Annotated in this window: 45 protein-coding genes (2 of these 45 running past the window's edge); 15 read left to right on the forward strand and 30 right to left on the reverse strand. The window is 42.2% G+C overall.

The genetic code is table 11. The features are described 5' to 3' along the window. The 6 genes in view from IPL34_RS15445 to IPL34_RS15470 are tightly spaced (at most 20 nt apart) and all read left to right on the forward strand, a layout consistent with a single transcriptional unit that may run on beyond the window. Positions 1 to 412, forward strand: the final stretch of a protein-coding gene (locus IPL34_RS15445; protein ID WP_296842345.1) for a stage II sporulation protein M. Its footprint begins 587 nt before the window's first position; only the last 412 of its 999 coding nucleotides appear in the window; its start codon lies off the left edge, out of view; its stop codon occupies positions 410 to 412. Then, positions 409 to 1,908, forward strand: a complete 1,500-nt coding sequence (locus IPL34_RS15450) for a DUF4129 domain-containing protein (protein WP_296842346.1) — start codon at positions 409 to 411, stop codon at positions 1,906 to 1,908. Before IPL34_RS15445 ends, IPL34_RS15450 begins: the two co-directional genes overlap by 4 nt. Then, positions 1,905 to 3,143, forward strand: coding sequence for a DUF4350 domain-containing protein (locus tag IPL34_RS15455; protein ID WP_296842347.1), 1,239 nt, complete (start codon positions 1,905 to 1,907; stop codon positions 3,141 to 3,143). The genes IPL34_RS15450 and IPL34_RS15455 overlap by 4 nt, the downstream gene beginning before the upstream one ends. After that, positions 3,124 to 4,092 (forward strand): MoxR family ATPase, encoded by a 969-nt coding sequence (locus IPL34_RS15460; protein WP_296842348.1) that lies wholly within the window; start codon positions 3,124 to 3,126, stop codon positions 4,090 to 4,092. Before IPL34_RS15455 ends, IPL34_RS15460 begins: the two co-directional genes overlap by 20 nt. Beyond that, a complete protein-coding gene (locus tag IPL34_RS15465) occupies positions 4,089 to 5,405 on the forward strand; it encodes a DUF58 domain-containing protein (RefSeq protein ID WP_296842349.1) in 1,317 nt (438 codons plus the stop codon). The genes IPL34_RS15460 and IPL34_RS15465 overlap by 4 nt, the downstream gene beginning before the upstream one ends. A 20-nt stretch (positions 5,406 to 5,425) precedes the next feature. Then, complete coding sequence (locus IPL34_RS15470) at positions 5,426 to 5,644, forward strand: hypothetical protein (RefSeq protein ID WP_296842350.1); 219 nt, start codon at positions 5,426 to 5,428, stop codon at positions 5,642 to 5,644. A gap of 70 nt (positions 5,645 to 5,714) precedes the next feature. On the opposite strand, the gene IPL34_RS15475 is transcribed toward IPL34_RS15470, so the two are convergent. From IPL34_RS15475 to IPL34_RS15485, 3 genes are all read right to left on the reverse strand, one after another. After that, positions 5,715 to 6,140: a hypothetical protein gene (locus tag IPL34_RS15475; RefSeq protein WP_296842351.1), complete on the reverse strand. Its 426-nt coding sequence runs from the start codon at positions 6,138 to 6,140 to the stop codon at positions 5,715 to 5,717. Further along, positions 6,133 to 7,542, reverse strand: a complete 1,410-nt coding sequence (locus IPL34_RS15480) for a hypothetical protein (protein ID WP_296842352.1) — start codon at positions 7,540 to 7,542, stop codon at positions 6,133 to 6,135. The genes IPL34_RS15475 and IPL34_RS15480 overlap by 8 nt, the downstream gene beginning before the upstream one ends. A 103-nt stretch (positions 7,543 to 7,645) precedes the next feature. Continuing rightward, positions 7,646 to 8,413, reverse strand: a complete 768-nt coding sequence (locus tag IPL34_RS15485; RefSeq protein ID WP_296842353.1) for an SH3 domain-containing protein — start codon at positions 8,411 to 8,413, stop codon at positions 7,646 to 7,648. Between the two features lie 47 nt (positions 8,414 to 8,460). On the opposite strand from IPL34_RS15485, the gene IPL34_RS15490 reads away from it, so the two are divergent. Together IPL34_RS15490 and IPL34_RS15495 are read left to right on the forward strand one after the other, a co-directional pair. Next, positions 8,461 to 9,891 (forward strand): FAD-binding oxidoreductase, encoded by a 1,431-nt coding sequence (locus IPL34_RS15490; protein WP_296842354.1) that lies wholly within the window; start codon positions 8,461 to 8,463, stop codon positions 9,889 to 9,891. A 104-nt stretch (positions 9,892 to 9,995) separates the two neighbouring features. Next, positions 9,996 to 10,586 carry an SHOCT domain-containing protein gene (locus IPL34_RS15495; RefSeq protein ID WP_296842355.1) on the forward strand — a complete coding sequence of 197 codons (591 nt, stop codon included), beginning with the start codon at positions 9,996 to 9,998 and terminating at the stop codon, positions 10,584 to 10,586. Positions 10,587 to 10,650: 64 nt separating this feature from the next. On the opposite strand, the gene IPL34_RS15500 is transcribed toward IPL34_RS15495, so the two are convergent. Genes IPL34_RS15500 through trpD form a run of 4 tightly spaced genes read right to left on the reverse strand, consistent with a single transcriptional unit; the run spans position 10,651 to position 14,059 of the window. Next, the gene (locus IPL34_RS15500) at positions 10,651 to 11,445 is read right to left on the reverse strand and encodes a thymidylate synthase (protein ID WP_296842356.1); all 795 of its coding nucleotides are present in this window, start codon (positions 11,443 to 11,445) and stop codon (positions 10,651 to 10,653) included. Beyond that, the gene (lgt, locus tag IPL34_RS15505) at positions 11,442 to 12,236 is read right to left on the reverse strand and encodes a prolipoprotein diacylglyceryl transferase (protein WP_296842357.1); all 795 of its coding nucleotides are present in this window, start codon (positions 12,234 to 12,236) and stop codon (positions 11,442 to 11,444) included. Before lgt ends, IPL34_RS15500 begins: the two co-directional genes overlap by 4 nt. Before the next feature lie 12 nt (positions 12,237 to 12,248). After that, entirely contained in the window at positions 12,249 to 13,040 is a 792-nt protein-coding gene (gene trpC / locus IPL34_RS15510; protein ID WP_296842358.1) for an indole-3-glycerol phosphate synthase TrpC, read from the reverse strand. After that, positions 13,037 to 14,059 carry an anthranilate phosphoribosyltransferase gene (trpD, locus tag IPL34_RS15515; RefSeq protein ID WP_296842359.1) on the reverse strand — a complete coding sequence of 341 codons (1,023 nt, stop codon included), beginning with the start codon at positions 14,057 to 14,059 and terminating at the stop codon, positions 13,037 to 13,039. Before trpD ends, trpC begins: the two co-directional genes overlap by 4 nt. A gap of 223 nt (positions 14,060 to 14,282) precedes the next feature. On the opposite strand from trpD, the gene IPL34_RS15520 reads away from it, so the two are divergent. After that, positions 14,283 to 16,619 carry an esterase-like activity of phytase family protein gene (locus IPL34_RS15520; protein ID WP_296842360.1) on the forward strand — a complete coding sequence of 779 codons (2,337 nt, stop codon included), beginning with the start codon at positions 14,283 to 14,285 and terminating at the stop codon, positions 16,617 to 16,619. A gap of 70 nt (positions 16,620 to 16,689) precedes the next feature. Here the strand turns inward: IPL34_RS15520 and lptE are convergent, their stop codons facing one another. From lptE to IPL34_RS15535, 3 genes are all read right to left on the reverse strand, one after another. Beyond that, positions 16,690 to 17,205: an LPS assembly lipoprotein LptE gene (lptE, locus tag IPL34_RS15525; RefSeq protein WP_296842361.1), complete on the reverse strand. Its 516-nt coding sequence runs from the start codon at positions 17,203 to 17,205 to the stop codon at positions 16,690 to 16,692. Further along, positions 17,198 to 19,804: a leucine--tRNA ligase gene (gene leuS / locus IPL34_RS15530; RefSeq protein ID WP_296843076.1), complete on the reverse strand. Its 2,607-nt coding sequence runs from the start codon at positions 19,802 to 19,804 to the stop codon at positions 17,198 to 17,200. Before leuS ends, lptE begins: the two co-directional genes overlap by 8 nt. A gap of 83 nt (positions 19,805 to 19,887) precedes the next feature. After that, the gene (locus IPL34_RS15535; RefSeq protein ID WP_296842362.1) at positions 19,888 to 20,826 is read right to left on the reverse strand and encodes a sulfurtransferase; all 939 of its coding nucleotides are present in this window, start codon (positions 20,824 to 20,826) and stop codon (positions 19,888 to 19,890) included. 256 nt (positions 20,827 to 21,082) lie between these two features. Between IPL34_RS15535 and IPL34_RS15540 the strand changes: the two genes are divergently transcribed. Further along, on the forward strand, positions 21,083 to 21,472 hold the full coding sequence (locus IPL34_RS15540; protein WP_296842363.1) for a hypothetical protein: 390 nt from the start codon (positions 21,083 to 21,085) through the stop codon (positions 21,470 to 21,472). Between the two features lie 36 nt (positions 21,473 to 21,508). On the opposite strand, the gene IPL34_RS15545 is transcribed toward IPL34_RS15540, so the two are convergent. From IPL34_RS15545 to IPL34_RS15610, 14 genes are all read right to left on the reverse strand, one after another. Next, positions 21,509 to 22,510 (reverse strand): hypothetical protein, encoded by a 1,002-nt coding sequence (locus IPL34_RS15545; RefSeq protein WP_296842364.1) that lies wholly within the window; start codon positions 22,508 to 22,510, stop codon positions 21,509 to 21,511. After that, positions 22,507 to 22,995 (reverse strand): hypothetical protein, encoded by a 489-nt coding sequence (locus IPL34_RS15550; protein ID WP_296842365.1) that lies wholly within the window; start codon positions 22,993 to 22,995, stop codon positions 22,507 to 22,509. Before IPL34_RS15550 ends, IPL34_RS15545 begins: the two co-directional genes overlap by 4 nt. Next, the gene (locus IPL34_RS15555; protein WP_296842366.1) at positions 22,995 to 25,646 is read right to left on the reverse strand and encodes a HAMP domain-containing sensor histidine kinase; all 2,652 of its coding nucleotides are present in this window, start codon (positions 25,644 to 25,646) and stop codon (positions 22,995 to 22,997) included. Before IPL34_RS15555 ends, IPL34_RS15550 begins: the two co-directional genes overlap by 1 nt. Positions 25,647 to 25,658: 12 nt before the next feature. Continuing rightward, a complete protein-coding gene (locus IPL34_RS15560; protein ID WP_296842367.1) occupies positions 25,659 to 27,929 on the reverse strand; it encodes a HAMP domain-containing sensor histidine kinase in 2,271 nt (756 codons plus the stop codon). A gap of 81 nt (positions 27,930 to 28,010) precedes the next feature. After that, complete coding sequence (locus IPL34_RS15565) at positions 28,011 to 28,619, reverse strand: CDP-alcohol phosphatidyltransferase family protein (protein ID WP_296842368.1); 609 nt, start codon at positions 28,617 to 28,619, stop codon at positions 28,011 to 28,013. Next, on the reverse strand, positions 28,613 to 29,260 hold the full coding sequence (locus tag IPL34_RS15570; protein ID WP_296842369.1) for an ATP-binding cassette domain-containing protein: 648 nt from the start codon (positions 29,258 to 29,260) through the stop codon (positions 28,613 to 28,615). Before IPL34_RS15570 ends, IPL34_RS15565 begins: the two co-directional genes overlap by 7 nt. Positions 29,261 to 29,381: 121 nt before the next feature. After that, positions 29,382 to 30,893 carry a hypothetical protein gene (locus IPL34_RS15575; protein ID WP_296842370.1) on the reverse strand — a complete coding sequence of 504 codons (1,512 nt, stop codon included), beginning with the start codon at positions 30,891 to 30,893 and terminating at the stop codon, positions 29,382 to 29,384. An 84-nt stretch (positions 30,894 to 30,977) separates the two neighbouring features. Then, a complete protein-coding gene (locus IPL34_RS15580) occupies positions 30,978 to 32,153 on the reverse strand; it encodes an ABC transporter substrate-binding protein (protein ID WP_296842371.1) in 1,176 nt (391 codons plus the stop codon). Between the two features lie 9 nt (positions 32,154 to 32,162). After that, entirely contained in the window at positions 32,163 to 32,909 is a 747-nt protein-coding gene (locus IPL34_RS15585) for a hypothetical protein (RefSeq protein ID WP_296842372.1), read from the reverse strand. A gap of 172 nt (positions 32,910 to 33,081) precedes the next feature. Further along, the gene (locus tag IPL34_RS15590) at positions 33,082 to 33,336 is read right to left on the reverse strand and encodes a hypothetical protein (RefSeq protein ID WP_296842373.1); all 255 of its coding nucleotides are present in this window, start codon (positions 33,334 to 33,336) and stop codon (positions 33,082 to 33,084) included. A gap of 41 nt (positions 33,337 to 33,377) precedes the next feature. Next, positions 33,378 to 33,722, reverse strand: a complete 345-nt coding sequence (locus IPL34_RS15595) for a hypothetical protein (RefSeq protein WP_296842374.1) — start codon at positions 33,720 to 33,722, stop codon at positions 33,378 to 33,380. 97 nt (positions 33,723 to 33,819) lie between these two features. After that, positions 33,820 to 34,611, reverse strand: a complete 792-nt coding sequence (locus IPL34_RS15600) for an ABC transporter ATP-binding protein (protein ID WP_296842375.1) — start codon at positions 34,609 to 34,611, stop codon at positions 33,820 to 33,822. Continuing rightward, positions 34,608 to 35,597, reverse strand: coding sequence for an iron ABC transporter permease (locus IPL34_RS15605; RefSeq protein ID WP_296842376.1), 990 nt, complete (start codon positions 35,595 to 35,597; stop codon positions 34,608 to 34,610). Before IPL34_RS15605 ends, IPL34_RS15600 begins: the two co-directional genes overlap by 4 nt. Next, positions 35,594 to 36,454, reverse strand: a complete 861-nt coding sequence (locus IPL34_RS15610; RefSeq protein ID WP_296842377.1) for an ABC transporter substrate-binding protein — start codon at positions 36,452 to 36,454, stop codon at positions 35,594 to 35,596. The genes IPL34_RS15605 and IPL34_RS15610 overlap by 4 nt, the downstream gene beginning before the upstream one ends. An 83-nt stretch (positions 36,455 to 36,537) precedes the next feature. On the opposite strand from IPL34_RS15610, the gene IPL34_RS15615 reads away from it, so the two are divergent. Then, positions 36,538 to 37,476, forward strand: coding sequence for a ketopantoate reductase family protein (locus tag IPL34_RS15615; RefSeq protein WP_296842378.1), 939 nt, complete (start codon positions 36,538 to 36,540; stop codon positions 37,474 to 37,476). Positions 37,477 to 37,481: 5 nt separating this feature from the next. Further along, the gene (locus IPL34_RS15620; RefSeq protein WP_296842379.1) at positions 37,482 to 38,441 is read left to right on the forward strand and encodes a hydrolase; all 960 of its coding nucleotides are present in this window, start codon (positions 37,482 to 37,484) and stop codon (positions 38,439 to 38,441) included. Positions 38,442 to 38,506: 65 nt separating this feature from the next. Here IPL34_RS15620 and IPL34_RS15625 read toward each other — a convergent pair whose 3' ends face one another. Then, positions 38,507 to 44,350 carry a GEVED domain-containing protein gene (locus IPL34_RS15625; protein WP_296842380.1) on the reverse strand — a complete coding sequence of 1,948 codons (5,844 nt, stop codon included), beginning with the start codon at positions 44,348 to 44,350 and terminating at the stop codon, positions 38,507 to 38,509. A gap of 312 nt (positions 44,351 to 44,662) precedes the next feature. Beyond that, complete coding sequence (locus IPL34_RS15630; protein WP_296842381.1) at positions 44,663 to 45,460, reverse strand: undecaprenyl-diphosphate phosphatase; 798 nt, start codon at positions 45,458 to 45,460, stop codon at positions 44,663 to 44,665. 167 nt (positions 45,461 to 45,627) lie between these two features. Here IPL34_RS15630 and IPL34_RS15635 point away from each other — a divergent pair, with 167 nt between their 5' ends. After that, positions 45,628 to 53,169: an ankyrin repeat domain-containing protein gene (locus IPL34_RS15635; protein ID WP_296842382.1), complete on the forward strand. Its 7,542-nt coding sequence runs from the start codon at positions 45,628 to 45,630 to the stop codon at positions 53,167 to 53,169. An 87-nt stretch (positions 53,170 to 53,256) separates the two neighbouring features. After that, positions 53,257 to 53,799: an alpha/beta hydrolase gene (locus tag IPL34_RS15640; RefSeq protein WP_296842383.1), complete on the forward strand. Its 543-nt coding sequence runs from the start codon at positions 53,257 to 53,259 to the stop codon at positions 53,797 to 53,799. Between the two features lie 95 nt (positions 53,800 to 53,894). Here the strand turns inward: IPL34_RS15640 and IPL34_RS15645 are convergent, their stop codons facing one another. After that, positions 53,895 to 54,641 (reverse strand): BPSS1780 family membrane protein, encoded by a 747-nt coding sequence (locus tag IPL34_RS15645; protein WP_296842384.1) that lies wholly within the window; start codon positions 54,639 to 54,641, stop codon positions 53,895 to 53,897. Positions 54,642 to 54,754: 113 nt separating this feature from the next. After that, on the reverse strand, positions 54,755 to 55,801 hold the full coding sequence (locus tag IPL34_RS15650; protein ID WP_296842385.1) for an NADP(H)-dependent aldo-keto reductase: 1,047 nt from the start codon (positions 55,799 to 55,801) through the stop codon (positions 54,755 to 54,757). 116 nt (positions 55,802 to 55,917) lie between these two features. Between IPL34_RS15650 and hflD the strand changes: the two genes are divergently transcribed. Next, entirely contained in the window at positions 55,918 to 56,562 is a 645-nt protein-coding gene (gene hflD, locus IPL34_RS15655; protein WP_296842386.1) for a high frequency lysogenization protein HflD, read from the forward strand. Positions 56,563 to 56,626: 64 nt separating this feature from the next. Here hflD and pyrF read toward each other — a convergent pair whose 3' ends face one another. Together pyrF and IPL34_RS15665 are read right to left on the reverse strand one after the other, a co-directional pair. After that, the gene (gene pyrF, locus IPL34_RS15660) at positions 56,627 to 57,322 is read right to left on the reverse strand and encodes an orotidine-5'-phosphate decarboxylase (protein ID WP_296842387.1); all 696 of its coding nucleotides are present in this window, start codon (positions 57,320 to 57,322) and stop codon (positions 56,627 to 56,629) included. A 9-nt stretch (positions 57,323 to 57,331) separates the two neighbouring features. Then, positions 57,332 to 57,671, reverse strand: the 3' end of a protein-coding gene (locus tag IPL34_RS15665; RefSeq protein ID WP_296842388.1) for a hypothetical protein. Its footprint extends 812 nt past the window's final position; only the last 340 of its 1,152 coding nucleotides appear in the window; its start codon lies beyond the right edge, outside the window; its stop codon occupies positions 57,332 to 57,334.

Consider the following 57,671-nt stretch of genomic DNA (forward strand, 5'->3'; position numbering starts at 1 on the left):
ATTATTCATCTTACTCTTCAATGGCATAGTGCTAGGCTCAGTCGCTGGGCATCTCACCTATATTGGCTATAATGATCCCTTCTGGGGATTTGTGGTAGGGCATAGTGCTTTTGAACTCACGGCTATTGTGTTATCCGGTGCTGCGGGTTTTAAACTCACTCAAGCTTTAATTTTCCCCGGACGCAAAACCCGTCTATACGCTTTAAGAACCAATGGGCGCATTGCGATACAACTCATGTACGGTGCGGCTTTACTGTTTTTAATGGCGGCTTTTGTCGAAGCGTTTTGGTCCTCGCGCGTACAGACACCTCTTAATGTGAAATACGCCATTGGTGGATTATTTTGGCTTTTAGTGATGGCATGGCTGGGTTGGGCGGGGCGTAAACATACGGCACAACAGGTGGATGTATGACCCCTAAGCTCACGATTGCTTTACGTGAACGCACGCCATTTGAAGCGCTCGATTTAGGCTTACGTCTCACTCAAACAGCTAAACTACTATGGCTAGGTTGGGTTTTATTTAGTGTCTTGGTCGGTTTATTGTTTTGGGCACTGTTACCGTCAGAACAGCTTTGGCTGGGATTGATAGTATTGTGGTGGCTTAAACCCTTGTATGACCGCTTTTTATTACACGGTTTAAGTAAACAGGTGAGCGAGCAACCTTTAACCTTAATCCAATGGTTTAATGCTTTACCGAAATTACTCATCAGTAGCAACCTATTAGCCGCGCTCACTTGGAAACGTTTTTCATTAGTACGCAGCTATGTACAATCCTTATGGCAGTTAGAAGGTTTAACCGGAAAAGCTGCTCGTAAACGCCGTACTCTATTAACCAATCAATTTAATCGCCATGCGGTGTTACTCACCTTGAGCTTGTTTCTAGCTCAAATCGCAATTTTTCTATCTTGCTATGGCTTATTGCTACTATTTGATCCGACTGAAGCGACTACTGAGCATATTCGCAATGTCTTTGCTGGCTATGTGGATCGAGAGGAAGAATATTGGCATCACCTTTTGGATTATAGTTTTTGGCTAGTAGCTATTATCTTGATTGAACCCTTTTATGTTGCCGCTGGCTTTACTTTGTACCTCAATCGCCGTGTGCAATTAGAGGCGTGGGATATTGAGCAAGCGTTACGTGCCATGGCTCAACGCTTAAGCCAAAAAGCACATCACCTAGCCTTAGGTGTTTTATGTACTTTCACTCTATTCATCATTACGCTCCCCACCCCTAATTATGCCGCTGAATCCCCTGCTGAACCGCTGGCTGAAGAGCATTTACCAGCCAATCAAGCTAAACAACAAATCACCACTATTTTAGATGAGCACGAATTGCAAACTCGTACCGTCTATCGCTGGGTAGCTAAAGAAAAAGATAAAGAAAAGGGCAAGAACTCTAGTAATGCTAAGCTTTCCGATCAAATCATCACCAGTTTGGCACAATTACTAGAAGGTAGCTTATGGCTCTTTATTGCTATCGGTCTCATTCTCGCTTTTATCTATCGCGAGGCATTACTCAAACTATTACGCCCTTATCAAGCTAAAAAAACCACGCCCCCTCCTCCAGCGACTTTATTTGGCTTGGATTTAAGTGCTGAAAGTTTGCCTAAGGATATTCCCGCTGCGGCTCAAGCGGCATGGCAACAAGGTCATTATCGAGAAGCCTTGAGCCTATTATATCGCAGTGCCCTACATCAATTGACGCATCAGCAACAGTTACAGATTCAAGCACACCATACCGAGGGCGATGTATTGGTTTTAGCGCAACCTCATAGTTCTAAGCCCCAATTAGAGTATCTGACCCTTTTAACTCGCTATTGGCAACAGACCGCCTACGGGCATATTAACCCAGCACCTGAGGTACTCACTCAACTGCTAAACGCACACCAACAAGCGGAGGCGGTATGAAAGATCACCTCCATACCCTGTTGATTGGTCTCTTAGTGACGATCATTGTATTGAGTGCCGGTTACTGGTTTTTTAGTACCTATGAACTCAAAGCTCATGAAGAGCAAATCGGTGCACAAGGGGAAGCCGCACATAATCCACTGTATTACTCACGCTTATTTTTAAAACGTATGGGTATTCCCACTGAATCCAAAACTCAATTGACCTTACCTGATCTTAAAACCGTAGTAGTGTTAGATAGTGAACGTTATGTACTGAGCCACGATAAAGTACGCGAACTCTGGCATTGGGTAGAGCAAGGGGGGCATTTAGTTACGCGCCTGCGTAATCGTAATACTTCAAACGATAAAGAAGACTACGAAAAAGAGTCTGAAGATAGCACAACCTCCGATAAAACAGATTCTGTTGATGCAAAAACTGATGCTCAAAAAAGCAGTCAAAGCCATGATTTACTGCAAGAATTGCTTAAAGTACAGGGTGGCATTTACCACTCACTGAATACGGATGAGTTACCGCTAAAAGCGCAACTTCCCAACCATCATAAATCTCTTGAGGTTGATTTTGATCTGTTTCGCGCTATTAAAAGCACCGAACACGCGTGGGCACTGAATAGTCCTAAAGGTGATTATTGGCTAGTACATAAAATACAGGGCAAGGGCGCTGTTACCTTAGTGAGTGAATTTGATTTTGCCAATAATAGCAGCTTGGGCAATGAGGATAATGCGGAGTTTTTTTGGTCTTTACTGCATACCCATTACACGCCTGAACAAGTCTGGATTATTAGTGATCAGGATTTTCCTTCCCTGTTAACCCTATTATGGAATTATGCTTATTTAGTGCTCTTTAGTTTTGGCGCTTTATTAGTTTTAATTGCTTGGGCGTGGATGCCACGCTTTGGCGCTTTAATTCCGCTCCCGCCCCCCACACGGCGACGCATTGTAGAGCATTTAAAAGCTAGTAGCCGTTTTCAATGGTTTCAACAACCTCAAGGGCGCAACACGATCATTGAACAACTGCGCCGCGATACTTTGCATCTGGCACAAAAGCAATTGCCCCAGTGGTTATACCTTAATGAAACCGAACGTTTGCAAATGTTAGGTCAAGCCTTACAGCTTGATTTAGCCACTACACACTATTTATTCCAAGCACCTGAATTAAAAGAATCTGAGCTAGTACGTCTCACTCAGCTCAATCAATATTGGAGACAAGCCCCACATGCTCAATCTATCCCTTAGTACTGCAAGCCAAGCACTACAACAATTACGTGCACAAATCCAACACGCCTTAATCGGGCAAGAGGTGGTGGTACATCAAACCCTGTTGGCACTGCTAGCAGGTGGACATGTATTAATTGAAGGTGTCCCTGGTTTAGGTAAAACGCTCTTAGTGCGAGCACTAGCGCAAACGATTAGTGGGCAATTTGGGCGTATTCAATTTACACCGGATTTAATGCCTGCTGATATTACCGGACATACGCTGTTTGATCGGGATACCCAACAGTTCCAAGTACGCAAAGGTCCGATTTTCACTAATTTATTATTAGCCGATGAAATCAATCGTGCTCCCGCTAAAACTCAATCCGCCTTATTAGAAGTGATGCAGGAACAACAAGTGACGATTGATGGGCAATCCTATCCCGTACCTTTGCCCTTTATGACCCTAGCAACTCAAAACCCCTTAGAACAAGAAGGCACTTATCCCTTGCCCGAAGCGCAATTGGATCGCTTTTTATTAAAAATTCGCATGACCTATCCGACGCTCGATGAAGAAAAAGCCCTGACTGCTTTAGTCACTCAAGCACATTCCACCTCTGGTTTTAATCTGAACTCCGTGCAAGCGGTAGTGACACCCGAACAAATACTAGAATTGCAACAATGGTGTACTCAACTCGCAGTGGATGAGGCAGTACTCGATTATGCCGTGCGTTTAGTCCAAGCAACACGGCAACATGCGGGTATTCGAGTAGGTGCAGGGCCACGCGGCAGTATTGCTTTAATCCGCACCGCCCGCGCTGAAGCGCTCATGCAAGGTCAAACCTTTGTCACTCCCGATCATATCAAGGCTGTTACATTGCCTGTCTTACGTCACCGGATTGCCTTGCATGCTGAACTAGAATTAGATGGCGTGAGTACGGATCAAGTACTTACCACTTTACTCGATCAAACCGCAGCACCACGCCAATGATCATTCCGAGTAAACGTCTGCTCTGGGTGAGTGTCGCTATCGTGCTCATAGCTTTGGGCTTTAGCATGGCACAAACCGGAGAGCCGATTTTTCTGATTTTAGTCGGCATAGTGGCAGGCATTGCGCTGCTAGATGCCTTATGGCTCCGGTTTAGGCGCAATACGGTGAGCTTTAAGCGCGATTTACCTAATACCTTAGTGGTAGGTGTGCCACATATCGTGCATATCACACTAGAGGGTAGTAAACACGCTGAGACTTTACAGCTTTATGATCATGTACCCTTAAGTGTCAAGGTGACCGCACAACATCTACCGCTAACTGTGCAATTACCTGCACAACAAAGCGCTCAAGTGGGCTATGAAATCACGCCTACTGAACGTGGTTTGCAAGTCTTTGATCATTTGCAGGTACGCATACAATCACGTCTGGGTTTGTGGTGGCGGGATAAAAAAATAGCACTGCCACAACCCGTTAAGGTTTACCCTAATTACACTGCATTTGCTCGCTATACCTTACTAGCCGCCGAGCAACAACTGAATCAAATGGGTATTAATCGCCGTCCGCGTCGTGGTGAAGGGCAAGATTTTCATCAATTACGCGAATATCGTGAGGGTGACAGCATACGCCAAATTGATTGGAAAGCCAGTGCGCGTATTCAGCATTTAGTCACCCGTGAATACCAAGAGGCGCGTGATCAAGAGGTATTAGTATTAGTCGATTGTGGTCATCGTATGACGGCTCACGATCAAACCATTGCCCATTTTGATTATGTATTAAATGCCGTATTGCTCTTGGCACACGTAGCACTTAAGCAAGGGGATGCAGTAGGTTTAGGTACGTTTGGCACTCCAGAACCGCGTTGGGTATTACCTAAAAAAGGACACTATGGTTTGCAGCAGTTATTGAGTCAAACCTATGATTTACAACCCAATGGGCAAGCACCGGATTATTATCAAGCGGCTTTAAGTGTGCTCGCACATCAAAAACGGCGGGCTTTGGTGATTTGGGTAACTAATTTACGCGATGAGGATCAGGGGGATTTATTACCTGCGCTGCAATTAGTACGCAAGCGCCATCCGGTATTAGTGGCAAGTTTACATGAAACAATAATTAGCTCACTTTTAGAGCAAACTATACACTCGCTCGCAGAGGCATTAGACTACGCAGCAGCTTTGCAGCACTTGCAAGCTCGCTCAGCACTAATGAAGCGGCTGCAAGCGAGTGGGGTTGCAGCCTTGGATGTGATGCCAACGGAATTAGCGGCAAAGCTAGTGAATCACTATTTAGAAATTAAACGTAATCAACTTTTATAATATTGAATAGGAGGCTCAACATGGCTGAATGGCGTACTATAGCAAAAGCAGCAGTATTAGGTGATGGACATATTAGTCAAAAAGAAGTGCAGCTATTGCGTGACCTAGTGTTAAAAGACGGTAAAGTATCAAAAAGCGAATTAGCCTTCTTAAAGGAAATTAAAGCCGAAGCTAAAACAGCAGTAAAAATGCTGGATGAACTGATTGCGGATTGTGAGAAAGTCGCTCAGGGCGAATAAAGCTTTAAGCTGATTTTATTATTACGAAGCCATCGATAGTAATTATCTAATTATCGGTGGCTTTGTTATTTTAAGTGCTGCATTCAAAATAAAGTTTCCATACACCCCAAATTTTTTGATCGATATGATCAAAATCAGGTAGTCGATCAATATCTTTGAGTTGTACCTTAGCAAAATCAGCAGGACTTAGATGCTGTTTTAGCCACTGCTCTAATACTCGGGTCAGCCCCTTTCGATCTTCACCACGTAAAGCCTTGGCAATTTTAGTATCTGCGTATTGACTAGCACAGACAAAATAATCCATACCTAGCGGCTTATAGTGCCCTAGAGTATAAAATCTTCCTTGATCTTCTACGTTTAGAAAAAACGTTCCACCATCTGGTGCTACCACTCCACCTATAACCTTAAACTCGGCACTAGGTAACTCACTCTTGATGCAACTCGTTAAACCCACTAATAGGCAAGCTAAAAGCAATAAATTTAAATACTTAAACATCGTTTATACTCAAACGCTTACTAGCCCACGCTCTTGTTTCCCCTTGTACATCATATTGACACTCACGCAATAACTCTGGCGTCAGTGCATTGAGGGCTTCTAGACTTTCCACTATTTGACCACGGCACATTGAACAAGGATTATGTTCATACATCCAATACAGTAAAGGAGCTAAAGCTGGCAATGCTTGATACTTTACCCAATCATTTAAAATAAAACCTAAGGTATGAATGGCATCCTTATCCTCGGCAAAATGCTCTAACACCTGCCGAATCAATAGCTCATCGCCTTGTTGGTAATTAAGCTTAAATAAACCAATCAGTTCGGCATATACCTTATTCAACTGACCTTGGCTTAATATTTCTCGCGCATAAGCACCAATCTGAGGATGTTGATTTTGTGCTAACACCACTAACATGGCTGTGACTACTTTAGGATTAGTCGATTTAATTAACTGCCACACTTTGGGACTTAAGGGATTCGGCAACGCTACACGCTTGAAAAACCATAATAAGCTGGCAGCCACTTCCTCATCTGGCTCAGACTCAATCTGATGTAGTACCCATTGTTGTTCCACTAAGCTCAAGCAGGTACCTAACTGCATAGTGAAATGGTTACGCATCCGTCTTTTACGCGCCTGACTCAATAACTCAGCTAAGGGCAACTCTTTACGTAAGCGTGCACAACGTCGCTTTTCACGTTGCTCTGTAGTCAATGCTTGTACGGCTTGGGCAGATTGCTGACGCGCTAATTCCTCTTGCCCCTCCGCACTGTGATACTCCCAATAGGCTTTAATATAAAAGTCAAAAGTAGCAGCAGCTTGCACATCGGCATGAGCTTGCTCTAGCGAGATTTGGCGCTGCTCTGGAGTGAAAGATTCATGGCATAACTCCAATAAACGTTCTAAGGTAGGCACATAAAACTCATCCAGATGAGGCACTAAATAACCCCAGCCACGCACAATAGGCAATAAGGCTTTCTGCCCCGCTAAAGCTAGCCACCATTCCGACCACTGATAGCGGCGCATATCGTGTTCAGCTAGCCAGCGCTCTGCCCAATACTGAATTAATCGGTAAGCGTCTTGATCACCGTCTAAAGCCATCAAAGCTAATAACGCAAAACGTTGATTAGAATGAGGATCATCATAACTTTCGTCTTGATCGGGCTGGAAAGCGTCACGAATGACTTGGTCAAAATGAGAATAATAAGGGGTTTTTGCAAAGAGCGGATACAGCCATTGTGCTCGCTCAAACTCCTGCAAAAAATCCTCACTATAAATAGAGCTATATAAACAACCGTCTAGCAAAGTTTCCGCATAGGGTTCTAGACCCTGCTGTTGAATCGCTAAATAAACCGCTCCACGTCCGGCGGTTAAATGCTCTGCAAAGGTGGCTATATCCATTTAACCACCCCACTCTGAGGCTAGCCTGTGCAACTCACCGTAATATTTCATGCTGCCCTGCATTCAATGTCCTTACTGTCTCGAAGATCAGACAATTTAATGACTAATCTCCCGCAACAAAAGTTATTAGAGTCCATTTACCCGCTTTTTTACTGAAAAAGGCGCGATAATCCACCGGACTACGTGCATATTGTCTAGCAATATAACCTGTCTTACCATTTTTCAGTTTTACGGCTGCCCAGTCATTTAATGTATTACGTGCAGCATCTACAGGTAGTATTTCATAGGTCGATTTTGCTACTACTGCCGCCGATAAGTTAGGGGCGGAACGGATTCTGACATCCTTACCCACCACTGCAATATTTTCAAAACTGTCCGCATTGTCAGGCCATGCACTAAATACATAAGGCGCCATAAACTCACCTTGACTATCAAACTGCCCACCCATGGATAATACAGTATTCAGCTCTTTCCAAAGCGGACTATTGGGTTTATCTAATTTCCATTCCTTTTTAAACTCGGCAATACCATTATTATCCCCATAGGACATATGAATATTCTTATCGACAATAGCTAATAGAGCCTTAGCATCTTTATTGGCAATGATAGTTTTTAGTTGATTACGAAACTTTAAGAAATCGGGGTTTTTGGCGGCATCATCCACTGGCATTAGGGTTTGCGCCCAACTATTTGCACTGATACCCAGCACCGCTAAACCTAATATCGTTGCACTCAATACAGACTTTAATGATTTAATCATTGTTAATACTCCCATTTGACACTCATTGATTTGATGTTGTAGCGCTATTGATAACACGCTAATTGGATTGATGAGTTGGCGACTACTCTCTTGCCAGATAACTAAAGGCATGCTGTAGTGTTAGACTACTATGCGCTATCCCCTTGAGGAGTTTTATCATGTTGCAGTCCAGCCGTCGCCATACTTTAAAACAGTTACTAGGTTTATTAGCCTTGCCTGCTGTGTATCAAAGCACATGGGCTGATACCAGCACGCTACCTAAACCACTTTCCACTAATCACGTCACCTTTTTGACACGCGATGACGCTAAGTATTTAACGCATCGGCAAATTTTTAACAAGCGGATTACGCTGATGCCGCGTTTTATCGCCGTTTGTCTGGATACTCAAGGGGTACAAGAAGCTATTCGTTATGCCAATCAAGCTAAATTACAAGTCACTGTAAAAAGTGGCGGACATAGCTTTGAAGGCTTTTCGCTCAATGAGGGGGGCTTACTCATTGATCTGTCTTTAATGAAGGCTATGCGCTACCAAACGACTACTAAAACGCTAGTAATCCAACCCGGTGCTAAGTTAGGTAAAGTGTATGAGTATCTAGCGCAATATAAACGTTTAATACCAGCAGGATCTTGCGCTGGTGTGGGTGTGGCGGGATTAGTATTGGGTGGGGGTTATGGCTTTTTCGCGCGTGAATATGGTTTAACCTGTGATAGTTTACAGCGTGTGCAATTAGTTGATGGTCAAGGCAATCTACACGACTCTAATACTAATCCTGAATTACTCTGGGCATGTCGCGGCGGCAATAATGGTAATTTTGGCATTGTGACCGAACTCACTTTTAATACTCACCCTGCCCCCGAACTATTTAATAGTTACCGTTTTAAATATCGTAATCTGACTTTAGAGCAAGCCACGCAATTAGCTAAACGCTGGTTTAATCTCATGAAAGATTTACCTAATACGTCTTATTCTTCATGGGTACTCAATAATAATCATCTCACTATCTTACTCACCGACTTCGCCAAAACTCCCGCCAGTACTTTACAAACCATTGTCAAAGAGCTAAGTAAAAATGCTAGTGAAGCTACACCTGTGCGTAAAGATGCCTTTTTAACAGGTATTAAACGCTTTAAAGGTGGGGTTGATCCGATGTATTTTAAAAATGTATCAGCAGGCTATTATCAGGGTTTTAACGATATTGAAGCCGCTTTTCCTGATATATTCAAAACCATGACGACCTCGCCTTTAAAGCAATGTATTTTGCAAATCAATACGATGGGGGGAGCGATTAATAAAGCAGGCAAAGCAGAAACGGCTGCTTATCCGCATCGAGCCTATAACTTTTTAGGTGAATTTCAGGTTTATTATAATGCCGCTAAAGATACGCCCAAAGCCGAAACCATTGTAAATACGGTGCAAAAGCGTTTAACGGCGGTAGGGATTAAAGCGCACTATCGTAATTATCCCGATATTAGTTTACCTAACTGGCAACAGGCTTATTATGGTGCGTCTTATCCACGCTTACAGCAGCTTAAAAAGCAACTAGATCCCAATAACCGTATTTATCACCCACAGAGTGTGAAAGTTTAATGACTATTGCTGGATAAGTTAGGTGGATTGCAGCAGCTTGGCATGATCTATGCTAGATTCTATGCAGTGGCAGTTCGTCACTCATAATTATTAGGAGTAGCATCATGCCTACCATTACCCCAGAGATAAAAGCCAATTTAACGGCAACCGCTGAGCGCCAAGGCTTTAGTGAATCCACTGTTACCGATTTATACCTAGCTTTAGTGCGTGGCAATGGCACTATGGCACAATTTAGCAGCCCTGAAGTGGGTGGCGCGGGTCAGTGGATGCGCGGCGGTATGCTCATGGTGGGAGATATGTTTAATAACAATCTCAAAAACCGCGTAGGTGCATTATTTAATGACCTTGTGACTATTTATGAACAACGCCCTATTGCGGAAGTAGCTACATTCGTACCACACTCTGCCAATGCTGAGGTAGATCCTGATGCCAAAACGTCTGAAGGTATTCCCCTAGCATGGGGTCAACCTAGTTCTAGTGGTTCTCAAAATGACACTCGCTATGCCTATTACCCTCAGGCTAGACGCCTTTTAGTAGCGCGTAATGATGAATCTTGGGTGTATGACACTGGTGATCATCAAATTGGTGGTGTACAACAACAAAATGATTGGGGTGCTATGACCTTCACCAGTCAATATGGTACTGTGAACCTTAATAGTTTACCCGTGGTGATGAAAGACGGTAAGCCATTGTAATCCTTATTTATTTTTCAGGGGTAGTAATTAGTTGCCACCCCTATTACTAGCATAGCTAAACTGATTAGACTGCGACCGGAGCTTTAATCGCTGGATGTGATTGATAGTTCAAAACGGCAATATCTTCATATTGAAACGCAAATAAATCTTTCACAGCTGGATTTAACTGCAAAGTAGGCAAAGCATAAGGCTCGCGGCTCAGTTGAGTTTCCACCTGCTCCGTATGATTCAAATATAAATGCGCATCGCCTAAGGTATGCACAAAATCCCCTACTGCTAAATCACATACTTGCGCCACCATATGGGTCAATAAAGCATAAGAGGCAATATTAAACGGCACGCCTAGAAATATATCGGCACTGCGCTGATAGAGCTGACAGGATAATTTCCCTTCCGCCACATAAAACTGAAACAATGCATGACACGGTGGCAACGCCATTCTTGAGACTTGTGCCACATTCCACGCACTTACCATTATACGGCGTGAGTCTGGATTAGTTTTGAGTTGCTTAATGACTTCACTGATTTGATCAATATGACCGCCCTCTGGTGTCGGCCAACTACGCCATTGTGAGCCATAAACCGGACCTAATTCACCGTTTTCATCCGCCCACTCATCCCAAATACTAACTCCATGCTCTTGCAAATAGCGCACATTAGTACTGCCCTGCAAAAACCACAGCAACTCATAAATGATCGATTTCAGATGCACTTTTTTAGTGGTAACGAGCGGAAACCCTTCCGCTAAATTAAAGCGCATTTGATAGCCAAACACCGATTTTGTGCCCGTTCCGGTGCGATCTGCTTTAGTCACACCGTGATCGCGTACATGGCGCATCAAGTCTAAATACTGCTTCATGCTTTACCCTTAGATTTACGCTGATAGGCTTGCCATATAAAAAATCCACCCAATAAAATCATAGGGATAGTGAGTAATTGCCCCTGTGTAAGCCAACCAAACGCTATATAACCTAGTTGAATATCCGGTTCACGCACGAACTCAACAATAAACCGCGCCACACCATAGCCAATTAAAAATAAGCCTGAGATAGCCCCCATCGGTGGCGACATACGCCGATATACATTTAGCAGAATAAACAGCACTATCCCTTCCAAAAAGGCTTGATAGAGTTGGGAGGGATGACGCGCTAAATCATCGACCTTCGGAAACACCATGCCCCAAGGCACATCGGTCGGACGCCCCCATAATTCACCATTAATAAAATTACCAATGCGTCCGGCGAATAAACCAATTGGAATTAACGGCGCAACAAAATCAGCAATGGCAAAAAATGGCTTATGCCATTTCCAAGCGGCTACTATCATGACGGTAATGACACCAATTAGACCACCGTGGAAACTCATCCCCCCATCCATAATTTGGAAAAAGGTTAAGGGATTGGCGACAAAGGCTTTGAGGTTATAAAACAACATATACCCTAAACGTCCACCGACAACGACGCCTATCGCTCCCCAAAACATCAGATCATCAATATTGTCGGGAGTTAAAGGGCTATTGGGCTGTTTAGCGCGACGCTTACCTAGAATCAAAAAGCCCAAAAAACCCACTACGTACATTAATCCATACCAGTGAACTTTCAGTGGTCCTAAGGAAATGGCTACCGGATCAATTTGTGGATGCACCAACATGCTTTAAATCACTCAGCTAAAAAATAATTGTTGTAATGCAACCCCAGCATCAGGCTGCTTCATAAAGGCTTCACCGACCAAGAAACTATGCACCTCATGATCACGCATGAGTTTGACATCGGTGGTGGTGTGAATACCGCTTTCTGTTACCAGTACTACACCTTCAGGTACTAAAGGCAAAAGTTCCAATGTAGTTTCTAGGCGTGTTTCAAATGTTTTGAGATTACGATTATTAATTCCAATCAGGGGCGCATTAAGGGGTAAAACACGCTGTAACTCAGCAGCATCATGTACTTCAATTAATACATCCATGCCTAATTGTAGGCTTAAGTCGTATAGGCTTTTGAGCTGTTCATCATTCAATGCCGAGACAATCAACAGTACACAATCCGCCCCCATTGCTCGCGCTTCATACACTTGATAGGGGTCAATGATGAAATCTTTACGAATTACGGGCAAAGCACATACTTCGCGTGCCGCTTTTAAATACTCAGAATGCCCTTGAAAGTATTGCTCATCGGTCAGCACCGATAAACACGCCGCCCCTGCCTGAGCATATTGCACAGCAATCTCAGCGGGATTGAACTGTGAGCGAATCACACCGCGACTAGGGGACGCCTTTTTAATCTCAGCAATAATAGCGGGTTGCCCTTGCATTAATTTTGCCTGCATATGCTTTAGGAAACCGCGTACTGGGCTGGCTTGCGAAGCACGTACTGCCATCATTTCGCTAGGCACTATTTGCGAGCGCTCAGCTACTTCTTGAACCTTAGTCGCTAAAATTTTATCTAGAATAGTACTCATGCGTTAAAGCTCTGAGTGAGATTAATCAATTGCTGCAAGCGTTTAGCCGCTTCGCCACTATCAAGCGCTTGTTGTGCCAACTCAATACCCGTAACATGGGAGGCTGCACAGCCTGCTACATATAAAGCAGCCCCTGCATTAAGACACACAATATCGCGTGCTGCACCCGACTCGCCTTGTAGGACTTGATGAATCAGTTGGGAACTGTCGGTACTGGTATGGACTTGAATAGCACTTAAGGGGTAACGCTGTAAGCCGAAATCCTCAGGGGCAATATAATACTCACGAATTTGCCCGTCTTTTAGTTCAGCCACTAAGGTTTCACTGCTTAAGGAAATTTCATCCAACCCATCTAAAGCATGGACTACCATCACATGACGACTACCAAGCTTTTGTAGTACTTGCGCCAGAGGTTTGACCCACTGCTGACTAAACACACCTAGTACTTGATTAGGTGCACCTGCTGGATTGGTCAAAGGCCCTAATACATTAAAAACGGTTCTAACCCCTAGCTCACGGCGCGGTCCAATAGCATATTTCATTGCACCATGATGGCGTTGGGCAAATAGAAAACCTAAACCCACTTGATCAATACATTGGCTCACTTGCTCAGGGGTAAGATTAATATTAATACCGAGCGTTTCGAGTACGTCCGCACTACCTGATTTACTCGAAACCGCGCGATTACCGTGCTTAGCGACCTTAGCCCCCGCAGCAGCTGCAACAAAGGCAGAGGTAGTAGAGATATTAAACGTACCACTTGCATCCCCGCCCGTACCGCAGGTATCCACTAAATAATCCTTTGCGGTATTAACTGGAGTTGCTAATTGGCGCATCACTTGAGCCGCAGCACTGATTTCATCGACTGTCTCACCGCGCACTCGCAAGCCAATTAGAAAGCCACCGATTTGGGCAGGTGTGGCTTCTCCCGTCATAATTAAGGTCATGGCACGAGTCATATCCTCACTGGATAGGGTCTGACCTTCGGTGATTTTTTGAATATAACTCTGAAATTCCATGTAAGCCTCATACACGCTTCGCTGAAAGCGTGCATGCTATCATGGTAGCCTTAGGCAGGGAATGTCTAAGCTGCAATACCCACGCTAGGTATTTCACTTTAGTTTTCATATTAGTTAATTAAGGTTTATACAATATTCATTAAACCGTCATAATTCCGTCAAACAAACTTCATAGAGCTTAATAACAATAGCCGGGCTATTAAAAACTATTATGGAGTCCCTCATGCGCTTGCCTACCCCACTCAAACTATGCACGTTTGCCTTAGCTATTTCCTTAGGCTTAAGTGCCTGCGATGATAATGACAGCAATAACACCACTATTAACACCAGCAATTATAACTTTAATCGCATTGCCTCCTTTCCGGTATGTTCGCAGCTCGACCTCAACTGCAATGTTGATGATGAAACCGCTGCTGAAATTGTTGCTGCTAGTAGTGATGGTATGACACTGGTGTATACCGATAGCCCTAACCAATCGATTGGTTTTGTGGATATTACTGAGCCTAGCAAACCTAAAGCAGCAGGCAAATTGAAAATGAGTGGCGAACCGACCTCAGTTGCTATCAAGAATAATTATGCTTTAGTGGGGGTGAATACCTCAGCTGACTTTATTAATGCTAGCGGTAAACTCGCAGTGATCAATGTCAGTAGTAAAGCACTACTAGGTTCTATTGATATGGGCGGACAACCCGACTCTGTAGCTATTAGTCCAGACGGTAAATATGCGGCGGTTGCTATTGAAAATGAGCGCGATGAAAGTGTAACGGATGGTGCTCTCCCTCAAGCACCCGCAGGTTATCTAATGATAGTGGATATTCAAGGTGAACCGACCACTTGGAAAGCTCGTAAAGTCGATCTCAGTGGCATTGCTGCCCTAGCAGGCGGTGACCCTGAACCTGAATATGTGGATATTAATAGCAATAATATTGCAGCTGTCACCTTGCAGGAAAACAATCATATTGTATTGGTCAATCTAGTGGATGGTAAAATCGTCACTCATTTTAGTGCAGGTAGCGTAGAACTCGATAAAATCGATGTAAAAGAAGAAACCCCTGCACTCATTACCACTAATGGATCGCTGAATGCGGTAGCCCGTGAGCCAGACGGCATTACATGGCTGTCCAATGAGCTATTCGCCACCGCTGATGAAGGTGACTGGCAAGGTGGTAGCCGTGGCTTTACTGTCTTTAATACTCAAGGGTCAGTGGTCTTTGCTGCGGGCAATAGTATGGAACATCAAGCCATACGTATGGGGCATTACCCTGATGATCGTTCTAAGAACAAAGGTAATGAGCCAGAAAATGTTGAATCCGCTACTTTTGATACTAATAAATTCTTATTTGTAGCTTCCGAGCGTTCCAATAGTGTATTTGTTTATAATGCCAACACCGCTAGCCAACCGGTATTAAAACAAGTATTGCCTGCTGGTGCGGGCCCTGAAGGGGTATTAGCCATTCCCTCACGTAATCTCTTAGTAGCAGCGAGTGAAGTGGATGCGCGGGATGATGTGATTCGCTCAGTGATTAATATTTATCGCTATGAAGATAAAGCGGCCACTTACCCCACTATCAGCGCTAATGACGATGCTAACGGCAATCCTATTGCATGGGGTGCATTATCTGGTCTTGCAGCAGCGCAAGATAATAATACAGTCTATGCTATCGATGATAGCTTTTACCAACAGAATCGTATTTTCAAACTCGATCTAGCTAGCCAACCGGCTAAACTCAGTGTGGCGGCTAAAATAAGTGATACCAATCAGGTGTTGGCTAAAGTCGCGGTCACAAACGTAGATGCTTCAGCTAAAGCCACCGATGCTAGCCGCAAAGATGTGTTTGATTCTGCTGATCTAAAAGCCCTGATCAATGCTGATTACACAGTCAATCTAGACCCTGAGGGGATTGCAGTAGCCAGTGACGGTGGTTTTTGGATCGCTTCTGAAGGGTCAGGTACGGTGGGGGATAGCAAATACCCGGTGAATAGTGCCAATTTGCTGCTTAACACCAATGCCAATGGTGTGATACAGCAAGTTATCCCCTTACCTGCCGAACTCAATGCAGTACAACTGCGCTTCGGTTTTGAAGGTGTAGCGGAATATAACAACAAAGTTTATGTAGCCTTCCAACGCGCTTGGAGTAAAGAAGCTAATCCACGCATCGGTATTTACGACACGATTAGTAAAACGTGGAGCTTCGTATTTTATCCACTAGATGCTGTGGCTTCACAAAATGGTGGCTGGGTAGGTTTATCTGATCTTACCTCGCTTGGCAATGGTCAATTCCTAGTAGTTGAGCGCGATAATCAAGGCGGACCTGATGCTGCCATTAAACGTCTTTACCGCATTGATACCAATGGCGTGACAGCCGGAGCCACACTCAAGAAAACTCTCATACGTGATCTGTTACCTGACCTAAAAGCTACCGGCAGTCCAGTCATGGAAAAGATTGAAGGATTGGCAATACTCGCTAATAAGAAGGTATTGATTGTTAATGATAATGATGGTGTGAAAGATAATAATGGTGAAACACGCTTGATTAACTTAGGCACAATTTTACCCTAAACTAACCTTGCAAAATCAAAGATAAAGAAGGCTATGATAGCCTTCTTTCTCCTTGCACAGTACAAATAGGTTATAGATTGCGCTGAAAAGCCACTACCTTTAACGCTAATAGCCTTGCTACCTCACGACGTAGATTAGACTTAATTTGGTCGGCCTCTTCTTGTGTGCCGAGCACATATTCACTGTCATAGGCTTGCACCTGTGACTGCGCCACGCTATCGGTTAATACCTGTGCTGTGCCCTGACGTTTGAGACTAAAACTAGCCTCAGTAGTATAGCGAAATGCACTTACTGCACGCGTCGCCGAGTAGCCCGACACCCGCCGCGACTCTAGGGGCGCTTGTAGCGTTAATAAGATCTCAGCCGTCGTAGCATCACTCAACACCGCACCTCGTGCTTGCAAGACTGAGCGCACTAAGCTACCAAACTCAGTATTATTTTCGCCCTCTACGGCTACTTTTAATGACTGCATCGCTATGGGGTCAGAGCCACGCAAATGAAAACCTGTCTCGCCACCACAGGCACTTAAGATCAGTGTGAGCCATGCCCACACTAAGCCTGTCATTAGAGTCTTACGCTTAAGCATTTTCACTGGCCACAATATTAACTAAGCGCCCCTTCACCACAATGACCTTATTTAAGGTCATTGTTTCTAAATACTTTTTCACATTCGGATGCTCTAATGCTGCCAACTTGACCTGAGCCTCATCGTCAGAAGCGGCTACTTTTACCTTACCCCGTACCTTACCATTAACTTGCACAATTAACTCTAAGGAATCTTGTACCAAAGCAGACTCCACTACTTCAGGCCAAGCCACATCCACAATGGCTTCACTATGCCCCAAAGCTGCCCATAACTCATGGCAAATATGTGGCGTAATTGGAGACAGCATTAAGGTAATTAACTCTAAAGCCTCTTGTACTACTGCACGTCCTAGCTCGGATGGGTCATTGAAGCGACTAATTTCATTGATCAACTCCATATTCGCAGCGACTGCGGTATTAAAAATCTGCCGCCGTCCCATATCGTCAGTAACTTTTTGTAAGGCTAAATACACTTTGCGGCGTAGCGCACTTTGCTCTGAATTTAGCTCAGCCCCTGTCAGTAAGGTAGTACTCACTGTCCCCAAGGCAACATGATCAAACACTTGCCGCCAAAGACGACGTAAAAAGCGTTGCGCCCCCTCAACCCCTGAATCAGACCACTCCATACTCTGATCAGGTGGTGCAGCAAACATGGAGAATAAGCGCAAGGTATCCGCGCCATACTTCTCAATCATTTCCTGCGGGTCTACGCCATTATTTTTGGACTTGGACATTTTACTCATGCCGCCATGTAACACGGGTTGTCCATCCGTATTCAGTACTGCTTTTAAAATGCGTCCTTTTTCATCGCGTTCTACTGTGACATGAGCCGGTGAGTACCATGTCTGTCCGCCCTCAGCCCCTTCACGATAAAAAGTATCGGCTAAGACCATGCCTTGAGTCAGTAGATTAGTGAAGGGTTCATCCGACTCTACCAAATTACTGTCACGCATGAGTTTATGGAAGAAACGCGCATAGAGTAAATGCAATATCGCGTGCTCAATACCACCAATATATTGATCCACAGGTAACCAATAATTCGCACGCTCATCCAGCATGGCGGTGGTGTTATCAGGGCAGGCATAACGGGCAAAATACCAAGACGACTCAAAGAAAGTATCAAAGGTATCAGTTTCGCGGGTGGCAGGTTTACCGCAGCTAGGGCAAGTAGTTTGATAAAACTCCGGCATGCGCTTAATCGGTGAGCCACCGGTTTCATCAAAGACTACTTGTTCAGGTAATACTACAGGCAAATCTTTTTCAGGTACAGGTACTGCACCACAATCAGCGCAATAAATAATCGGGATAGGACAGCCCCAATAACGCTGGCGTGATACGCCCCAATCCCGTAAGCGATAATTGACTTGGCGGCGTCCCCAATGCAGTTCAGAAAGTACATTAGCAATACGCTCAAACGCCTCTTCTGAGCTTAAACCACTAAATTCACCTGAATTAACTAATACTCCTTTCAGGGTGTAAGCCCCTTGGCTCACATCAATGTCAACGCCTTCACTAGGAGCTATCACCTGCTTAATCAGTAGGTTATGTTTGGTCGCAAACTCCCAATCACGCTCATCATGAGCCGGAACTGCCATTACTGCACCTGAGCCATAAGACATCAGGACAAAATTTGCCACCCAAATAGGTACACGATCACCGGTCAAGGGATGAATGGCTTCTAAGCCGGTTGCCATACCACGTTTTTCCATGGTCGCCATATCGGCTTCGGCTACTTTAGCTTGCTTACAAGACTCAATAAACTCAGCTAACTCTGGATTATAACTCGCGGCACGCAGCGCCAAAGGATGTTGTGCCGCTACCGCGACATAGGTAACACCCATTAAGGTATCGGGGCGGGTGGTAAATACTGTTAAACGTTCATCCGACCCTTTAATACCAAACTCCAGTTCCAAGCCCTCAGAACGCCCAATCCAGTTTTCCTGCATAGTGCGCACTTGATGCGGCCAACCGGGAAGATTTTTAAGCTCTTCTAATAACTCATCCGCATAGGCGGTAATGCGTAAAAACCATTGATCAATTTCACGTTGCTCAATCAAAGCACCTGAGCGCCAACCACGCCCATCAATCACTTGCTCATTAGCTAATACGGTTTGATCAACAGGGTCCCAATTGACCGTCGATTTTTTACGATAGACCAAACCTTTTTCGTAGAGCTGAGTGAAAAACCATTGTTCCCAGCGGTAATATTCTGGTTTACAAGTAGCGATTTCGCGTGACCAATCAATACCTAAACCCATAGATTTTAATTGACCACGCATATAGTCAATATTGCGATAAGTCCATTCAGCCGGAGGGACTTTATTTTTAATCGCGGCATTTTCAGCGGGAAGCCCAAACGCATCCCAACCCATTGGTTGCAACACATTTTTGCCCTGCATGCGTTGAAAACGGGCAATCACATCGCCGATGGTATAATTACGCACATGCCCCATGTGCAACACGCCGCTAGGGTAAGGGAACATCGACAGGCAATAGAACTTTTCTTTATCAGGGTTTTCGGTGACCTGAAAGGTGGCCTGTTTGTCCCAATACTCTTGTACTGCGGGTTCCAGCGTTTTGTGGTTATATTGTTCCTGCATGGTTGTCATGAGTCTGCAATGTGAGTTAGAAAAGGTGAAGGATATAAACTTTGTGGTATTTATGCCAGCGTCACATGAAATACTTACAACGAATAATCTGCATCATAGGGCTGAGCACCTTGCACAATCGGCAAAGTCATTGCACCATCCCAAGCGCTCCAGCCTCCATTCATCAAGCGCACATCTTGATAGCCCAAACTTTTCAATTGCACAAAGCCCAAACTCATCCGGAAACCATCATGGCAGTATAGATAAACCGTTTTATCTTTAGGGATAGCTTGATACAGCGTGGCTAGCTCTTCTGCCGATTTCCAAGTTTGGCTTTGACCATCAGTTCCCTCCAAACTCACAATATTAAGCGCCCCCGGAATATGCCCGCCCTGCACTGCATGACGAATGGTTTTACCGCTGTACATATCCGGTGGGCGAGCATCCACTAATACAATATTGGCATCACGGCGCGACACCACATCCTCATAAACATCCATCCACTCGACAAAGAGCTGAGGATTAGGGTCTTTCAGGGTAACAGTACCTAGCTTGGGTACAGGTGTAGGTGCTTTGGTTAACTCATTAAAGCCTGTCCAACCAATAGTGCCACCCTCCAAAATTTTAACCTTACTCATGTCATAGCCAAATAACTCTAATAGCGCATATAAACGTGAAGCTAATGCGGTACTGGAGTCATCATAAAGCACAAGAGTGGAGTCATTATTCACGCCCCAAGCACGTAAGGTTTGCTCGAAAGTGCTTTTACTTGGAAAGCGCATAATGGGTTTAGCCAGATTATCGCCCAGATCTTTAAAGCGCTGGACTTGAATCGCGCCTTCAATGTGTCCGACGGTATAATAGCGGTGGGGATGGTAACGTACTTCGAGAATAACGAGATTAGGATTACTCTCTTTTTCAGCCGCGAGCCAATCTGCATCCACTAAAAAATCGCGCCCTGCTGCGCTAGCGGTTGATAGTAAGATAACAATTAATAACGTAGCGGCACTGATACGCCTGAGTAATAGCAACATGATGATCCTCCTGGTACAGTGGCACGGGTGCGCCACACCCGCTAACTAGATAGCTCCCAACGCTAGCATATCAGCAGGACTAGAGTTATATACCGAAAGGATTGGCATGAGGTGGAAGTGGCTGAACGCTGATATGTAGACTAGCGGCTAGAAAAAACTCAGCAGCTCCTTTACAAAGAAGGGCATTATAGCAAACTACCGTTTACAATAACCGCCAACCAGCGCACTCAACTCAGTACAAGGATCACCGAACACTATGAACGACATTACCCAATCCACTTGGTATCAAGGGCACATTGAGCCGCTGATTGCTGAGCATGGCATGTTTCCTCCGCCTTGGATTTACCAGCCTGACTCTCACCCTTATTCTATTGGCTGGCGCATGGGTGGCGGTGAAGATTTCATTACTCTTTTTTGGCAATGGTGGAACAGTGCTCAAATGAACGAGCAACAGCGTATTGAATATTTTAAATACTTTCCCGCTCCACCACGTTGGTATGAATGGATAGCTGATGCGATTTGGGATTTAGACCCGTTTGAAGACCCCGCAGCGTTTGACTACAGCCCCTATTTCGAGCGCTTAAAGGAATTAGGGTTTATCGGGGTCGATCAGTTTGAAGACGATATTGGACGAGAGGCAGGTTAAAGCCATTCTAATTCTGTTAGATCTATTAATTAAACCTTATGACTTTAATAGGGTATAATCAATTTCATCTATCATTTTTTTACAATCTCGCACCAGCTTTTGCTCATCAAAAGATAAACTCTCCAAACTATTCAAATAGACAAAATACTCTCTTACAGAATCAATTAAAATTTCAACAAATGAGGTTTGATCTTTGTTTTCCTCCATAAAATCCCTTAATACTTCAATATTGGATTTTAACTTTTCAATCGACTCAAAATCATTGTTTTTATAACCACCATCTTCTGTCATTATTGAGCTAACTATATTAGCAAACTTCAAATTCAAGTCAGCTAGCTTGGCAGTACTTTTTCCTAAACCTTCTTCATTCTGATCTTTTAAACCAAAAGCCAAGTCATATAAAAGCATAGCATGCAACCGATAAGTTTGTTCATGTCTCAGTTTTTTAATTAACAATCTTTGTCTGTCTAAATCTCTAATTTCATCTTGTACCTGTAGCATAGATCTTTCTAGGTTTTTTAAAAAATCTTTAGCTTGATTATAGGTTCCTTGCATAGTAACTAAATAGTAGGCAGTTATTATCACTACCACCAGCGTGACAATAGCAACTCCCTGAGTCATCAACCCATCAATGGCTTCTCCATCTGAGAATTTCACAGAGAAAAGACTAATAATATTTGTTTTTAAGGCAATAGCATTTATAAAAATTAATAAACACCATACCGCATTTGCAAATAGTAGCATTGCTCCTAAATTAATAACATCTGGAGAATAATATACTTTAGTAGACTGTCTTAATGCATAGCGTCTTTTTAAATAGACATTTCTTAACCATAAGCCTAAAAATAAACTAAAGGCAAATAAAAAAGACAACATTGGACTAACTTCATTTATAGACAACCCCATTTGCCCATAAAGAAAAAAAACACTTAAACATAACACAATAGCAATAGGTATAATATGGATAATATAAAGCTTATTCTGTAACCATAAATATATCTTTTTATTGAGCTTGAAACCAAAGCTATATTTACTCATATATTTTCCACCCAGCTTTTAAAAAAGCCCACATCAAGATCATACTTGCTAATAAACATATTGCCACTATCGGCTCTTTCTTGATTAAAGAAATTAAAAAACTCATTTTCAATAATATCTTTATAGGCACTAAATAACTTTATTCTTTTTTTATTAACTGATTTTTCCTCAATCAAATATTTTGCTAGAGCAAAACCACAAACATCACTTTTAGTCCCTTCATAGTCACCCCAAAACGCAGGCTTTTCTAAACCTTTTGGCACAGGCATTCTAACATCTAACAAAAATAGACAATCGTTAAGATGACTATCATCTAATTTAGATATAGTACTAAAAAACTTTTCTGTGGCTCCCTCACCACAATAAATTTTCTCATCATCCCATTGTATTAACGTTGAATCTTCTAGTTTATTTAATTTCTCTACAAAAGCCTTAACAAACTTCCTTATAGTTCTTTCATCATCAACATAATATAAACTTAACACTACTCCACTCCTATCACAGGTATTTCTAATAAGAAGGTTTGTATATAACTATTGCCTTGCACTTTTGGTTTTAAGGCTTCACACCTTATCCCATGCTTAGAACATAAGATATTAACAACTGCCAAACCTAACCCCCCCCCCGAATTTTGCTTAACACCTTTAGCTCTAAAATAAGGTAAAAATATATTTGATCTTTCTATATCACTCATAGCATAGCTAGTGTTATTCGAGATCTGAACTCTTAATAATTCTTCGCTATCAGAAAAACTAACATCAACAAAAACAGTATCAAACCCCTGCTCTGTATACTTTATTGCATTATGTAGCAGATTAAAAATTATTTCTATTAAAGCACTAGCCATATCTTTTTTTACAGTTAGCCTTCGAGCTAAGTCATTATAACAATCTGACTTTGGCTCTGGCTCAATTATTATTTGAATACCTTGTGCTTCTGCCCAAACATACAAAAAATGCAATTTTTTTATTATAGCATCTAAATTTGGTTTATCTAATGACTCTTCAATTTTGATAGTTCCAGGTTTAGAAATCCAGCTATAATTACCATTAAGAATTTTAATGTTTTCCACCATAGAATGAAGTACTTTAGCACTAGCATAAATACCTTCTACAATTTTTCTATTTTCTTTACTAAGAGCTTTATACTCATGCTCTATCATTTGAATAGGAGTAGCTAACTCATGTACAATAGCGCGATTAAAAAGCTCCTTTGCCCTTTCAGCATTTTCCCATAACAGTAAAGGTGCGAGTCTTTGTGCAGCATGCTTGAGGAGACGCACACGGTAATCATTAAAATAATCTTTTTCTTTAGCATGTACTACCATTAAATAATGCCTATCATGAGCTTTAAAATGTATACCTACCCATGAACCTATTTTAGTTAGCCACTCTTTTCTAGCCTCAGTAGTGGCATATAAACTTGTCGAATCACCTCCTTTTTCCTTGATCCAGCTCTGAAAATCTTGAATAATATAACCGGCTCCAATATCTGACTCTAAAGCCTCTTTAAAAGGCGGGAGGTTATTAAAGTATCTTATTTTTTTTCTATCATCAGCTATTTCACCTACTCCGCTAACAACATGAAGTTGTTCATACTCCTCTGCTCGCAAAAAATACCAATTTATTAAATCTTGACTATAGAATTTTTCTTGCTCATTTTTATGGATACTAGAAATATTACACCATTCATTAGTCATTAGAACTTTTACTACACTATCCACACTTGTTGATTCAGAACTTTCAATGTGAGCTTTCAATACTTTAGAGAGATTAGTATTCCATTCACGTAGCTTTTTTTCGATCTCGTTTTCTAGTAATGTGAAAAGCTTTGGTATTAACTGTTGCGTAAAATAACCACGCATTTGCTCCATTTCCCCTATTGTCAAAGGAGCCAAGCCAGAGGATTTATCACCTACCAAGCTAAAAGGAGATACTACCTCTGGTGGTAAATGGTCTATACGTTGATCAATAGCTAATAAACCTAAGACAATTACCTTAGATGTATTCTTATTTTTACCTCGTATAGGTATTAAAGCCCTTGCCCCTGCACTCCCCCACTCAATAATAGGGCAGAAACAATCTTTATTATTTTTATCACTAACATCATGTAAGGTATAGAAATTACTATTAAGAGCATTTTCGGATAGAGCTTCAATAATATGCTTAGAGTCCTGCTCATTTGTTTTACAAACTAATTTATGATCATACCAATTTTGCCCAACAAAAAAACCACTCCCTGACTCATAAAGAGGCTTAAGTAAATATGATTTTTTTATATGCTCTGGCATATCATCACTATAAAGCTTCATTACCTTATAAAGGCGTACTCTAGTGATCCCCCATTTTTTGAGATGGATTATTACTTTACCCATAAATGATGACAAACTATCATGAGCACTTAACGGGGTAGCTAAATACTCCTCCTGCATGACTTGTCGCGTTAGCCAGTAGTAATGATGACTATCGTAAAGACGTGAATAAACCCATGCATTAATTTCACTATTCCAGTCCTCTCTTGAGGACATTCTAATTTTTGAATTATCACGCTGCTTTTCGTCTAAATCCACTTTGAGCAACCTTAAGTTAACACTTTGCCTCTCATTAAAAGGGATTGAAAAAGGTGATTCCCTAGATGATTCATTACCAAAAACAGGATCAATACTATTATTTTTTTTATGAATAGTTACCGCAGGCGCCAGCTTATTAAAGGCTTTCCATAAAATATCTTTCTCCGATATATAACCATCATTTGAACTGGCATCACTATATAATTTTATATTATTTTCACCATCAACCCTTCTTAAATCATCATTAATCTTAACAAGATCAACAGGCTTTTGATAAGTTAATTTAAAACCATATTTAGCCCCTAACTTGTGACTATTGAGCTTACCAGAGACAAAAATAACTCTATCTTTAAGACTATTTTCTTCTAAAAAGAATACAATATTTTTAATACTAGGTATTTTTCCATCTAAAATAATATAATCTGCGCTATTTAATAGATTAATACTAACTTCATTTATACTGTTTATATCTAAAATTTTAACCTTCCAATCTAAATAATCAGCAAACATTTCAATATGGTTGGTAAAAGTATTATCATCATCTATTACTAATATATTTAGACTCATAGTAATCTCTCTCTATATTAAGCTAAGTGGTACGTGAAACTTAAAGGTACAACCTAGTCCCATCAAATTTTCATCCAACCAGATAGTGCCTTGAACTCTTTTCAGTAGTTCAGTAGATAGCCAGAGACCTATACCGTGTTTTCCCTCATCGCTACTAGCACTTGAGTACCCTATCTTGAATAATCTATCTAGATTACGAGTATGAATACCAGGTCCATTATCTTGAACAGCGATGCTTAATAAAGAGCTACTAGAACTTTTATCCAAAGATATACAAAGATTCACCAATCTAGTTTCATTACGATAATGATGTTTATCGCCATTAAGTATCAAATTAACCATTACAGTTGTTATGATTGCACTGGGTATACCTAACGTTATATCAGGTATCTGCCCAATTTTAAGCACCGTGTTACCCTCTACAAACGATGATTGTACTAAGCGTTCTACCTGCCTAACCACATCCACTAATTTGATGGGACTAAAACGATGGCTTAAACCTTGTAATAAAATATCAATTAGCTCAGTAGCTTGCTGAGTCTGCTCCTTTAACTGACTACCTAACTTAGCAAGCTTTGTAAGATTCATATCCTTATGCTCGATCATTAATCCTATTAAATGACCAATATTAGCTAAATTATTTAAATAGTTTTGATACTCGTGTGCCAAACTATGTACTAACACCCCGCTACTAATAAAATTGGCATGATGGTCTACCCAAATACGCCATGCTTTATCATTTAAACTTTGTATAATTAGCTGAGTAATTAAACCATGATAACTACTATTAGTAGCGTTGTAACCAATACCCAAAATATACTTAGTTTCACTGCTAATGCTAAGAAACTGCCAAACAGCTTTTTGATTATGAATACCTAGTAAAATATTTTTATCATTACTATAACTTAGCTCTGTGTACTTACCGCGAATTAAAACCTTTAAATCAGAGTGCTGTTCAATATAAGATAAATCATCTGGCTTAAATGGTATTGAGCCTATTCCAACACTCCAACTAAGGCTCTGTTTTTTTTCAACCTCTAGTAAAATAATAAAACTAGCCATGCCCTGCTGAATTATTTCATGTACTAGCTCAGGTAATTCTTTAGCACGATTAGGTTGGGCGAGTTGAGCTAAATTATGATAATAAGGTGAGGTGCGCCATAGATTATCGCTCTCCTCATGCTTTAGTAACTGTTCTAATTGATCTATTTTAATAGGGCGTACCAAAAAACCTTTTAAAAAAGGAAGCTTTTTACGCGCATAATCAATGTCTTTTTGCTCAATATAGCTCGAAATCAAAACGAAATCTGGTACTATAGACAAACCATCTTCTATTATTAACTTATAAGTTTGATCAATAAGCTCAGTTCCTTGATAAGGCTGAGGTAGCGCATAATCTACTAATACTAAATCAATGGCGGTGGATTTAATTTTTTCATACAAACTTTTAGCAGCAATACCTATTCGCCCATGAATAACCTGAATACATTCCACCTCGACTCCATTCTTCGTCAACAACTGACAAAGTAATTGAAGTTTTTTCTCTGTATCATCTAATACCGCTATTCTCTTACCTAATAGCAGTTTTTTTCCATCAATAGGTTGTTCTAGCTGCTTATCTTTGAAAGCTTGCAACTCGGTATTTGAGGCTAATAAGGTGGTAGGACTATAATAGGATTTATAATAAAAACTGGCATCTCGATGGTGAATACACTTGATTAGACTGGCTTCTGAAAACAGGGGTAATGATTTTAAATCTATAATCTCTAACTCTACCCAATCCTCTATCCATAACGATAAACGTTTACTACTAGGATTAATAGGGCGCTCAGTTAAGCTACCATCCTCCCAAGGTAACTCTTCTAAAGGTAAATACACACGAGCATCCGGTTGCTTGTAGCCTTTTTCATTGGGATGTAGCTGTACATAATACCCTATGAGATTATTAGCTTTTAAAACCTCAGCTACTACCTGTCCCTTGACTAACATCCCTATTTCTAGAGGAACCTCATCCTCTGAACGCTCAGCCCAGCGCTCATTGACATAATAAACGCCCCCATCCTCAGTACGCCGATGCATCACTAAGACCTTAAGCTCTTTACCAACTTGATATTCATGTAACTGCCCCATGAGCTGCTCAGACTTCCAAGCCTTACTATCACTTTGATATAAACGTAGTAATTGCCCACCCTCTAGACGAAGATCGCAGTTATCCAAGCGCTGTACGACAATACGAGCGGTAACAACTTGGTTAATTAAATTCACTGGCGGGATATGCGGCATGCTGACTCTCACCTGAACAGGGATTAACCAAGCATAGCAGTAATTATTAACCTTGCCTAGTGAGATTCGAGTGTGCTTTAACTAAGAATCAAACACCTCCCACCCTGCTTTAATCCGTAATGCCGTAGTCATAAAACACAAAGCCGCAAAGCTATAAGCCAAGACGGGAAAATAACTGGGAAATAAACACATTAAAATAAATACTGCAATCGTTTCCGTAGCCTCGGTTAATCCCCCTAAATAATAAAAACCCTTTTCAGTATAAGCCGTGCTAGTCAAACCACGCTTGGCAGCAATGATTGCAAAAGCTAGAAAACTGCATCCCGTGCCAATAAAGGCATAAATTAATACTGCGGCGGCTAAAGCATTTTGAGCAGGATTTGCCAAAGCAAACCCTAAGGGAATGGCAGAATAAAACAAAAAGTCTAAGGTAATATCTAAAAAAGCACCTCGATCCGTGGGTTGTTGTAATCTAGCTATAGCTCCATCCAAGCCATCAGCTAGTCTATTTAACATAATTAAGATTATTGCAATTGAATAACAATCAAAATAAAGCGCGGGCAAAGTCAACAGTCCTAATACAAACCCTAGAATCGTGACCTGATTAGGACTCACTCCCTGAGCCACTAAACGCTGAGCCAAGATTGTTAGCACGGGTTTTAAGCGAGCTATAATAGTTTTATCTAACATCCCTTACCCCCTAATGCTGAATTCAACTGCACCACTCGCCCCCCCGCAGGTACATCTTCATGATCATGGGTTACCAATAACACCGGAATCTGTAAGGCTTGCACCTGCTCAAACACCCAATCCCTGACCTGCGCCCGCAAAGCACGATCTAATTTAGCAAAAGGCTCATCCAACAATAACGCCTGCGGCTGGGCTACTAAAGCACGTAACACACTCACCCGCGAACGCTGCCCACCCGACAAAGTAGCCGGATCACGCACATAAAACCCACCTAACCCCACCTGTCCCAACACCTGCTCAATATATTCTCGTCGCGCTTTACCTTTAAAAGTATTGGGCAAAGCGAATGCCAGATTTTGTCCCACACTCCAATGCGGAAATAACACATCATCCTGAAAAATAACCCCAATGCGGCGCTGCTCTATTGGCAACTGATTCAGCACTCGACTATTCAATTGCAACTGACCTTGTGCTTGAAATACTTCGGGCAAAGCTCCCAATATCCAACTCAAAAGCGTTGATTTACCACTACCTGACCCCCCCATTAGAGTCATGATCTCACCCTTGGCAATCGTAAGATTCAGGTCTGAAATCAACACTTGATTATTTTTTGCAATCGTCACATCACTGAGCTGAAGCATCTGTGCACTCGCTACTAGGTTATATTGCTGGAGCAGTCTTGGCGGCAGGGATGCCGCCTTGAAGCGTACAAGGACGTATTTACAGCGCCTGCGTAAGGAATACAACCTAGTAGCGAGTAACTCAACGCAAGCCCACTCTATCCCGTGCTTGCCAATGTGCCAAACTATTCATTAGCATAAACATCAACCACGGCAACAACGCCTGCCCCACAGCATAGACCGCTAAAGTACGCCGATTTCCCCCCGCACTGAGCGCTACCGCCTCGGTCGTCATAGTATTAATCCGCCCAGCCCCCATCATTAAGGTAGGCAAATATTGAGCTACACTTACCGCAAAACCTACCGCTAAAGCTGCACTCATGGGTCGCCATAAAATGGGTAATTTCACCCACCACAACACCTGCCAATAACCATAACCCAAAGCTCTAGCACTCGTACTTAAGCGTGCATCAAAACCACGATAGGTACTCGCCAATACCAGTAATACATAGGGCAACACCCATAATAAATGACTCCAAATCAATGCCAGATAAGTACTCTCCGCTTGTAGGCGAATCACCACTTCATATTGTGCGGCTACCAAAGGCACTGCTGGCAGCACTAAGACCCAATAACTCACACCATCCCAGCGCTGTTTAATAGACTCCAACCACGCAACTACTAGCATTAAAGCCAACACACTACTCGCTACACCAATGACCACTGTATTGCCTAATAAACTCCAGTCTAATTGTGACCAGCCCTTAATTGTCCAAGTACTAGGTAAGAGTGCAGGGAAAAACCAATGATTCGCGAATGACCAGATCAATAATAGTAGCAAAGCTAGCCAGCCACTGAGCACTATACCAACCCCCCAAATAGGTTTGATAGGTAGGTGAACCGACTTCCAGCGCTTACCAGAGGGTGCTTGATTAAAAACTTGTAATACTTTGAAACTCAACCAACCGCAGATAGCCGCGCCCACTAGGATGAGCATTAAAAGTAGAGAAACAGCACTGCCCATCGCATAACGCTCAGGGTTAATGTCATTGAACCATTGCCAACCTAATACTGCCAAAGGGGGCGGAGTAGTAGGCGCTAAAATCAATGCCATATCTACCACAGACACGCTATAAGCCATGACTGCCAGTAAAGGCCAAGCCAAACGCGGGAGTATTTGCGGCAAAAGTACTTGCAACCAACCTTGTAGCCTGCCATACCCTAGACTTTGCGCGACTTGTAAAGCGCTTATCGTGCCTTGCTGTTGTAATACCGCTGCCAATACCCAGAGCAAAAACCAGCTTTCTTTTAAAGCTAGCGCCAGCATTAAACTCAACGCATAGGGATCTTGGGGCGTTAACCATAAGGGTGGACTCGCCCACTCCAAGACAGGTGCTAGTAAGCGGGCAATCAATCCACTGGGTGCAAGCAAAAACCCTAAACCCACCGCAAAGGCAGCGTGAGGGAATGCCAGTAAGAGCGCTAAGCGCCGTGTGAGCCATTGCCAAACTGTACTTGGATAAAGCACCATCATGGTACTTAAAGCAAGGGCTAAAGCGAGTAGTGTTGAGCCTAATGCAGAAATTAAGGTATGGCGCAAGGCAATAACGAACTGTGGCTCTTGCACAAGGACTTGCCACACAGCAAGGTTCATAGCAGGCTGAAGCACTCCACCCAATGCCCATAGCACTGGAAGGAAGATCAGACTCAATCCCAGTAGTGCCAGCCCGCGCAAAACTTATTGGCTACCGTAGCGTTTTAACCATTCTGTTTCTAGCGCTTCCACCCATGAAGCATGAGGTTCAGGTAAGGTTGGAACAGTCTCCGCCAAAGCACCCTTGGCTTTATTATTCATCGTGGCTTGTTGCTCAGTGGTGAGCTTGGTGACATCTACTACTGTAGGATCGCCCCAAATTTTCACATCTGCTTTACGAGCTTGAGCTTCAGGGGAAAGCAGGAAATTCGCTACCACTTGCGCCCCCTCTTTTGCCTTAGCATTGGCAGGAATCGCAAGGAAATGTACATTGCCAATGGTGCCTTTAGTAAACCCAAAACTATAGGCAGTATCGGGCAATTGACCACTTTCGATCAAATTCGCCGCTTCATTGGGATTAAAGGTTAGGGCTAATAGCAACTCACCATCCGCCAGTAACGGGATCATATCGGCTTGTGTCGCTGGAAAATTTTTACCCTCACGCCATGTCACTGGATGCAGCTCATCTAAGTAATCCCATAAGGGTTGAGTGTGTGCTGCCCATTGTGCGCTATCGACAGGCTGCTGCAATACGGCGGGGTCTGGAGTGAGTTCGGTCAATAATTGCTTAAGAAAGGTAGTACCGTGAAAGGCTGGGGGCTTAGGGTAAGTCACACGCCCCGGATTAGTTTTAGCAAAGGCTAGCAATTCAGCCGCCGAACGCGGTGGCTCGGCGACCTTGGCTTTATCCGCAATAAAAGTTAATTGTGCCATACCCCACGGAGCTTCGAGATTATCGGTACTTTCCGAAAAATCTTGGCGCACTGGTTTAGTTAAATCCACGTATTGCCAATTAGGTAGTGCTTCTACCCAATTGCCATACAGCGCGTTGGCTTGCTTAAGGGCTTTGAAATTTTCGCCATTCACCCACATTAAATCGACCGTGCCATCCGTCGAGCGTCCGGCGTCTAGCTCCGTTTTAATGCGTTTAACGACTTCTGCTGCATCGGTGATCTTGACGTGCTTGAGAGTCACACCATAACGCTCTTGAGTTTGTTGAGCCGCCCAATCAATATACTGATTAATGCTCTCACCGCCACCCCAAGCGTTAAAGTACACAGTTTGACCTTTAGCCTTGGACTCGACACTCGCCCAATCCGCCGCACCTACCGCTGTGGCAATCCCTAACCCTATTAAACCCGCCAACCACGCTGTTTTCATACCTATCCTTTAATTGCCTAAGAAATATAGCCGATACGCCGAACCATCATGTAATAACCCCACCCGTGGATTATTCGTAGCAGGCATACCCACTAGATTAAGTACTGGAATAGAATTTAAACCATATTGGTATTGATTGTTAGCTCGATTAAAGCTACCTTGGTAAAACTGAGTTTTGCTCCCCCGTTTAAAGGCATAAATCCGATACGCTGAACCATCATGCAGCATTTCCCAACGTGACCAATCGGTATCGGCAGGAAAACCCGTAATATTCATTGCTGGAATCGAGTTGTGACCAAATTTATAGGTTTCAGTCCCATCAACCCATGCAAATTGATAAAGCTTATTAGGATTACCTCGTTGCTTAAGATACAGGCGATAAGCCGAACCATCGTGCAACATGGCAAAGGTACTGGTATCAGCATCCGCAGGTGTGCCGACCAGTTTTAACTCTGGAATGGAGTCATAGCCATACTCATAGGCTTCGGTATCAGGATTAAAGGCAAATTGATAAATCGTATCTTTGCTACCTTTTTTAAAGGCATATAAGCGATAAGCTGATTTATCGTGCAGCATCGCCCAACGCGACCAATCAGCATCGGCGGGTGCTCCGGTGATCTGCATATTGGGGATGGAATTATGACCGTATTCATAGTTGGAGGTATTCGGAACCCATGCGGATTGATTGAGAGAAGCCGCTAGCAGTAGAGAGGGACTCAGCAATAATGCTGCTAATAGAGCACGGTATGTTGTCATCGTTGTCACCTTTGATTACTTTACACAGAACACTAACACTTTGAGCCTCAAGCTCGCAGACAGTATACGCTAAGCCTTCTTTGACGAATATCAATAATCAGAGTGATGTTTAAAAATTCTCTACAAAATATTCATGTCATCCCAGTCTACTTTGATTTTTCTATATACGCCTTCATTTTGATTGAGTAGCTGCACCTGTACTAGCTTTAATACCCCAACGGACACCATCAATGGTTTTAAAATAAAACACTCCATCCTCATTCATCGTTACGGCATTCGCATTTTCTTGCTCAAACCAAAACGCTGTTGCACAGGAACTATAACGAATCAAAGCAGGTTTTTTTACGAAAAAAGATAAAGGATATTGTTTTAATAGCCCACCTTTTTTATACAACCAAACCACTATAGGGTTCTTATCATCTCTCATTACATAATTAGCCACCTTAATAATACTTCCTTCATTATCGATCAAAATATCGTAGTTAGTGGAAAAAAATACTTACGGCTCGCCTCTGGATGAATATTATTGATAGTCCATAACTGCTGCAAACCACCATCCTGTTTGATTTTATAAACCACTCCGTAAGCCGGCTTTTTTTCAAAAAAATCATACCCCTGACCTTTTTGTTCCCAAAAAGTAGGTACCATCTTCAATAAAAACAGCCCATTATTAGAAATTCGCATTAGCGCTAAAGGTGAGTTTAAAACTTTAAGTTGATTAGCAGGAGAACGGTAGCGTGGCGGTGAACAAGCCAATGCAGCATCTGCTATTAAAATACTTCCCAACAAAAATGCTATTAATTTATATTTCATGTCAAGATACCAATTGTTAATTGATCAATATTATAGTTATTGCTTAATGAATAAAACAATAAAAAATGAATTTTTCACAACAATTGGAGGTAAAAAACTAATCCTTCGATACTTTATTTATTTTTAACGGCACTACCCAAGGATAGGGCATACTACCCAACACACACTCCACTCCATACACCTGAGCTAATAACGCTGGCGTTAATACCTGCTCCGGTTTGCCCTCAGCCACTATTTGCCCGTGTTGCATTAAACATAAACGATCACAATACCGCGCCGCTAATGCCAAATCATGTAAAACAACTATGCCTGCTTTCTCACCTTGTGCAAACTCACGCAAGAGCTGCATGGTTTGTAATTGATGCCCTAAATCCAGTGCAGCTACTGGCTCATCTGCTAATAGTAGTTGCGGCTCGGAGGCTAAGGCGCGTGCCAATAATACCCGTGCACGTTCACCGCCTGATAAAGTCGTCGCATCACGCTCACGTAATAATTCCAAATCGGTTTGCTTGAGTACTTGCTCTAATACTTGTCGATCTGCATCCGTCAGTTTTTGCCAAGCCGCTAAATGCGGTAAGCGCCCCAAAGCCACTAAACGCTCCACCGTTAAAGGCCAATGAATCGCTCCATTTTGCTCTAACCATGCAAGCGCTTTAGCACGCTCATTAGGAGCTATATTAATTAAATCATTACCTTGCCAAAGTACTCGCCCCGATTGAGGCTTTAATAAACTGGCTAATACTTTCAAAAGAGTGGATTTACCCGCACCATTAGGACCAATTAAGCCAATTAACTCCCCTACTCTCACGTCCATTGAAACCTGATTTAAAATCATGCGTTTGGCTTGGCTAAAACTGATGGCTTTGGCTTTTAATAGGCTATTACTCATAAATGCTGCCTCCTTGCACTTAAAATCAAATGCAAAAAGAACGGAGCACCTACTATTGCGGTTAATACGCCCACCTTTAAAGGCGTTTCGGTTGGAATTAATCTTACCCCAATATCCGCCGCTAATAATAAAGCCGCCCCCCCTAATGCCGATACCCACAATAAACGCCCTGCATCATACCCCACCCAAGGACGCAATAAATGCGGTATAACCAGACCAATAAAACCAATCACTCCAGTGATTGAAACCGTTGCACCGACTGCTAAGGCTATGGCTAAAAAGATGCGCCAGCGTAAGCGATTAGGATGTACCCCTAAGGTTTGTGCGGTTTGCTCCCCTAAGGTCAAAGCACTTAATTGTCGCCCTACTCCAATTAATAAACCCCAACCTAATACAGTAAACGGGAGCATTAAATAAAAATCATCCATAGAACGATCTGTTAAATCTCCCATCGTCCATAAAATTAATTCACGCATAGCATAGGGGCTAGGCGCTAGATTTAATAATAAGGACATTCCCGCTGTCGCTAAGGTATTAATAGCCACACCTGCCAAAATTAAGGTACTAATACTGGCATCTCGCCCCGCTAATATAAATACTAATAGAGTGGCTAATAAGGCTCCTACCATTCCAGCTAGGGGCAAAAGGGGTAAATTAAAAGCTGTATTAGTCCAACCAAAATATAATACGGTCACTGCACATAGAGCTGCTCCACTACTGCTACCAATTAAATCGGGACTAGCTAGTGGATTACGTAATAAGCCCTGCATAGCAGCACCACACAACCCTAAAGTGGCTCCGGCAAACAAAGCAATCAAGGCTCGTGGTAAACGTATTTCAGTTAAAATAATAGTCAATACCGAATCAACATTTAATGCGTTTGCCGCTTGCCAAATGGGTAAAGGATTACGTCCCACCCCTAATGAAGCGATAAAAAGTATGACCACTAAAACACTCAATAAGGCTAAGAGCTTACCTTGTTTCATTCGGATAATTTCCTAGTAGTTAATTGCAGGCGTGCTTGCGCTAAACGCTCTGCTACCTCTACCGACCAAGGTCCCGCACAAATGGTCATCGCACTAGGTAAATGAATCACTTGGGGATTAATGCCTGCCTTACGTAATGCGGGATGTTGTGGCAATACCTCAGCGCGTGACCAAGTATTATTACGATAGGGTGACTCAATCAGCGCTTGGGGTTTTAATTGAATCATGGTTTCCAGATCTAATTGCCCGTAGTGAGTAATACCTGCTAATTCCGCCACATTTTGCCAACCTGCTTGTTGAATCGCTTGTCCTAATAAAGATTCATTGCCGACGGTATAACCATTCGGCTCATAGGAGGCAATTAAGGGTTTATGCTCTGGAATAGAGGGTAATTGTCTTAAACGTTGCTGCATGTCATTAATGACTTGCTTACCCCGTTCAGGATGACCAATTAAACTTGCCATTCGCTCAATACCCTTTAAAGTACTCTCCCAGTTATCCGCAATGGGTAAAGTCTCTACGCGAATGTTTAATTCGCGCAATAAATTTAAAGTATTAGGGCTAGTATAATCACTGCTAATCACTAAATCGGGTTTAAAAGGCAATATATCTTCAGCTCGCCCTTTATTGGTAGGGTATTTTAAGGCTTGGTTTAATAAATAGGACGCCCCCTCTTCATGAGATAAATGAGTGATTGAGGCAATTTGCTCAGGATCGGCTAATAATAACAACCACTGATCAGTACACACATTCAGAGAGACTATACGCTGCGGTTTGGTACTATCTGCATACAGTGCAGTGGTAAGCATTAAACCACAGATCAGCATTAAAGTATTGATTAAATTAGGTAAACACATTAGGGCATACTTAGGTTATTTGGCAGGCGGCTCAAAGCCCTGTAGCATACGGCAAAACCTCAACCTTTGGCAGGAGCAGTGTCATGCACATTTTAATGGTAGGGACAGGTGGGATTGGTGCGTATTACGGGGCGCGATTACAACACGCCGGGCATAAAGTCGTGTTTGTAGCGCGTGGGATGCACCTTAAAGCTATCCAAGAACAAGGTTTAAAGGTCACGCACCCTACTTTACAATTTCATCAGCAAGTTACCATTTGCGATGAGGTAGAACTGCATCAAACTTATCCAGCACACGAGTTCGACTTAATTATTTTGACCATTAAAGCCGGAGCGACTGCGCAATGGCGTAATTCATGGAAAAACTGGCTGACGGCTACTGACACAAAAACCCCGATTTTATCGCTACAAAATGGTGTCGATAATGAGCGCCTAATAGCTGAAGTGGTAGGGCGTGAACGGACTATTGGCGGTTTAGCGGTACGTATTGGCGGGCATATTGTTTCCCCCGCTGTGGTTGAAGCGACTGGCATTGCACAAATTGTCATGGGGTATTGGCCTAATCATTCACAAAATCCTCCCCCTGCCGCCTTAACTCACTGGCAGACTGATTTTCAAACCGCAGGTATTCCTACTTTTGTGACAGCGGATATTCAATACGAATTATGGCGTAAATTATTGATTAATAATGGAGTTAACCCGCTCTCAGCCCTGACTCGTTTAGATACCCGCACCCTCACCTCACACCCCACTTATGGACACACGGTTTATCAACTGATGCAGGAAACCGCACAAGCGGCACGGGCGGATGGTGTCGCTATGTCCCAAGGAGATGTGGATGAAATGTTTAACTTAATCAAGAGCTTTGATGCGATTAAAACCTCGATGCTCGTGGATCGTGAGCAAGGTCGTCCTTTGGAGCTAGCCGCCATTAGTGGAGCGGTATTAGAGCGGCATCAACGCTTAGGTACTCAAGCACCCGTTACTGCCTTAGTGAGCGCTTTATTGGAACAAGGTTTATAAGCATTATGTCACAAACTTTTAAGCCTGCATGGTGGTTACGTTCGCCCCATTTGCAAACTATTTGGCCTGTTTTTATGCGCCACCGTCCTACTTTACCCCTCGTGGTAGAAGCGGTGACTTTAAGCGATGGCGATAGTATTCAATTGCAACGTTATGGTCGACCTAATTCACCTTACATCTTAGTGATTCACGGCTTAGAAGGCTCTCTTGAGTCGCATTATGCTAAACCGACCTTAAAAGCTTTATATGAGGCTGGTTTTAGTCCGATTTTCATGCAATTACGCGGTAGTGCCGGCATCCCCAACCATAAGCCCTATAGCTATCATTCGGGACGTACTCAGGATGTAGCGGAAGTGCTTGATTATTTAGCGGCTACGCAGCGCACTGTAGTGGGTTTAGTAGGTTTTTCGTTAGGGGGTAATCTCACTCTAAAATACATGGGTGAGGTGGGCGTCAATACCACCATTCGCGCGGCGGTCGCTATTTCTATTCCTTTTCAATTAGCGGCCTGTGCTCAACGCTTAGAGCAGGGATTTTCTAAACTGTATGGGCGGCACTTACTCAACGATTTAAAAAACAGCTATCGACGCAAATTTCACAATCGTCCTAAACCTTTAGCAGTAAACCTAGAACAGATTACTACCCTCTATCAATTTGATGACCAAGTAACCGCCCCCTTGAATGGTTTTAAAGATGCGGCGGATTACTATGCTAAAAGCAGCTCAGCAGCGTTTTTAAAAGCAATTCACTACCCTACCTTGATTATTCACGCTAAAGATGATCCCTTTATGACACCTGCCATTGTACCCACTGCCTCAGAGATCAGTGCAGCAGTTACATTAGCTATTAGCGAGCACGGCGGGCATGTCGGCTTTGTACAAGGTCAATGGCCTTGGCAAGCACACTATTGGCTGGATCAGCGTATTAGTCAGTGGTTGAGTCAACAACTCCATCCCATAACCTAATGAGGTAGTAGTGATGCACTGCTACCTCATTATGATGGTGGATTCATTAGCTGTGGATTCATTAGCTAACGCGCTACACCACTCTGAATCACATAATTAGACGAGCGTGTAGCATTAGCCCCATGCATTAACACATTACCAATGACAATATTGAGATCATTATTAGGACCAGAAAATAACGAATAACCATTCAGATCCAAATCATTCGAGCTATAACCATTAACAATATAATTAGAGTTTAAGAAGGTATTGCCAGAGGCTAGCAGTGCTGCATTCAGTACTGACATAGGATCATTATCAGGGCCATTAGCAATCACGAATTGACTGCGGTTGGCATCCCCCGCCCACATTAGGCTCACTATGCCATGGGTCAAACGCGCATTAAGCCCACCATGGGTGCTAGTCGTAGGAGCAGTAAAATCAATCAATACCGCATTAGCCAGCCCTAGATTAAAAGTATTACTACTCATCACCGCTAAATGATTACGGTGTACCACTGCCACATAGTAGGATTGAGAGCTATCTACACCGTCAAAACTCAATAGCGTTTGATCACTAGCGGGATTAATCACATCACCACTGCGGGTTAGTAATGCCGCTTTACGCGCTACTACGGTATTAGGATTAGCCGCTGAACGTAGCTCAATTAACACCCAATCGACTAACGCCGTTACTCCAGTCACCGCTAAGCGTGTCGTGGAGACCGTTTCCGTACCTTGATAGTTAAAAGGTTGAGTTTTATACGGTTGTGTCAAAGGGATCAGATTAGTGCTACGCAAATTATCTTGCATCAACACTTGCTCTGCATCATAAGGTCCTTGCAAGAAAGCACGTACTCTTACACCCACAATGTCGACTTGATCTAGCACGCTAACTGTCAAGGTTTGTTGATCTTCGCCCCCTTTACCATCCACCACTTTCACTCGCACGATATAGCTATTATTACCATCTGCGTCATTGGGCGACTCAAAATCAGGAGCAGTTATAAATTGCAATACGCCAGTACTAGCATTCAGGGTGAATTTTGCCGCATCCGCTCCGCCACTAATGCTGTAACTTAAAGTATCGTTATCGGCATCGGTTGCTGTGACCGTCGTTACAGCCGTAGTATTTTCATTGATACTAATAGCCGCCGTATCCCCACCGCCATTACTGGTAATGATCGGGGGGTAATTCGAGGGAATACTAGGATCGGTTTTATTACAGACTTTGTGTAGATTAAACCGAGCGCCCGTCGAGGCGGTATAACCCCAATAAGGGGTGGCTGTACCTAATATACTCACTAAATCAACCACTTTAGTCGCTTGTAAGGTATTATCAAAATAGACTTGGAGGGTTTTAGTAGCAGCATTCCATACCACTCTGAAATCGTGATAGCGCCCGTCACTAATATTACCCAAACTAATAGGGCTAACTAAATCGGTCGCGGCTCCATTGTGGCGAGTATTACCATTGGAATAAATCGCAAGATGATCTTGTGCGGGGTCATACCAATTCGGCTCAAGATTGGTATGAGTATCTAATTCAATCACTAAGGAAGGATCAAGCCCCTTACCGCTAGCCCCATCGCCTCCATCGCCCGACCCTAAACCGCGCCCTGCCTGACCGATGACATTATTGCCCAAGGGTTGTAAGGTAAACGTCATACCATCCGCCCCCGTACTATCGTTCCCTAAATACACTTTGGCTCGATAGTCGAAAGACGCATTTAAGTTAATTCGATTATTACCCCATAAGGCGCCACGCTGCCCCTGCAAGGATTGTGTTAAAATATATTCATTGGCGGCTGAAATACTGGCATTAACAACACTGGTAGCAGGTATCGGTAAACACACCTGCGACTCTAGTACAGCAACACTCACTAGCTGATTATCAACACCACCTCTATTATCTGAGACTTGTACTCGCACCTCATAAATATTATTTCCCCCTACATCCTGAGGATTATTAAATGAAGGCGCACTGGTAAAGGCTAAAACACCTGTACTCGCATTAATAGTAAATTTAGACGCATCGGCTCCTCCATTAAGGCTATAGGTCAATACATCATTGTCGGCGTCGGTCGCCGTAACCGTGGTTACTACGGTAGTATTTTCCGTAATGCTCAGATAGGCATTATCTCCGCCCCCATTGCTGGTAATGACGGGCGCATTATTAGTGATTTGAAAATTGACTAGATAGTCCTCTACCTCACCTTGCAATACGGGCATGTTGGCATTGACATTGAGTTGATTAGCCCAACGTAGGCGCATAAAGGTAGTCAGATTACTCACTGCATTCGGCGCATTAATCGCTAAAGTAATCAAACCATTATTATCACTATCCGCTAGATTGGTAGCGATTTGCTCGCTTGCTTCAAATACACCATTAGTATTCCAGTCGATCCACGCTTGTAGGTAACCCGAACCTACCACTCGCACTTCATAGGTGGATTGCTTAGCAATAATCGTATTAGGTAGAGTGATACCTTCCTCATCATTAGGACGTAAACCTGCCTGATTATCGCCTTGTGCATTATTACTCACTAACGCATCAGCTTCAGCATCAGGGGCTACTGCGCCTAGATAAAGACTCATAGCAGGTACTAAGCCATGAGGAGCGGAACCATAACTTGCAGGTGCATCACCAAAATCTTGGCATAAGCCCATGCTTAAATGGAGATCATCCCAATAGACATTACTGGCATCAGCGGCTGAGTGAAATACCACGCGTAGTTGATACGCCGTATTTGCCTCTAAATACATAGGCTCAACAAAAGCCAACTGATAAAACCCTACGGCTGAGGGATTCACGCTATAGTCATTCAATAGTGTTTTGGCAGTAGCAAAATTATCTTTAGAAACCATCACACTAAATTTATAGCTTTGACCTAAATTATGAATCTGAAAACCTAGTCCATTCAGCAATTGATTAGCCGGCATAGTAGTTAAGGTGCTAAAGCGATATTCAATATAGTCGCCGTTATTAAATGCACTCGCCACATTACTCTGATTCACACCTGCTAGATGGATAACAGTGGTAGCACTCGGCTCAAAACTATAAGTTAAACCACTGCCTATTACCTGAGCATTGGCGCTTGCTAGCACTGTCGTATCCACATGATCCGCCTCTAGAGTATTAGGCGGCGTGTTATAAGTCCATCTCACACGGTAATCACTATAACCTAAATCCTGTGGGTTAGCAGGGCAAACTTGAGTCGCCATAATGGGAGGTAATACATTCACGACTTTAACCACTCGGATACTCAAGGCTTGTGTATCAGTACCCCCGCGTCCGTCACTGACCCTCACTTGTACTTCATAATAATTATCGCCCCCCACATCGGTAGGACTATCTGCACTTGGAGCAGTAATAAATTCTAATAGCCCCGTACTGGCATTAATGGTGAACTTAGCTGCATCCGCTCCTCCATTCAGGCTATAGGTCAGAGCATCATTATCCGCATCGGTCGCGGTGACTGTAGTAACCATGCGCGTATTTTCAGTAATGCTGAGTGCTGCGGTATCAGCTCCTCCATTACTGGTAATCACCGGAGGATTATTCGGTGCAGCAGGGCAAGTATTAGCAATCACACCCGCAATATCCCCAATCTGAGCAGGTGTTAAGGTAAAGCTTGTCGTAGCTTCTACTAAGCGTCTAGGTGTCCCCGAACCTTCAGGATCAGCCGTATTAGCCTCTACCGTGCCGTTATAACTACCTCCTTTAGACGCAATGGCCGCCGCTGCTGGCAAAGCAGTGGGTTCATTATCTGGATAGAGTACTACGGTGAATTTAATGCCTTGTGCTTTGAGTTTATTAAAAATGGTAAAACTAGAGCCATCATCTGGCTCAAAAGCAAACCCTGCACCATCAATCAGTGCGCTTCCGTAATCGGCATAACGCCACGCATCCGTAAAAATCACAATCTGCAAAGGCTTGGATAAATCTCGATTCAAGCTACGTAAACTACTCAATATAAACACCGAATCTGTAGCAGGATTATTATCTAATCCATACATCATTTGCAGCACCGCGCCCGCTAAATTATCCATCACTAAGTTCGGCATGGCTAAGCCTAAAGGTCCAAACTGGCGAATAGGATTTACTACATTAGCCTTGGAAAAATCACGTTCAAAATAAACATGCTGCCCAAACTCATTACTTCTATAAACCCCACCATAATGCGCTACCGCAATTCGTGTTTCTGAATTACTTGCCAATAACTGATTACCCACATTCACCACATTAGACGCAAAGTTGGCGTACTCCATAAGATCAATGGAACCAGAATTATCTAATACAAATAAGACATCTGCCCCTCCGGTAGGCGAGCAGGCTCCCGCCGTCGTACCTGCGACATTAGGCAATGACTTAGGATCATTAAAGCTCACTACGTGATCCTCCACCTCGCCTGAGGTAGCAATGCCTGCTGGAGTATTACACTGCCCTAAAGCACTGCACACTCGAAAACGGGCGAAAGTTTCAGGAGGAACGAGTGCTGGAACTGTAATACTGAGATTGACTACCCCTGTATTAATGGGCATTTCGGTTGCTAGACGCTCACCCACATCATCAAAATCTGCGTCTCGATTCCAATCGATCCAAGCATTCAGATAACCACTGCCATTTTGCACATTGACCGCAGCAGTTATAGTGCTATTGGGCGTAATGGTAGCGGGAAACGTCACTCCATCCTCATCATCTACCCCATCCAAATCATCCGCCCTAGCCCTTGGGTTGTAGCCTAGATAGCTGACCCAATCTTCATCCACTAAATTACCTAGACGCACACCCACCACATCATGTTGTGCAATGGGGTAATCTTCTTGTGCATCCGAGGTATCACGATTATGCGAATAGATGACATAACTCGCCACATTGAGGGCATTAAGTCTATCGGTGGATAGCCCTGCCGACTGAATAGCATAATTAGTGCCTAAACCGTCATAATTAGCATTATAACGTTGTGTGGTTAAACTCATCCCATCAGGCTCTTGCGAACCCGTAGAAAATACCGTATCAAAACGCCCCTGATTATTCGTGGTAGTCGCCGTATGAATCTCACGATAGTACGAATTAATTAAGGTAAAGCCCCCCTTAGAAGCGGGATAGCCTAAACTAGACACTCCAACCACCATAAAATAATCATTCATATGCACTAGCGTATCGCCTGCATCGAAATTAGGGGTGGTTAAGGTATAATTTCCAGCAATAGCCCCCGTCGTAGGGGTATAGACACCAGCATTAGCTCGGACAATACCACGATTATTTTGTTTAACATTATCAAACACATAAGCTGCCACTATCATATCATCGCCTGTTGACTTAGGCAGTGGCACTGTGGGGAAAGCAATATCTACTAAACCCGAACTAGCCCCATTGAGCAGCGTCTTGAGTTCGGATTCATAAAACACAATGGTATAAGTTTCGAGAGAAAAATAAGTCGTATTGGCAATCACTACATTGCTGGCATTTCTTAGCTCTTTACGATTGAGAGTAAAGCGCAAATCCCCACTGGGCGCACCACTTAGTAATAAAGCATTCTTTTTAGTGATCGTGTTAGTTCCGGCTTGTACCCTCGCTGTCACATGCACATTGCTGCTATTATAATGCCCACTATCGTAAGCAAAATTATCCGCTAAATCCCCCGTCGCTCCCGTATTGGTGCTGGTACAGTTATCGGTCGCTTTATCGCAATGATCACGCTCAAACGCCACTACAATCATAAGCGCTCGATTATCCCCTGTGGGAATATTAAACCCTGTTAGACTCGCCATACCCGCACTTCCCGAACCGGAGGCACTACTCGTGGCGGAATTTAATAATGTGACTCTCTCTGCATAGCTAGTGGAAGACCATAGCACTAAGATACTGAATAAAAATAATAAATTGGCAAACCGCCCTACGCTATGCGACCACTTGTTTTGCACAATAAATCCCCATTCTTTAAATTTTATAATTGACTATTAGGATTGTTCGTTTGTTATGTGCGGCATTGGACTTAACAAATAAGCCTTGCTCTAGTTGTAACTATAGGTTTAGAACCTGCTTAGACTAAATTATACTATAAATAAATTTAAATACTCTATTCTTTTATTTATGGTCTTAAAAAAGCCATGATAATTAGACTGTTAAATAGTACTAGATACTGAGATAGAACCATTTAGCCCTGTTTAGACTGAAGTCTGAGTTAGGCAACTGAGAGCCTCTTGAACATGGGTTAGAGGCTCAGCAGACTGCTGTTAAGCATGCGCTTGCGGTGAAATCACCCCAGCGTAAAGCAAATAGAATAATAATAAGCCAAATAAAATACGGTAAATACCAAATGCATTAAAGGTAAAACGATTTAAAAAGGCAATAAATAATCTCATCACTAAATAGGCGCTCACAAAAGCAGTGATAAAGCCAATAATCAGTGTTAAAGCTTGCTCACCCTGAAACTGATCATAGTGCTTGACTAAATCTAAGCCACTGGTTGCTACCATGACCGGCAACGCCAATAAAAAGGAAAACTCGGCACTGGCTTTACGACTTAAACCCACCAATAAAGCCCCGACGATGGTAGCACCCGCTCGACTCATGCCCGGAAGTAGAGCAAAAATCTGTGCCACACCAATCCATAGCGCTTGTCGGTAAGACAGATCCTCGACTTGCTGCACGCTAGGGGTATGATGCTTTAAATAACGCTCCACTAACAAAAAGACTATCCCACCTACAATAAACATCGCTGCCACAATTTCTACTGAGAACAAGGCTTTAACTTGTGCACTCAACAAAAACCCCACGGCTCCAATAGGAATAAAAGCTAAAACGACTTTCACCCATAACTCAAAATATTGGGGGCTAAACTTTTCCCGATAATTAGCCACTACTGCTAAAATAGCGGCTAATTGGATAATCACTTCAAAGGCCATATGACCCTCAGTTTGAGGCAGTCCCATTAACTCACTAGCGACAATTAAATGCCCCGTAGAGGAAATAGGTAAAAACTCAGTAACCCCCTCAATAATCCCTAAAATAAAACTTTGTAATGCATCCACGAATGAGTTCCTATTAGTGTTTTTAAGGCGGCATCTATAATAGCACCGCTGGAAGCTTAAGACCTATGTCAACCTCATCCTTGAGATGCATTCAACCTTAACTGAAATTAAAATCGCTCAAACTGCGCTATACTGAATCCATCACAAGGATCGAAGGTGCTGATAACATGAACTGGACGACACTGAAAGCATTGTTACCCTCTTTAGTCATAGCTTTGCTAGTACTCGTAGTCAGTAGTGCTTATCATGTGTACCGCCAAAGTAATAAGCAACCGACTATTAGTACTCAAACCGTCGCTGTCCCTAGCGGCATAGAAGCACAAGTACTATTACGCGATAAGCTGCAAGCCGCTGCTGTACTCACCCAAGCTACTGAATTAAACGCCTTACTTCAGCTAGGCGCAGACCCCGGTATCAGTGGTAATAAGGATCAACATAGCGCCCTGACTATAGCATTGGCGGGTGATCAAATGAGCAATGCCTATGCCATGTTGCCATATCTACGCCTTGACACCTTTAATACCGCTCAACGGGCTATTTTCTATGCTGCACGGCGGGGGGATGTAAGGTTACTCGATCAACTCATGGTGTTTGCTGATCATCATCCTGATCACTTGTTACCTGATCACTCAGAGGCGACTCATTGCGAAATTTATCAAGCCCTAGCCAATGGTCATATTGCAGCCGCTGAACGTCTCCTGCCCTTACGTAAGGACTGCCCAGAGCTAGTCGAACACGCCCTCAAAAGTGCCCAGCTTGGCGTGCTAGAATGGTTGCTAAAACAACGACCTGAGCTAACCGCGACCCTCCCACAACGTAGCGAGTGGATGAAAGCAGCGGTTGAGTCTGGCAGTGTGCCTATAGTGCGCTATTGGGTCAGCCAAGGATTAACCCTCGATCATGCCGACCTAGCCGTCGCACAAGGTCACTTAGAGCTAGTCAAATATTTTCATCAACACGGTGATACTCTAGTTCGTACCCCTGAAACTCTAGTGCAGGTGGCGGCTAAATCCAATCAAATGCCTGTATTGGATTATCTCACTCAATTAGGCATTCCCGCTTTAGCCCCTCCTGAACAAAGGCAAAATCATGCGTGCTCGACACTCGCAGGTATTGCGGCTGAAACCGGTAATCTAAAACTATTAACGCAATTGCTAGGTAAAAAATCTGATACTTTAGCCCAATGGGATAACCCTTGTACTGGTGATACCCTCTTGCACAGCGCGGTAAAAGGTCAACAATTAGCACTAGCGCTAAGCCTTTCGCCTAAACATATCAATACCCAGAATAAACAAGGCTCAACCCCACTCCATATTGCGGTAGAAACGGGGCAATTAGCGCTAGTTAAATACTTATTATCTCAACAAGCTAATCCCTCGATCAGCGATCATAGCGGCAATACCCCTTTACACTTAGCGCTTAATCCCTCTTATTTTAATGATGCTAACGCTATTGTATTCACCCTCTTAGCTGAAAAGCCCGAACTAAACATTCAAAATCAACAAGGCAAAACCCCATTAATACTCGCTGCTGAAGCCGGAGAAACACTATTAGCTAGGTATCTATTACAAGAAAACGCAGATGCTGCTATGGTAGACAATGAAGGAAAATCTGCACTGCATAGACTCGTAGAACGCCAAGTCGAAACGATTGAAGATTTAGCGCTTTATATAAAACAAGGAGCAGACCTTAATACACTAGATTACAGTGGTGCTGCGGTATTACATAAAGCCGCTCAATATGAACTAAAAACATCTCCCTCCGTATTAGAACAGCTAATTGAAGCAAGAGCTAAACTTAATCTCAGTAATCAAGAAGGGCAAACAGCCTTACATTTGGCTATCTTAGCTAAGCAAACTCGTAATGCCTTATTATTAATAGCTGCAGGCGCTGATATAACAGGGGCTGATGAATCAGGTAATACCCCACTGCATTATGCGGCACAGCAAGGACTGCATTTAGTATTAGACCAATTGCTTGCTAAAGGAGCTGATGTACATGCCATTAATAACGACGGTAATCCGGTGGTATTTATGGCACAGAATCAAACGATTATTGAAAAACTCACCCAAGCAGGAGCCAAATTTAATACTAATACTGAGCAAGGCGTTTCATTAATTGCTCATTTAAGCAGCCAGACCGATAAAAGAACTGTTTTACCTATGATTGAGCAGGCATTACAAGCCGGAGCCGACCCTAATGAACAAGATACTTTTGGTCAAACGGCACTACAACGCTCTGTTCGTTATAACTCACCCGAAATTACTCAGCTCCTATTAAAATATCAGGCTGATCCTAATTTAGCTGATCAGGAAGGCAATACACCCTTACATCTTGCGATTAGAGGACGCTCGCTCATTCAAACTCACTTACTGCTTCAAGCAGGGGCTAATATTAATGCCGTCAATAGCTTTGGTAAAACCCCTTTACATCAAAGCATTGAGCTAGTCGAGCTAGGTATTGCGAATACCTTATTACAAGCAGGTGCTAGTATTCATACTAAAGATAATGATCAGCGCACCCCCCTGCAAACCGCCTTGGCTTTAAATTTAAAACCTTTTGCGCATAAGCTATTAAATTTAGGAGCAGATATTCATAATCGTAGTAAAGGAGATTGGACTGCTCTCCATTATGCTGCTCAGCTAGGCGATGAGTTTTTAATAATACCTTTATTAGAGCTAGGTGCTGCAAAAAATACTATTACTTGGGGTAAGCAAGTAGCGCGTGATTTAATACCTAGTCAATATAGTAACCTGAAATCACGTTTTAATAGCTATCCTGATAAACAAGATAATTTTACTGAGAATGATCAATGGCAGAATACTCCTTTGCATCGAGCGGTGCGTCAGGCAGATATTAAGCAAATAACTCGCTTATTAAATCAAGGAGCTAATCCTAATACTAAAAACCATTATGGTGAAACCGCACTGCATTATGCGTTTCATATCGCACCACACTATCCTGACGATATTGAGGTTATGCTAAGCTTGCTTTTTAATGCTAAAGCCGATCCCCTGATAACCGATGCGGCAGGGCGTAGTAGCTTAGAAATAGCTTTAGCTTATCCCATTAATTTAGCCACCTTAAACCATTTACTAAACGCTCAAGCTCAGCAAGTTCTCACCGACTCCGCAGTAAATTTACGCGTAGTTAACCAACTCTCTAAACAAAGCCTAGCAACTATTCAAGCTTTATTACCGCCTATTTTAAAAGATCCTACGATTGATCAGTTCTCGATTTGGCAATGGAGCTTAACTCATAATCAGAAACAAGCCTTAATACCTTGGCTATTAAATCAAGGACTCGATCCTAATCTACCCGTAGATGATTATACTCATATTATGAATTGGGCATTAACGCAAGAGTATTATGATACTATCCCACTCCTACTTAATGCGAATCTCAGCTTTCAATCAACTCCAGACGATATTAGCCTATTAAAAACCCTACTAGATAAAAAGCTACTCAAGCCAGCGGAGTTTTTAGTTAATCACCCAAGTTATCAGTTTGAATTTGCTCATAATCCAGACCTAGCTCAAGAATTACTACTCAGTGTGGCTGCACAAGGTGATAAAGCACTAGCAATTAATACTAAGCTGCTCTCTGTCACTGAACTCAAGACGATTAATTTAGACCCTATCATTGGTGTGTTATTACAAAATGATGCTTTAGAAACGTTAAAGCTTTATCAAAAAAGCGGATTTAATTTAAAAGATTATCCTAACTTAGTTAACCATGCAGTTAATGCTAATGCTTTTAAAATACTAATAGGGGTGCATCAGCAAGGACTAGAATTAAAAAGTAATGACAATAATGATAATCTAATTTTAAAAGCTATTGCTCATTATAATATCGATATGGTTACTTATTTAATTAATCATCAAGTCCCTTTCTCCCAAGCACAAAAAAATCAGGTATTAGAAACGCTAAAAGCACCTAGTCATTATGCACTTAGCTCTAATATTGATGAAGCTGATTTTGTGTTCAAGTTAGCTCGCTTAATTCCCAAATTAACTATTAAAGCAGAACAGTTAGAGAGTATTATTCTTGAGGGTCGTCTTAAGCTCGCTAAAGCTTTTTTAACTGCCTGGCCTCAGCAATGGACTAACAAGGATTATCAATTCTTACTTAGCTCTTTAGTTACTAATGTCTCTACTATTGATAATCATGGTTTTGATTTAATAGATTTGTTACGTGCCAAAATACCGCTTTTTGATTTTACTGAAACACTTAATGTCCCTTTGGGAGCAAGTCCTAGCTACCTATTAACCAGACAAGCCCATAATCTACCACTACTACAACATCTAGCTAACACCAATTACGTGTTTAAAACAGCCGAGTTAGAAGCTTTATTTCATGCAGTACTCAATCAAACTACGGATCAACCTGCTACTACTATTGAGCGCTTAAAATGGCTTAGTACTCAAGCCCAATTTAAAGTCAGTATCAATTTATTTGCTGGATTATATAATGATGAGTATTTATCCGAGGAGCGTTGGTTTAATGAAACTCATGCTTTTATTCTAGAATTATTTAAAAATCAGCCCATAGCCAGCACTCCACTACTAGCTTTATTAAACCATAAACCACTGTGTAGCCAATATACGTCTATAGTCTTAAAGCAAATTAAGCACACTGATCATAATACTCCTTGGTTAGAGCACTGGGTAAAACAACACTATCAACAAGCTGCCTTAGATCAAACTTTAGTTCATCCTGAACTCAATTGTTTATCTATACCTGCTATTAGACAAGCATTGTTTAATATCCCTAGCCTTAAAACACAATGGGCTAACTATGGTTTTGTACTTATCAATAACTTTCATGATTTAACCAGTATGCAAAATACTTGGGGCGAGCTTATTAAACTGGGCGCTGACCTGAATTACCGAGATCCCGAAGGTAATAACTTGGCACATCTTTGGCTCAATACCCTACAAGCTTCCCAACAAGACGACATTACAGCACCAACTATAAGCGAGTGGTTACAAGGGCTATATTGGTTAAAGCAACAAGGGGTTGATCTACTAGCTCTAGATACTAAACAACGCTCTATTTTACAGCGCCTATTGATTAATGAAGCATTACCTGAGAAACAACTGACACAGCTTAATAATATTATTGAACAACTACTGATATTAGAACCAAAGCTCAGCACTTTAAATACCACTACTGACTCGCCTTTACATTTAACTATTCATCACACCGCACTGGCTGATGAGCACAAGCTTGTATTGGCAAAACTATTAGTAAAATCGGGGGTTGATCTTAATATACTGAATCATAAAGGTAACTCACCCTTATTATCAGCACTTGAGGCAAAAGCATGGAGTGTGGCTCATTGGTTATTGAGTCAACCTATTGATTTTAATATTCAAAATTTATCTGGTCAAAACGCTTTACACTTATTAATTTTAAATCAGCATTTTGACCTAGCTCAGAATATTACAACTAAAATTAAACCTCTTAATGCGTTAGATGGACAAGGAAATAACGTATTACATTACTTAGCTCGTCAAGAATGCTCTAAAACTCATTGCAAAGCTTTGCATCAATTTATGAAAAAGCTTATTAGTTTAGGCCTAGATATTAATGCTCAAAATAAAGATGGTGAAACTCCAATCATGTTAGCTATTTACGCTAATCACCAACATACTTTAGTCAATTTATTAGAGCTTAAACCCAATCTTAATCTTACTAATAAACTAGGCTATGTAGCTCTACAACTAGCGTTAGATCAACAACATACTCAACAGGCAGAACAACTCATTGCAACGGGAGCTAATATTAATTATGCCTCTTCCTCTAAACTAGGAAAAACCCTTAATCATTATATAACCCAACTACAAGATTATGGCTTAGTGCAAACTTTATTAGCCTATCATTCTGATTGGACAATACCTGATAAAATTAAAAACCTAGCAGTACCGGAGGACTACTGGTATAAGCTCTTAAAAGATAAACGCAGTATTGCTATTAATGCATCGAGTGCTATTACTATTCCTGAGTATTACCGTGCGGCTAATGATACTAATAATAGTTTATTGCATGTTGCGACCGCTGCGAATGAACCAAAGGTTATTCGTGCTTTGCTAGATAAAGGTTTAGTGGTCGATATTACTAATAGCACAAGAGAAACGCCCTTGCATTGGGCAATACAATCTGATGCATTAGCTAGCATGCAGTTATTGTTAAAGCGTGGAGCTAATCCTAATGCTCTCAATCAGGCTAATAAGAATGCTATTTTAATAGCTGCTAATTTAGCCCATGATGCTATGCTCAGAGCTTTACTCATCACCACTCAGCAAGAAGCGATTGAACTTAATATTAATCAGCGTGATGAAAATGGTAATACTGCGCTGCACCTAGCTGTGCTTAATCAAAACCCTATTATAATTGAACTACTCTTAGCAGCAGGTGCTGATACTGAAATCTATAATAATGATAGCTTAACACCTTTATTATTAGCCATAGAAAAACCCAATTTAACTATTGTAAAATCTTTACTGGGTTATAAAGCTGACTTAAATGCTATTGATCAACAAGACCGTAGTGTTTTACTACATGCTGTAGAGCGGTTTGTGCATGATACTCCTCAGCCTACGGCTACCCAACTAAAACAGCACTTAGCTTTATTAGAGCTGCTGATCGACTCAGGTGCTGACTTAAAAGCACAAAGTATTAAGGGTAATAATGCTTTATATATTGGAATTGCAAAATATGCTTTAGCCAAATATTTATTAACCAAACCTTTTGATGTGAAGCAATTAAACTACGAACGCGAAACCGTGCTATTTCAAGCAGCACGTACTCATACTAAAGACTATGAGCTAGACTATCTCTTTAAAGAGTTAATTAAGCAAGGTATTGATATTAATCAGCGTAATATTTATGGTGAAACAGCTTTACAAGCCGCAGTACGTCATGACAACTTACCTGCTCTGCTGAAACTGATTGAGCTAGGTGCTGATCCTAATATAGTTAAATCAACCGAGCTAGATAATACAGGTTATAATCTGCCTATGTATATTTTAGCTAGCACTTATATTAATCCTAATACTAAACTGGCTGTACTAGATCAAATCATTAAAGCGGGAGCTAATCTAAATCATACGAATAATAATGGTGAAAATGCTTTATTCATTGCGGCTCGCATCTTTGAAAAACCACTCGACTATGTAGAGTGGCTAGTAGATCAGGGTATTCAGCTTAATATCTCTAATCTTAAGGGGCAATATTTACCACATATACTGGTCGAACAGTTTCCATACTTATCCGAGTACTCAGCTAATACTACACGGATTAAGCGTTTATTATCACACCTTAGACAAAAAGGCTTAAATACTAATGCCCGTGATATGAATAGCAAAACTGCTTTACATTATGCAGTAGCTAGAAATAATCTGACTTGGGTAAAGCTATTATTAGAACAAGGTGCTAATCCTAATATCCAAGATAATACTGATAATAGTCCATTGCTAATGGTATTAAATAACTATGCTACTTATGCTGAATCTTGGGGTTTAGTAGATTTATTGTTACAGTCGGGAGCTAATCCTAATTTACGTAACTCAGCCGGACAAACCGCTTTACACTTAAGCTATCGCTTAAAAAATCAAAAGCTCATTGAGCGCTTAATTAAATCAGGTGCTAACTCCACTATTCGCAGTTATATAGGACGACTTGCTACTGAAGAGCCAGCACTCTAAACAGCTACGAAGCTTTTTTCACTGAGTAGACTAGATGCATGAGTTTTATTAATATGGCTCTATTTTATTACCTCAGATAGCACCACCATGACAAAAATACTAATTTTACCCGGCATTAATAATTCTGGTTCTGAACACTGGCAAACACGGTGGGAACAGCAAAATCCTCACTATACTAGGATTATACAAGATGATTGGGATCATCCTGTTTGTACTACTTGGGCACAACGTCTAGAAGAAACTATCGTGAAAATGGGATCTGATACCGTGTTAGTCGCTCACAGTTTAGCCTGTTTAATGGTGGCTCATTGGGCGAATACGACTCAACTCACTCTTCAAGGGGCATTTATGGTGTCAGTTCCTGATCCGAATGGAAGCAACTTTCCCTCTGAAGCCAAAGGATTCAGTCCCTTACCTACCCAACCTTTTAGCTTTCCCTCTTTAATAGTGGCTAGCACTAATGATCCCTATGGTACAATAGAACACTCAAAACAATGCGCTCAGTATTGGGGTAGTGATTGGATTTCGGTAGGTGCTTTGGGGCATATTAATGCTTCCAGTGGGTTAGGGTATTGGTCTCAAGGTCAACAACTTTTAGAGCAATTCTTAAAAGTCACACAAAGACAATAGTTATATATTATTAATATTTTTCTAAACTAGCCTTTTAATAACCCCACCCCAAATACGCTGAGGCATACTATTACATACCTCAGCCTTAAAATTCGCTATATTGTTTGCACATATACATCTTTATAAGCTAAATACACAGAAGCTTCTAACATAGGTATCACAATAAATAATCCTAGCAACATAGGTAATGTGCCTAAAAACACTAAAAGCGTTGCTAAGATACTATACACCAACAAAGGTAGAATATTGGCTAATCCCCCTTTAATACTAGCTTTAAGAGCGGCAATAGCACTAATATCGTTAAACATAATGAGTGGAATAGCAAAAAAGAAAGCTATACTAAATAAGATATTAATAAACAGGCTAATTACACCAAATACTAGATATAAAGCTATATCTTGTAATTCAATTTCACCTGTTAAATTTAAACCTAAGTAATGTGCCCCAACATAGTCTGCAATCCAACCAGATATAAGAGAAACTAATAGACCAATTACCCCTATAATAATCAAACTCAACCACTTATTATCAAAACCCATCCAAATATTTTGAAATTTTAGGCGCATATTGAAAGTAGCAGAATAATGCACACCTAATAAAAGCCCTCCAAATACAATAGGTGCGCAAATACTGATTATAACAGTCCCCATAAAGGGGATAAAACCCATTACTCCAATAGCGATAAATAAGGCTAATAAGATTAAGACCCAAACCTTTAAATCTGGTTTAACTAGAGACCAGCTATTACTAAGCCATGCAATACTATCACTAATGGACACTTTACGAGGTCGATCTAAATGATTCGCCTTAGGCAATAAGTCATTTTCATCTATATTGAGCATAATATCTCTCCTTAAAAGCAAAATTAATAATCAACTTCACTCACCATCATCAATAAGGCATCCTTGCCACCAAAACCCTTTAAGCACCTTGAACTACTTCGGAAATAATTCACTTAAGGACAAGGATTCGGAAACTCATTATGAATACGCTCAATACCTTCTAATACCTCATCACTTAACACTAAATCGATGCTGGCAATATTCATTTTTAGCTGCTCTAAAGTGGTTGCTCCAATAATATTAGCCGTCAAAAAAGGACGTGAATTGACATAAGCTAATGCCATTTGTGCGGGATCTAAACCATATTGATGCGCTAGCTCTACATAGAGTTTAGTCACCTGTTGAGCTTTTTGGGTAATATAGCGTGGAAAATAATGCGCCCATTTTTGCAAGCGTGAACCTTCAGGCCGTTTACTATCCAAATATTTACCACTTAAAACTCCAAAACCTAAAGGTGAATAAGCTAATAGCCCTACTTGTGCACGATGGGCGATTTCTGCCAAACCAATTTCATAACTACGATTTAATAAACTATAAGGGTTTTGAATAGATACAATACGTTCTAAACCTAGTTCTCGTGCTAAAGCTAAATAAGTCATAACGCCCCAAGGCGTTTCATTCGATACCCCTAAGGTTCTTACCTTACCCGCTCGCACTAAATCAGTTAGTGCCCGTAAAGTTTCCTCTGGTGTTTCATGATGATTATCTTTGCTATAACGATAACCTAATTGACCAAAATAATTAGTACTGCGACTAGGCCAATGCACTTGATAAAGGTCAAGGTAATCGGTATTTAAGCGTTTCAGGCTATTTTCAATAGCTTGATTAATATGGTGCGCATTGAGTTTAGGGCCACCCCGAATATGCCCAATCCATTCTTTACGTCCAGGGCCTGCTACTTTACTGGCTAAAATAATCTGCTCACGTTTACCTGTCTTTTTCAGCCAAGAACCAATATAACGCTCCGTTAGACCCTGCGTCTCTGGGCGTGCCGGAACAGCATATAGCTCGGCGGTATCCACAAAATTAACCCCTTGTGCCAGCGCGTAATCCAGTTGGGCGTGCGCATCACTTTCAGTATTTTGCTCACCAAAGGTCATAGTGCCTAAACAAATCACGCTGACTTTGATGTCAGTCTGTCCTAAAGTACGTAACTCCATAATAGTCTCCGGTGGTATCTAATCAGGCTAATCCAGAGGATTAGATGAACACTACGCTAGTAGCATGCTACACTCTGTCCCTTACTGTAAGCCTTATTGATGAAATAGGACAACCCGTGGAAGCAACGACTCGTAATCGTACCTTGGCTTTAGCCGCTTTGTTTCAAAATATTGAAGGTGTAATGCAAATTGCACGTAGTGGTAAAGTAGATGAGGATTTATATAAGAGTGCCTTAATGAGTTTATTATTAGATGAAGCACCTGCTATTGAAGATTTATACGGTGGCATTGGTCACATGCGGGTGGGATTAAGGGCTTTAAATCATCAACTAGGTGGTGCTACTAATATGGCAACGGGTGAATTTAAAGATTTAGACGCGACGCGCTATTCTCTGAATATTTTATATTTAGAACGCAAATTACAACAGGATGAAACGATTTTTAATCGAGTTTTATCGGGTATTGACGAAATACAAAAATTAATCCCAGAGCTAGAACTCAATCACCCGACCATTACGGTGCGCCTAGCTGAACTTTATACCCAAACTATTAGTAAATTAGGACCCCGTATTATTATTAAAGGCGAACAAGCTTATCTTTCTAGCCCCGAAAATGCTGCTAAAATTCGCGTGTTATTAATGGCAGGGATTCGCGCCGCCTTATTATGGCAACAAGCGGGCGGTAATCGTTGGAAATTATTTTTTGGACGCGGCGCTATGCAATTAGAGGCAAGTCATTTATTACGTGGCTCAGTGAGCTAATCAGGTAGAGGGTAAATCCACATTCAAGCACAAAGGGCAAACCTTTAGATTTGCCCCTATAGTATTAATGTAAATCAGCATTAATTGCTTCAATCACAACTAGCGGATTAGCCGCCTGCGTAATTGGACGCCCGACTACTATATAATCAATACCTGCCTGACGCGCTTGCTTAGGTGTCATCACTCGACTCTGATCCCCAGCCGCACTGCCCTCAGGTCGAATACCGGGGGTTACTAGAATAAAGTCAGCACCGCGTTCACGCTTTAACATAGCCGCCTCTTGTGCGGAACACACCACACCGTCTAAGCCCGACTGCGCTGTTAAATGAGCTAAATGACTCACTTGCTGCTCCGGTGTACGGCTTATACCTATCCCGCTTAATTGCTCTTGATCCATAGAGGTCAGTACGGTGACTGCAATCAATAACGGTTTATGCGCAGCGTCTTGTAGGGCTTCTCGCGCGGCCTGCATCATAACCGCTCCACCACTCGCATGCACATTAATCATCCACACCCCTAATTCAGCCGCCGCACGACAAGCTCCTGCGACGGTATTAGGAATATCGTGAAATTTGAGATCGAGAAATACATCAAAACCTTTTTGTACTAATTGGCATACAAAATCAGGTCCTGCCGCCACAAATAACTCAAAACCAACTTTTAATTTACATTGATGGGGAGCTAAAGGCTCAATAAAGCGCAAAGCTTGATCTGCATGGGGAAAATCTAAAGCGATGATTAAACGACTATTACTACTCATCTTAAACTCCTAATCATTTTTCACGGTATCCCATTGATGACAAGCAGGGCAGCGCCATAAAAAATCATGCATCTTATAACCACAGCTTTCACATTTAAATTCGGGGGCTAAAGTAGCAAGGCGCTGAATCGCTCCTGCCAAAGTAGCGGTATAAGTAATAGAGGGTGATATTTGCTGTTCTTTTTGCGCCAATAATTGACTAGCACGCACCATAGCACGAGTAGTGGGTTTAGTTTTTTCTAAAGCTTGTAATACTAATACGCTAATCGCATCGCTTTGTTCAGCCTGTTGGGCAATTTTAATTAAAGGCGCTAATAATTGAGGATCTTGGGTGTGCTGATAAGTATTC

The sequence above is a fragment of the Thiofilum sp. genome (assembly GCF_016711335.1).
Classification (GTDB): domain Bacteria; phylum Pseudomonadota; class Gammaproteobacteria; order Thiotrichales; family Thiotrichaceae; genus Thiofilum.

Coding starts and splice junctions, on each gene's coding strand:
- IPL34_RS15450 (WP_296842346.1), top strand. CDS start 409: ATGACCCCTAAGCTCACGATTGCTTTACGTGAACGCACGCCATTTGAA.
- IPL34_RS15455 (WP_296842347.1), top strand. CDS start 1,905: ATGAAAGATCACCTCCATACCCTGTTGATTGGTCTCTTAGTGACGATC.
- IPL34_RS15460 (WP_296842348.1), top strand. CDS start 3,124: ATGCTCAATCTATCCCTTAGTACTGCAAGCCAAGCACTACAACAATTA.
- IPL34_RS15465 (WP_296842349.1), top strand. CDS start 4,089: ATGATCATTCCGAGTAAACGTCTGCTCTGGGTGAGTGTCGCTATCGTG.
- IPL34_RS15470 (WP_296842350.1), top strand. CDS start 5,426: ATGGCTGAATGGCGTACTATAGCAAAAGCAGCAGTATTAGGTGATGGA.
- IPL34_RS15475 (WP_296842351.1), bottom strand. CDS start 6,140: ATGTTTAAGTATTTAAATTTATTGCTTTTAGCTTGCCTATTAGTGGGT.
- IPL34_RS15480 (WP_296842352.1), bottom strand. CDS start 7,542: ATGGATATAGCCACCTTTGCAGAGCATTTAACCGCCGGACGTGGAGCG.
- IPL34_RS15485 (WP_296842353.1), bottom strand. CDS start 8,413: ATGCCTTTAGTTATCTGGCAAGAGAGTAGTCGCCAACTCATCAATCCA.
- IPL34_RS15490 (WP_296842354.1), top strand. CDS start 8,461: ATGTTGCAGTCCAGCCGTCGCCATACTTTAAAACAGTTACTAGGTTTA.
- IPL34_RS15495 (WP_296842355.1), top strand. CDS start 9,996: ATGCCTACCATTACCCCAGAGATAAAAGCCAATTTAACGGCAACCGCT.
- IPL34_RS15500 (WP_296842356.1), bottom strand. CDS start 11,445: ATGAAGCAGTATTTAGACTTGATGCGCCATGTACGCGATCACGGTGTG.
- lgt (WP_296842357.1), bottom strand. CDS start 12,236: ATGTTGGTGCATCCACAAATTGATCCGGTAGCCATTTCCTTAGGACCA.
- trpC (WP_296842358.1), bottom strand. CDS start 13,040: ATGAGTACTATTCTAGATAAAATTTTAGCGACTAAGGTTCAAGAAGTA.
- trpD (WP_296842359.1), bottom strand. CDS start 14,059: ATGGAATTTCAGAGTTATATTCAAAAAATCACCGAAGGTCAGACCCTA.
- IPL34_RS15520 (WP_296842360.1), top strand. CDS start 14,283: ATGCGCTTGCCTACCCCACTCAAACTATGCACGTTTGCCTTAGCTATT.
- lptE (WP_296842361.1), bottom strand. CDS start 17,205: ATGCTTAAGCGTAAGACTCTAATGACAGGCTTAGTGTGGGCATGGCTC.
- leuS (WP_296843076.1), bottom strand. CDS start 19,804: ATGCAGGAACAATATAACCACAAAACGCTGGAACCCGCAGTACAAGAG.
- IPL34_RS15535 (WP_296842362.1), bottom strand. CDS start 20,826: ATGTTGCTATTACTCAGGCGTATCAGTGCCGCTACGTTATTAATTGTT.
- IPL34_RS15540 (WP_296842363.1), top strand. CDS start 21,083: ATGAACGACATTACCCAATCCACTTGGTATCAAGGGCACATTGAGCCG.
- IPL34_RS15545 (WP_296842364.1), bottom strand. CDS start 22,510: ATGAGTAAATATAGCTTTGGTTTCAAGCTCAATAAAAAGATATATTTA.
- IPL34_RS15555 (WP_296842366.1), bottom strand. CDS start 25,646: ATGAGTCTAAATATATTAGTAATAGATGATGATAATACTTTTACCAAC.
- IPL34_RS15560 (WP_296842367.1), bottom strand. CDS start 27,929: ATGCCGCATATCCCGCCAGTGAATTTAATTAACCAAGTTGTTACCGCT.
- IPL34_RS15565 (WP_296842368.1), bottom strand. CDS start 28,619: ATGTTAGATAAAACTATTATAGCTCGCTTAAAACCCGTGCTAACAATC.
- IPL34_RS15570 (WP_296842369.1), bottom strand. CDS start 29,260: ATGCTTCAGCTCAGTGATGTGACGATTGCAAAAAATAATCAAGTGTTG.
- IPL34_RS15575 (WP_296842370.1), bottom strand. CDS start 30,893: ATGAACCTTGCTGTGTGGCAAGTCCTTGTGCAAGAGCCACAGTTCGTT.
- IPL34_RS15580 (WP_296842371.1), bottom strand. CDS start 32,153: ATGAAAACAGCGTGGTTGGCGGGTTTAATAGGGTTAGGGATTGCCACA.
- IPL34_RS15585 (WP_296842372.1), bottom strand. CDS start 32,909: ATGACAACATACCGTGCTCTATTAGCAGCATTATTGCTGAGTCCCTCT.
- IPL34_RS15590 (WP_296842373.1), bottom strand. CDS start 33,336: ATGAGAGATGATAAGAACCCTATAGTGGTTTGGTTGTATAAAAAAGGT.
- IPL34_RS15595 (WP_296842374.1), bottom strand. CDS start 33,722: ATGAAATATAAATTAATAGCATTTTTGTTGGGAAGTATTTTAATAGCA.
- IPL34_RS15600 (WP_296842375.1), bottom strand. CDS start 34,611: ATGAGTAATAGCCTATTAAAAGCCAAAGCCATCAGTTTTAGCCAAGCC.
- IPL34_RS15605 (WP_296842376.1), bottom strand. CDS start 35,597: ATGAAACAAGGTAAGCTCTTAGCCTTATTGAGTGTTTTAGTGGTCATA.
- IPL34_RS15610 (WP_296842377.1), bottom strand. CDS start 36,454: ATGTGTTTACCTAATTTAATCAATACTTTAATGCTGATCTGTGGTTTA.
- IPL34_RS15615 (WP_296842378.1), top strand. CDS start 36,538: ATGCACATTTTAATGGTAGGGACAGGTGGGATTGGTGCGTATTACGGG.
- IPL34_RS15620 (WP_296842379.1), top strand. CDS start 37,482: ATGTCACAAACTTTTAAGCCTGCATGGTGGTTACGTTCGCCCCATTTG.
- IPL34_RS15635 (WP_296842382.1), top strand. CDS start 45,628: ATGAACTGGACGACACTGAAAGCATTGTTACCCTCTTTAGTCATAGCT.
- IPL34_RS15640 (WP_296842383.1), top strand. CDS start 53,257: ATGACAAAAATACTAATTTTACCCGGCATTAATAATTCTGGTTCTGAA.
- IPL34_RS15645 (WP_296842384.1), bottom strand. CDS start 54,641: ATGCTCAATATAGATGAAAATGACTTATTGCCTAAGGCGAATCATTTA.
- IPL34_RS15650 (WP_296842385.1), bottom strand. CDS start 55,801: ATGGAGTTACGTACTTTAGGACAGACTGACATCAAAGTCAGCGTGATT.
- pyrF (WP_296842387.1), bottom strand. CDS start 57,322: ATGAGTAGTAATAGTCGTTTAATCATCGCTTTAGATTTTCCCCATGCA.